Below are 50495 nucleotides of genomic sequence, written 5' to 3' on the forward strand. Positions count from 1 at the left end.
CAATATCGAGGGCGGCGAGGGATATGACTGGTATTACCCCAGTGACGCCGCGCGGGCGGCACAGAGGCGCGCGCCGATCACCGATGGTGCCTATGGCGAGGACTGGGTTTTTCGCTACAAGGACGTGGTGCGCTGGTGGAGCGCGCCGCACCACGACCGGCCCGGTGGTGTGCGTCAGGCGGTGCCGACCGCGTGGGAGCCGCGCTCAAAACCCGTCCGTTTCACGGAAATGGGCTGTGCCGCCATCGACAAGGGGACGAACCAGCCCAACAAGTTCCTCGATCCGAAATCCTCGGAGTCCGGGCTGCCGCATTACTCGACCGGGCGGCGCGATGACCTGATGCAGATGCAATACCTGCGGGCGATGACGAGCTATTGGGCCGACCCCGCGCATAACCCGGTGTCCGAGGTCTATGGCGGGCCGATGCTGGATATGGACCACGCCTATGTCTGGGCGTGGGATGCGCGGCCGTGGCCCGCGTTTCCCAGTGCAAGGGACGTCTGGTCGGACGGTGAAAATCATGCGCGGGGGCATTGGATCACCGGTCGCATGGGGGCAGAGCCGTTGGCCGACGTGGTGGCCGAGATCTGTGAAGAGGCGGGCGTTACGGAATACGACGTGTCGGGCCTTTTCGGTTTCGTGCGCGGGGCGATGTCGGCGGATGTGGAAAGCGCGCGGGCGAGGTTACAGGGGCTGATGCTGGCGCATGGGTTCGAGGCAGTGGAGCGGGAGGGCAGGATCGTCTTTCGGGCGCGTGCCGGGGTGCCGGATGCGCGGGTGCCCGAAGAGGGGATGGCCGTTGATGAAGATGGCGCGTCGGCCCCGGTGTGGACGCGCCTGCCCGAGGCGGACATGGTGGGGCGCGTGCGCCTGTCGCATGTCGAGGCGGCGGGGGCGTTCGAGACCCGCGTGGCCGAGGCGGTCTTTCCCGACGATGGCGACGACACCACGAGCGAGAGCGACCTGCCGCTGTTGCTGACAGCGGGCGAGGGGCGGGCGATTGCCGAACGCTGGCTGGCCGAGGCGCGGGTGGCGCGTGACAGTGTCAGCTTTGCGTTGCCGCCTTCGCGGCGCGATCTGGGTGCTGGGTCGGTCGTCGAGATGGCGGATGGCTCGACCTGGCGGATCGACCGTGTCGAGGATACCGGCGCGCGCAAGGTTGAGGCCGTGCGGTCCGAGGCCGAGGTCTACGAGCCGTCGGACACGGTCGAGGAGGCGGTGACGCTGGAGCCCTTCGTGCCGCCCCTGCCGGTGAGCCCGCTGTTTCTGGACCTGCCGCTCCTGACCGGCGACGAGGTGCCCCATGCGCCGCATCTGGCGGTGGCGGCGGTGCCGTGGCCGGGGGCGGTGGCGTGCTATAGCGCGCCCTCGGACAGCGGCTATGTGCTGAACACCATGGTCGAGGTGGTCTCGGCCGTGGGGGTGCTGGAAACGCCGCTTTTCCGGGCCGAGGCCGGTGTCTGGGACCGGGGGTCGGCGGTGCGCGTGCGGATGAGCACCGGGACGCTGAGGTCCGCCAGTGTCGCGGATGTTCTCAATGGCGCGAACGCGGCGGCGATCGGCGATGGCAGCGGCGCGAATTGGGAGGTGATCCAGTTCGCCGAAGCAATGCTGGTGGGCGAAGACCTGTGGGACATCACGCTGCGCCTGCGGGGGCAGGCGGGATCGGACGGGATCATGCCGGACGCATGGCCGGTGGGATCGCTCTTCGTGCTGCTTGACGGACGCGCCACGCAGATCGACCTGCCGCTGTCGGCGCGCGGGCTGCAACGGCATTACCTGGTGGGGCAGGCGGCGAAACCCTATGATCATCCGGTCTATTCGCACACGGCGCTGGCCTTTGACGGTGCCGGGCTGCGGCCCTATGCGCCCGCCCATCTGCGCGCGCCGAGGGTCGGGGCGGAGCGGCAGGTCAGCTGGGTCAGGCGTACGCGGATCGACGGCGACAGTTGGCAGGGCACCGAGGTGCCGTTGGGCGAGGACCGCGAGAGCTATGTTCTGCGGATCGCCGATACTGGCGGCGTACGACGCGAGGTCGAGCTGTCCGCGCCAACCTATTCCTACACCGATGCCATGCAGGCCACCGACGGGGTGAGCCTGCCCTACAGCATTGAAATCGCGCAGGTGTCTGCGCAATTCGGCCCCGGCCCCTTCACGAGGATCCAGATCAATGAGTGACACGATGAACCTGACGCTTCCGCTGTTGGCCGCAAGCCAGGCGCAGAAACATGTGACCGTAAACGAGGCGCTGGCGCGGCTGGATGGGGTGGTGCAGATGCGGTTGCGGTCGCGCAGCCTGACCACGCCGCCAGACACGGTGATCGAGGGGGAATGCTTCGGCGTGCCCTCGGGGGCGGTGAACGGCTGGGACGGGCACGCGGGCGAGATCGCGCAATATGTGAACGGTGGCTGGGCGTTCTTTGCACCGCAGCGGGGCTGGCGGGCCTTTGTTGCGGATACAGGCACGCAAGACCTGTTCGACGGGGCTGCGTGGCGCACCGGCGGGCTGAGCCTGACACCGGGCGGTGGGGGGCTTCACGCGGTCAGCGCCGAGGCGGATGTGACCCTGACGGCGGGGGCGACTGTGCCCGCGGGGCTGCGCGTTCCGGCGCGCTGCATCGTTTTAGGGGTCACCGGCCGGGTGATCGAGACCATCACCGGCACGCTTGCCGATTGGCGGCTGGGCGACGTGGCGTCGGATGCCCGGTTTGGCGCTGGGCTTGGGCTTGCGCAAAATTCGTGGATCAGCGGGCCGACGACGCCTTTCGTGGTCTGGTCGGATACCGAATTGATGCTGTCGGCAACCGGCGGCGATTTCGCCGGGGGCGCTGTGCGGCTGGTGGTGCATTACCTGCAATTCGCCATTCCCGACGCGGTATAACAAAACGTGAAGCCGTCCATCAGGGGTTTGAACTTGGACGCGGGGGATTATCTGCGGTAGAAAGGGGAACGCGACCGCAGGAGGCCATCATGGCAAAGACCCGCACCCATCTGGCCGAGCTTGACCCGGTCTGGAGCCGTATCACCCGCGAAGCCGAGGAGGCCGTGCAGGACGAACCCCTTTTAGGCGGGCTGGTGCATGGCTGTATCCTGCACCATGCCTCGCTGGAGGCGGCGCTGGCCTATCGCATGGCGCAAAAGCTGGCCTCGGGCGAGATGTCGGAGCAGCTTATCCGTGAAATCGCGGATGATGCCTATCGCGCCGATCCCAGCATCGGAGAGGCGGCGCGCGCCGATATCGTGGCGGTCTACGACCGTGACCCGGCCTGCCATCGCTTCATTCAGCCGTTGTTGTTTTTCAAGGGCTTCCAAGCCGTCCAGGCGTATCGCGTCGGCAACTACCTGTGGCGGCAGGGCCGTCAGGATCTGGCCTATTTCGTGCAGATGCGCGTAAGCGAGATGTTCGGCGTGGATATTCATCCGGCAGCGAATATTGGCAAGGGCATCATGATCGACCACGCCCATTCCATCGTGATCGGCGAAACCGCCGTGGTGGGCGACAACGTGTCGATGTTGCATTCGGTGACCCTTGGCGGCACCGGCAAGGAAGAAGAGGACCGCCACCCCAAGATCGGCGACGGCGTTCTGATCGGGGCCGGGGCCAAGGTGCTGGGCAATATCAAGGTCGGCTGCTGCTCGCGGATCGCGGCGGGCTCGGTCGTGTTGCAGGACGTGCCCCCGGCGACCACGGTGGCCGGGGTGCCGGCCAAGATCGTGGGCGAGGCGGGCTGTGACCAGCCGGCCATGTCGATGAACCAGATCCTGAAATCGGGGGCCTGAGCGCCCCTGCCTACTTGACCGACCTCATGGTCCGCGCCCGCGCGGCACCGGAAAGGACGACATGTCGTTTCTCCAGGCATGGGGCGAGGCCGCCCTGACGACGCTTGGGTTTTTCTGGATGGCGTTCTGGGCCTTCGGGCTGGGATACTGCATCAGCGCGTGCATTCAGATCTTCACCTCTCGCGCGGCGATGAGCCGGACCATGGGCGGAAAAGGCCTGCGCCCGGTGGCGTTGGCGAGCCTATTCGGCTTTGTCTCGTCCTCGTGCAGTTTCGCGGCGCTGGCTGCCACACGCAGCTTTCTGGCCAAGGGGGCGGGGCTGGTGCCTGCGCTGGCCTTCCTGCTGGCCTCGACCAACCTCGTGATCGAGCTCGGTATCGTGATCTCGGTCTTCCTGTCATGGCATTTCGTCGTGGGCGAATATGTCGGCGGGCTGATCCTGATCGCGGTGATGTGGGGGCTGGTGCGGGCGACGCGGCCCGACGGCCTGATCCGCAGTGTGCGCGAGCGGTTGGAAGCGGGCGACGATGACGACCCGTGGCCGCTGCGCGCGTTGCTGCGTGATACCAAGGTCTGGCGGGCCTTGGCCGCGGCTTATCTGGGTGAATGGCAGATGGTCTGGAAGGATGTCACCATCGGCTTCACCATCGCCGGGATCATCGCGGCCTTCGTGCCGGGGGCGTTCTTCGTCTGGCTGTTTCCGGGCACCGGGGCCGAGGTGGCGCCGGGGTTCGGGCACGTCCTGTTGCAAGCGCTGATCGGGCCGCTGGCGGCGCTGTTCACCTTCATCGGCTCCATGGGGAATATCCCGCTTGCCGGGCTGCTATATGCCAACGGGGTCAGCGTGGCGGGCATCATGGCCTTCATCTTCTCGGACCTGATAGTGGTGCCGGTCTTGCGGGTGAACGCACAGTTCTACGGCTGGCGCATGGCGGTCTATATCGCGGGCGTGTTCCTCGTGGCGCTGATCGTGGCGGCGTTGGCGGTGCATTACGGGTTTCTGGCGCTTGGCGTGTCGCCCGAGGTGTCGGGGCATCCGCTGCCCGCGCCCGAAAGCCGGTTTGCCCTTGACTACACCGCCGCGCTGAACCTGGGCTTTGGCGCGCTCAGCCTTGGGGCGCTTTGGCTGGGACGCGGGCAGGGCGGCGGGCATCATCACGACCATGGCCATGGTGGCGGCAGCGAGCGGGCGCTGCGGGGGCTGGCATGGCTCTGCTTTGCATGGCTGGGGGGCGGGACAGCGGTGGCGCTGCTGCTCTGACGCAAGGGGTTTGAGAAATCACCAATACAAGCGTAGGTTGATCCCGGAACATCACCGGGGAGTATCAGCCATGACACGGCACACCGACGGGCGCGGACGGCGCTATGACAGCATTCTGGACACCGTGGGCGACACGCCCGTTATCCGCATCAACCGGCTGGGCCCCGATCACGTTACGCTCTACGTCAAGGCCGAGGCGTTCAATCCGGGCGGGTCCGTCAAGGACCGTCTGGCGCTGAACATCATCGAGGCGGCCGAGGCCTCGGGTGTGCTGAAACCGGGGCAGACTGTGGTCGAGGCCACCAGCGGCAATACCGGCATCGGGCTGGCCATGGTCTGTGCGGCCAAGGGCTATCCGCTGGTGGTGACGATGGCCGAGAGCTTCTCGGTCGAGCGTCGCCGCCTGATGCGGTTTCTGGGCGCCAGGGTCGTGTTGACCCCCAAGGACCAAAAGGGGTTCGGCATGTATCAGAAGGCCAAGGAGTTGGCCGAAGCCAATGGCTGGTTCCTTGCCCGCCAGTTCGAGACAGAGGCCAATGCCGATATACACGAACACACGACGGCACGCGAAATCATCGCCGATTTCGACGGGACCGGCCCGGATTATTTCGTGTCGGGCTATGGCACTGGCGGGACCGTGACCGGCGTGGCCCGTGTGTTGCGCGCCGAAAGCCCAAAGACCCGGATCGTCCTGACCGAACCGGCCAATGCCGCGCTGGTGCAGAGCGGCGAACGGCAAGAGCGGACGCCCGAGGGCGACCCGGCGGTCAGCCATTCGGCCTTTTCTCCGCATCCCATTCAGGGCTGGACGCCCGATTTCATCCCGCTCGTGCTGCAAGAGACGCTCGACAAGGGGTTCTACGATGAGTTGATCCCGGTAACGGGGCCCGATGGCATCGCGGCGTCGCGGGCGTTGGCGCAGAAAGAGGGGATTTTCACCGGCATTTCCGGCGGGGCCAGTTTCGCGGTGGCACTGGAGGTGGCCAAGACCGCGCCGGAGGGGGCGACCATCCTGTGCATGTTGCCCGATACCGGCGAGCGCTATCTTTCGACCCCGCTGTTCGAAGGGGTGGAAAGCGAGATGACCGAGGACGAGATTGCGTTGATGCGGTCGACGCCCGGCTACCAGATGGGGTGATCCAGCCGTTGACCTGGCAAAAATGGGCTCGATGAAAAAGGGCGGCCCCGGTGGCCGCCCTTTCCCGTCGTCTGGTCAAGGTGTCAGGCCAGCATGGTCAGCGGGTTTTCGAGGTTTTCCACGATCGCCTTCAGCAGGTTCGCGCCAAGCGCCCCGTCGATCACGCGGTGATCGACCGACATGGTGACCGACATCACGGTCGCCACGGTCAGCTCGCCATCCTCGCCCACGACCGGCTTTTTCACGCCTGCGCCGACGGCAAGGATGCCCGCGTGGGGCGGGTTCACGATGGCGTCGAAATTGTCGATGCCGAACATGCCGAGGTTCGAGATGGCGAACGTGCCGCCCTGATATTCATGCGGGGCGAGTTTGCGGTCACGGGCGCGTTTGGCGAGGTCTTTCATCTCGCCCGAGAGCGCCGAGAGCGACTTAATGTCGGCGTCTTTCAGCACCGGCGTGAACAGCCCGCCCTCGATGGCGACCGCGACGGCCACGTCCGAGGGTTTCAGTTGCAGAACCCGGTCGCCCGCCCAAACGGCGTTGCATTCCGGCACTTGTTGCAGGGCGTTGGCCACGGCCTTGATGATGAAATCGTTGACCGAGAGCTTTACCCCGCGTGCTTCCAGTTGCTTGTTGAGCTGTGAGCGGAATTTCAACAGCGCATCGAGCTTGATGTCGCGGCGCAGGTAGAAATGCGGGATGGTCTGTTTGGCCTCGGACAGGCGCGCGGCAATCGTCTTGCGCATCCCGTCGAGCTTGACCTCCTGATACTCGCGGCCCTCGTACATCTTGGCGACGGCGTCTGCCGTGGGGCCGGCGGGCGCGGCAGCGGCGGCCGGGGCCGGAGCGGCTGCGGCGGGGGCAGCGGCCTCGGCTTTGGGGGCCGCGGTCGCGCCTTCCACATCGGCCTTGACGATGCGGCCATGGGGACCGGAGCCCTTGATCCGCGTCAGGTCCAGACCCTTCTGCGCCGCGATCCGGCGGGCCAGCGGCGAGGCGAAGATGCGGGTGCCGTCCGACGTGGTCGGGGCCGCCGGGGCGGGCGTGTCCGGGGTGGCGGGGGCTGCGGGCGCGGCCTCTTCGCTTTTTGCCGGGGCAGCATCGGACGAGGACGCGGCGGCCGGCGCGGAGGAAGACGCCCCGATATCGTCGGCGCTTTCCCCTTCGCCGAGCAGGACGGCGATTGGCGTGTTCACTTTCACCCCTTCGCTGCCTTCTGCGACAAGGATCTTGCCGATCACGCCTTCGTCCACGGCTTCGAATTCCATCGTCGCCTTGTCGGTCTCGATCTCGGCCAGAAGGTCGCCGGAGCTGACCTCGTCGCCTTCCTTGACCAGCCATTTGGCCAGCGTGCCTTCCTCCATGGTGGGGGAGAGGGCGGGCATGAGAATTTCGGTGGGCATGATGCGCTCTCCTTACCGGTAGGTGACGTCTTTGACGGCGGCGATGACCTCGTCGGTCGTCACCAGCGCGTGCTTTTCGAGGTTGGCGGCGTAGGGCATCGGCACGTCCTTGCCGGTGCAGTTGATCACCGGCGCGTCAAGGTAGTCGAAGGCGCGCTGCATGATCGTGGCACCCAGGTGGTTGCCGATGGCGCCGACGGGGAAGCCCTCTTCGACGGTGACGCAGCGGTTGGTCTTCTGGACCGACGCGATCACGGTGTCATAGTCGATGGGGCGCAGGGTGCGCAGATCGACGACCTCGGCGGAGATACCCTCTTCCGCCAGCTTGTCGGCGGCTTCCAGCGCGTATTGCATCCCGATCCCGAAAGAGACGATGGTCACGTCGGACCCTTCGCGCCAGATCCGGGCCTTGCCGAAGGGCACGGTGTAGTCGTCCAGCACAGGCACGTCGAAGCTGCGACCGTAGAGGATCTCGTTTTCGAGGAAGATCACCGGGTTCGGATCGCGGATCGCGGTCTTCATCAGGCCTTTGTAGTCCGAGGCCGAATAGGGCATCACCACTTTCAGGCCGGGGATCATCGCGTACCACGCGGCATAATCCTGGCTGTGCTGGGCGCCCACGCGGGCAGCGGCCCCGTTCGGGCCACGGAACACCATCGGCGCGCCCATCTGGCCCCCCGACATATACAGTGTCTTGGCGGCGGAGTTGATGATCTGGTCAATCGCCTGCATGGCGAAGTTGAAGGTCATGAACTCGACAATGGGTTTCAGCCCGCCGAAGGCCGCGCCCACGGCGATACCGGCAAAACCATGCTCGGTGATCGGCGTGTCGATGACGCGCTTGGCGCCGAACTCGTCCAGCAGGCCCTGGCTGATCTTGTAGGCGCCCTGATACTCGGCGACTTCCTCGCCCATCAGGTACACCTCTTCGTCCCGGCGCATTTCCTCGGCCATCGCATCGCGCAGTGCTTCGCGGACGGTCTGCGATTTCATCTCGGTGCCTTCGGGATAGTCGGGGTCGAGATTGGCGCTGACCACGGCGGGGGCGGCGGCCTGCGCGGGGGCAGGGGCCTCTTCAGCCGCCTTGGGCGCTTCCTCGGCGGCGGCGGGCGCGGTCGAAACGTTTTCTGCGGCGCTGGCGTCTTCGCCTTCTTCCAGAAGAACCGCGATGGGGGTGTTGACCTTTACGCCCTCGGTGCCTTCGTCGATCAGGATCTTGCCCATCGTGCCTTCGTCGACCGCTTCGAATTCCATCGTTGCCTTGTCGGTTTCGATCTCGGCAAGGATCATGCCGGATTCAATGGTATCGCCTTCCTTGACCAGCCATTTGGCAAGGGTGCCTTCCTCCATGGTCGGCGACAGCGCGGGCATCAGAATTTCGGTTGCCATATCGTTGTGTCCCCCTCGGATCAGGCGTTTTCTTGCGGAATTTCGGCCGCGTAGATGTCGGTCCAGAGCTCATCGAGATGAGGCTCGGGGCTTTCCTTGGCAAATTCGGCGGCCTCGTTGACGACGGCCTTGATCTCTTTGTCGATGGCCTTGAGGTCTTCCTCGGTCGCGTGGCCACCGTCGAGCAGCATGGTGCGCACGTGTTCGATGGCGTCGCGTTCCTCCCGCATCTTCTGCACTTCCTCTCGGGTCCGGTATTTTGCCGGGTCCGACATGGAGTGGCCGCGATAGCGGTAGGTCTTGATCTCGAGGATGTAGGGCCCCTTGCCCGCGCGACAGTGCGCAACGGCCTTTTCGCCCGCTTCCTTTACCGCCAGCACATCCATGCCATCGACCGCCTCGCCCTCGATGCCGTAGGCGGCACCGCGTTCCCAGTACGAGGGCGACATGGTCGAGCGTTTGGTTGAGGTGCCCATGGCATACTGGTTGTTTTCGATCACGAAGACCACCGGCAGATCCCACAACTCGGCCATGTTGTAGGTCTCGGCGACCTGGCCCTGGTTGGCGGCGCCATCGCCGAAATAGGTAAAGGTGACGTTGTCGTTGCCCCGGTACTTGTCCGAGAAGGCAAGGCCCGCGCCGATCGGCACCTGTGCGCCGACGATACCGTGGCCGCCGTAGAAATGCTTCTCTTTCGAGAACATGTGCATCGAGCCGCCCTTGCCCTTGGAATAGCCGCCTTCGCGGCCCGTCAGCTCGGCCATGACGCCCTTGGGGTCCATGCCGCAGGCAAGCATGTGACCGTGGTCGCGGTAGGAGGTGACGCGCTTGTCGCCCTCTTTCGCGGCGGCCTCCAGTCCGACGACAACGGCCTCCTGACCGATATAGAGGTGGCAGAAGCCGCCAATCAGGCCCATGCCATAGAGCTGGCCCGCCTTTTCTTCGAATCTGCGAATGAGCAGCATGTCGCGATAATAAGCGGTCAGCTCTTCGGCGGAAGTGTTTGGTTTTGCGGCAGTTTTTGTCGCCGTCTTGCGCGTGGCCATCGGCGCGCCTCCTCTCGGTCAACGATATAGTTTAACGTTGAACTATTCTCTATCAGAGATGGCTGGAAAAATCACCCACGAATTTCCCACGGGATGTCCCAAGGGCGACGTCCCCCAACTGGTCTTGGACGGGCGGCGAAAATGCAAGCCCGGATCGGCGGCGTTACACAGGATTGTGAGGGTTTTCGCCCCGGAACCGCTTGTCGCCCCGGTGGCAAGTCCTTATTTGTCCCGCTGTTCCAAATTTTTTTCAGAGGCTGCGCGATGTTGACGAGGCGCCATTTCATTTCCACCACCACCGCCCTTTTTTCGGCGGCACTTGCCCCATCCGCCGTGCGCGCCGCCACGCGGGCGCAATGGGACGAGTGGGATGCACAGGTCACGCCCTTGGGCTACGATCCTTTCACCACGAACCCTTGGGGATTGCACCCCCGCTTTCTGCCGCGGCTGGTCGCGGCCAACGACAGTCTGACACCCGGCGACATCCATGTCGATGCGGTCGCGCGCTACCTCTACCACATTCAAGAGGACGGGACGGCCATGCGCTATGGCGTGGCGATCGGGCGTGGCAACCTTTACGAGGCGGGCACCTATACCATAGCGCGCAAGGCACGCTGGCCCACGTGGACGCCGACCGCCGCGATGGTCGAGCGAGACCCCGGAACCTACGAACAATTTGCCGACGGGGTGCCCGGCGGGCCGGAAAACCCCTTGGGCGCGCGGGCGCTTTATCTTTATGACGGTAACCGCGACACCTACCTCAGGATACATGGCACGCCGCAGCCATGGTCTATCGGGCTACAGGCAAGCTCGGGCTGTGTGCGCATGGTGATGGCACATATCATCGGGCTGTATGAGCGGGTTGATACCGGCGTGACGGCGGTGCTGTATCCGGCCGGAAACATGGTGTCCGCGTCCAGTTGATCGGCTGCCCATGCGATTGAAGAAAGTGCGCCCCGGCCCCGAGCCGGGGTTTTTTGACTCGATCCGTGGTGCTGGCCCCGGACCAGGTCCGGGGCGGGGGCGCCCCGGCGGTTGTGCGAGAGGTTTTACTCGATACGCTCCACGGTGAGGTCGATTTCCGGCTCCGGTTCCGGCGCGCGGGTACAGATCGCGCGGCCTTCGCTGGTGCGCAGCGGCAGGAACGTGGTCTCGACCGGCCCGCTGTATTGATACCAGTAACACCCGTCCACCGGGTCGATGCGCACGACGCTCAGGTTCTGGGCCGGGTCGGCGATGGCGGCCACGGCTTCGGGCACCTCTTCGAGGGGGGCGTCATCCGGTGGCGGCGGCGTCGTCGCGCAAGCGGCGAGCAGCGCAATGGGGGACAGCCAGAACAGGCGCAAAGATTTCATCACGGACTCCCGATTATGCGGTGGGACCATGAAACAGGAGGTTCCGGCCAGCCTCAACCACTCAGTGTTCAAATTTCAGGGATGTTGCGGCCCGGTGCCGGGCCGCCGTGTCAGGGCAGGACGATTTCATCGGGGCGATAAAACCCGAGCCGCTCTCGTGCCTGTTCTTCCAGCAGGTCGAGATCCAGATAGTCATCCGACAGGCGGTGTGTCAGCAGGGCGATGTCCGCGGTTTCCTCGCGCAACGCGTCCAGCTCGGCCTGATACACATCGCGCTCGGCTTCGATCTGGATGCGGCGAAACAGGCCGTAGTCGCCCTGCACGGCGGCAAACGTGAAATAGGCCCCCACGAAGAGCAGCCCCAAGGGCATCACGACCCCCGATATGCTTTTGCGTTGCATGTCTCTGCCTTGCCTCTGCCCGTCTTGATGCGGGTCCGTTGCGTCAGACTCGCATATCGGCGGGGAAAAGGGAATCCCTCGTGTGTGCGGATTCGTGTGCTGCGCGCGGCCCGGTTGCGTTGGGTGCCTGTGCCACCTTAGCATGGCTGTATGATCAGCCCCCGTTCCCATCTGCCCACTCACGAGGTCACGAACCAGCCGCCCCTGCGCGCGGCCCGAAACCTGTGGGCCGAAGACCCGGTGCTGCAAACCCACGCGATGGGGGCCGATGCCGGGGCGCTGGCGGCCCATGGCGCACTGCTTGGCACTGCCGAGGTCGCTGCGGCGGCCCACGAAGCCGAGCATGTGGGGCCGGACCTTTGGCTGTTCGACCGGGGCGGGCGGCGGCTGGACGAGGTCTGGTTTCCGTCCGGCTATCACCAGATGATGCAGGTGGGTCTGGGTGCGGGCTATGCGGCCGGGCCGTGGACGGGCGGCAGCCATGTGACCCATGCCGCGATGGTCTATCTGCACAGCCAGATCGAGCCGGGAACCTGCTGCCCGATGACCATGACCTACGCCGGGGTGCCGGCGCTGATGGGGTCGGATCTGGGCTGGGACTGGCTGCCCAAGCTGACCGCTTGCCAGTATGACCCGTCCATTGCCCCGCTGACCGGGAAACGCGCCGCCACGCTAGGCATGGCGATGACCGAAAAACAGGGCGGCAGCGACGTGCGCGCCAACACCACCGTGGCCACGCGCGACGGCGACGCCTATCGCCTGACCGGGCACAAATGGTTCTGCTCGGCGCCGATGTCGGACGGGTTCCTGACGCTGGCACAGGCGCCCGAGGGACTGACCTGTTTCCTCGTTCCCCGCTGGCTGGAGGGGGCACGCAATGCGATCCACCTGATGCGTCTCAAGGACAAACTGGGGAACAGGGCCAATGCCTCGTCCGAGATCGAGTATCACGGCGCACTGGCCTACCGCGTGGGCGACGAGGGGCGCGGCGTGCGCACGATCATCGAAATGGTGCATCACACCCGTCTGGATACCGCGCTGGCGCCTGCCGGGCTGATGCGGGCGGCGCTGGCCGAGGCGCATCACTGGGTGACGTTTCGCACCGCCTTTCAACGCCGGCTGATCGACCAGCCGCTGATGCGGGCGGTTCTGGCGGATCTGGCGCTGGATTGGGAAGGGACGACGGCGCTTGGCCTGCGGGTGGCACGGGCCTTCGACGGCAGTTCCGAAGAGGATCGCGCCTTTGCCCGGATCGCGGTGGCGCTGGCGAAATTCCTTGGCAACAAGCTCTGCCCCGGTCTGGTCTACGAGGCGATGGAGGTGATGGGCGGCATGGGCTATGTCACCGATACAGCCCTGCCGATGCTCTACCGCGAAGCGCCGCTCAATTCGATCTGGGAAGGGTCCGGCAACGTGATCTGCCTCGACATTCTGCGCACATTGGCGCGAGAGCCAGCGGCGGGCGCGGTGCTGCACGCCGAATTGCAGGCCGCGACCGGCCACTGCGCCGCCTATGACGCGGGCCTGAAGCGCCACACGAGCCGGTGGCCCAAGGAACCGGTCGAAGCCGAAGCGCGGTGGTTTGTCGAAAGCCTCGCCCGGTTGCTGACCGCCGCCGTGTTGATCCGGCAAGCTCCCGAACCTGTCAGCGCCGCCTATGCCGCGACCCGGCTTGGGGGCGAGCGGGGGCAGATCGCGGGCAGCCTGCCGGATGCGGACGTGGCGCCGATATTGGCCCGGCTGGGGCCGCTCTGACGCGGCGGCACAGGTGGCGGGCCTTGAAACGTCGGCAATGGTACTTAGAATCATTCTAAACGGATTGAGCGACGGGTCCGGTCCGTCGCCGCAACGGAAAGGATGAGACACATGCCACATTCCCAAGCCAGCCTCGAGTCGCTTCAGAAAGCCCTGTCGATGGAGCTTTCGGCCTCGCAGCAATACCTGCTTCATGCCCATGTGCTCGATGATTGGGGCCTTGGCAAACTGGCCGGGAAAATGCGCGAGGAAATGCAGGAAGAGCTTGGCCATGCGGGTCAGTTCATCGACCGCATCCTGTTTCTTGGCGGCACGCCCGAGATGGTGCCAGCGAAAAAGCCGGTGAAGGCCGACAGCCTCAAGCAGATGTTCGAGATCGACCGCGCCGACGAGGCCGAGGCGATCGAGGTCTACACCAAGGCCGCGAAAGCCGCCTATGACGCCAGCGACATCGGCTCGCGCGTGCTGTTGGAGACCATCACCATGGACGAAGAGGGGCACTGGGGCTGGCTGGACCAGCAACTCGATCTGCTCGACAGGCTTGGCGAACCGGTCTTCATGCAGACCTATCTGGCCGACAGCGCGGCGCAGGCCTGATCCTGTCCGTATCGCTTGCGTGTTTGACGCCTCGGCCCGATGGCCGGGGCGTTTTCGGGTCTACCAGTTACAGGCCTCTCGCAAGGGGGTGACAGCCTCCTCAACCCCGGAAATATCAAAGGTCATCTCGATGGCATTTTCGCTGAACGGGGTCATTCGGGCGCGCAGGGTATCGTGGCCGAACATGTCCCGGATGAACGGGATCGCCTGACCGCCACGCCACAGGCCAAGGGACCGGTTGTTGGTGCTTTCGGTAAAGCCCCGCTCGCGCGGGTCATTTCTGTCGAGGCGATAGGTCACCTGACCATAACCGCCGAAACCGGACGCCATGTGGCACCCCGTTGAAAAGATCACCGCCGTCGTGTTCTCGCGGCATCTCAAGTAAAGGGTTGGATGGCCGCCAGCCCCCCAGCCGCAATGGACGGGCTCATTCGATTGCACCGTCAGATAGACATTGGTGTCATCGGTCATGTCCGAGCGTTCGATGCGCGTTTCCCATGCTGTTTCAACAGGCGGGGCGGCCGGGGGCGGCGCGCCGAACAGGTCATCGTAACAGGAGAGACGGGCCGCATCGTCGGTGATGGCGATGCAGGCTGTTTCATCTGCAAGAGCCGGGGTGGCGAGAAGGACCAGGCAGGTTGCCAAACGTTTCATGAGGATTCCCTTGCTGCGTTCCAGCAGACAATCCGTTCAATGTTAACAAATGGTAAATGGTCCGGTTGTCATCCCATGGCGTCGGCGGCGCCTCTTGGCGGGGTGGCAGACGGCCCGCGCGCGCCTTGGGCAAGCGCGCGGACCCGGACCGTCCTGTGATCGAAGCGGTGCAGCCTTCCGTGACCGGTTCAGCCGGCGATGGACGCGGCGTAGATCGACTCGATCGCGGCGTCGAGCATCTTGTCGAAGGCCGCGTCGCTTTGATCGGCCGACAGCCCTTGGGTCAGGGCGCGGCTGAAGCTGGCGATCATGCCGGTCTGGCGCGACAGGCGGTCGTTGGCCTCGTCGCGGGAATAGCCGCCCGACAGTGCCACGACCTTGAGAACGCGCGGGTGATCGACGAGCGGTTTGTAGAGGTTGTCGACCTCGGGCAGGGTCAATTTCAGCATGACCTGCTGATCCTCGGGCAGCGCGTCGAGATGGGCGAGGATTTCATCGCGCAGCATCTCTTCCGCCGCGGCCTTGTCGGCAATGGAGATCGTCACCTCGGGTTCGATGATCGGCACAAGGCCATGGCCGAGGATTTGTTGGCCCACCTCGAATTGCTGGTCCACCACGGCCTTGATGCCCGCCGGATTTGCGGCGGAAATGACCGAGCGCATCTTGGTGCCGTAGATGCCCTTGGCGACGCCGCGCTCCAGCAGCGCGTCGAGGTCCGGCATGGGCTTCATCACCTGCACGCCGTTCTCTTCGGCGGCCAGCCCCTTGTCCACTTTCAGGAAGGGCACCACGCCGCATTTGTCCCACAGGTATTGCGCTGTCGGGATGCCATCGACGGCGCGGTCCATGGTCATTTCAAACAGGATCGCGGCAACCACCCGGTCGCCGGTGAAGGCGGGCGATTTGATGATCCGCGCACGCATCTGGTGGATCAGGTCGAACATCTCGTCTTCCGAGCCATAGGCATCCTCGGAAATGCCATAAAGGCGCAGCGCTTTGGGCGTCGAGCCGCCCGACTGATCGAGCGCGGCGATGAAACCGTGGCCGGTGCGAATACGGGCGGTCTGATCCTGATTGGGCATATCTGGTGTCCTCGCTCATGTGTCTTGCGGCCATAGGCGGCCCGAATGGCTTTTTCCCGGTGATAGGGCAGGGGGTTGGAGCCTTCAATTCTGGTTGCGCTAACGGGCGGCGCGGCAAAGACGCCGCGCCGGGTCGCGCTGTGCTCGACCGGCTACTGTTCGGCCAGGGCCGAGGCCCATTGATCCGTGACCTGGTGGCGGATCGAGGCAAGGAAACTGGCCCACTCCTCTGCATCCTCTTCTGACATCCGGTCGGACATCGTTTCGATCTCATCCACGATGACCCCGGCGGCGGTATCGCCCGAGGCCAACGCCAGCAGCGCATAGAAATAGGCCTCGTCATAGCGGCGAGGTGCGCCGAGCCCGGTCAGCGACGCATAGGCGCGCTCGCGCAGGTCACGCGCTGGTTCGTCACCGGAAAAGGCGTAGACCGGAGCGCCATCCGCAGCCTGAATTGCAATGACCTCGTCCACTGCAAGCCGTTCTTCGAGCCTGTCGAGTTGGGCAAAGGCCGCGCGGTTGCCCGCAGCCGCGGCCTGTCGGGCGATCCGATAGGCGAAATCCGGCTGCAAAAAGTCGCTCGCGGCAAGCGCCATGTCTACCGCGCCGGGGATGCCGTCGATAAGGTAAGGCAACAGGATTTCAATCGCCATCTCGGGGTCGCGCGGTGCGCCCCGTCCGGTCAGAAAGGCCCGCGCAAAGAGCAGCGCGTCTTCGATCTCCGGCGGTTCTGTTCCATTGGCCTGCCACGCGGCCACCCACGCGGCCAGCCGCACGCGGTCTTCGGCGGTCATGGGCCCAGAGCCGACGTCATCCAGACGCGTCAGCGCTGGCTGAAGCGCCAGCACAATGGCACCGAACTCTTCGAACATGTCTTCGGTCAGGCGCACGGGGGCCTCGGGGGCAATGTCCAGTCGCAGCGTGCCCGGGGCCGCGGCAAAGCGGGCAAAGGCGCCCACGGCGCTTTCAAGAAAGGCGTGGCCCGCCTCATCCTCGGCGCTGTTGGCGAGCGGCGTCGGCGTGGGCTGTGGCACGGGGGCAGGGGCGGCTTGGTCTTTATCGCCCGAGGGCGCGTTCGGCTCCGGCACCGACTCGACCGTGGGCGGGGCGGACGGATCGCGCCAACGGGGCAGCAAATCGTTCACCAGCGACGGCAGCAGCACCTCGGGCGCCAGCATTTGCGGCGGGATTCCAGCCGACAGCGCGCCCCATCCGCCGCGATCGGTCACCGTCAGGGCGGCATAGGTGAGGTCGGCCACCGGCTCTGCGGTGTCGATATTCACCGCGAAATAGTCGAACTCGGCGACCCCGTGCACCTCGGCAATTCCATCAGACAGGGCCGTCACCTCGACGGTCATGGCGCCGGTGGAGAAGGTGTAATCGAGGTCAAGATGGGCGCGATCCAGGACCAGCCGCTCAAGACCCATGTGCGCCATTTCCTCCAGATCGTTCTCATTGAAACAGCTGCGACCAATCTCTGCCCCCATTACATCCATGCTCACCGCCCCATAGGCGATCTGGTCCAGGGGCGCGGTCTGCACCACCGCCCGGTCGACAGTGATCGCGCATTCCGGTTGCTCGTAGGGCGAAACGTGCAGTCCTGTCAGCACCATCCGCCCATCGAGCGGGCGCAGGTCCATATGGGCATAGGTCACATCGGCGATACCGCGCAGGGCCGTCACCATCCATTGCGCGCCGAGATTGGCGACCCGGTCGATGGTGAACAGCTCCCACAGCGTGGTGGGGGTGGCATGGGCGGGCAGGACCAGCAGCGCGCTCAGCGCGGTGGCACCGAGAAGGGAAGATCTGGACATGGCAATACCTGTTGGCTCGAAATGAAAAGGGCGGACGAGGTCAGCAAACCCCATCCGCCCCGACTCACGCAACACGATAGCGCTTTTAGCCTTCCAATGCGGCGACGCCGGGCAATGTCTTGCCTTCCATCCATTCAAGGAACGCGCCGCCCGCCGTCGAGATGTAGGTAAAGCGATCGGCGGCCCCGGCCTTGTTCAGCGCGGCCACCGTGTCGCCGCCCCCCGCGACGCTGACCAGCTTGCCCTCGGCGGTCAGCCGGGCGGCCGCCTCGGCGGCCGCATTGGTCGCGGCATCGAAGGGCTCGATCTCGAAGGCGCCAAGCGGGCCGTTCCAGATCAGCGTCTTGCACGTGGCAAAGAGGTCGATCAGCGCCGCCACTGTATCCGGCCCTGCATCGAGAATCATGGCATCCGCCGGGCATTGATCGGCGGGCACGGTGTCATGGGCGGCCCCGGCGGCGAACGCCCGCGCCACGACGATATCCTTCGGCAGATGCACGGCGCAGCCCGCCGTCTCGGCCTTGGTCAGGATCTCGCGCGCGGTTGCCGCCATCTCGTGTTCGGCCAGCGATTTGCCCACGTCGATGCCCTGCGCGGCCAGGAACGTGTTGGCCATGCCGCCGCCGATGACAAGGTGATCCACCTTCTCGACGAGGTTGCCCAGCAGGTCGATCTTGGTCGAGACCTTGGCCCCGCCCACGACCGCCGCCACGGGGCGCACCGGATTGCCAAGCGCCTTTTCCAGCGCGGTCAGTTCCGCCTGCATCAGGCGCCCGGCACAAGAGGGCAGCCGCCGCGCCACCCCTTCGGTCGATGCATGCGCCCGGTGCGCCGCCGAAAACGCATCGTTGCAATAGATGTCGCCAAGCGCGGCAAGGAAATCGGCCATCTCCGGCGCGTTCTGCTCTTCGCCCGGCGCGAACCGGGTATTTTCGACCAGCACCACGGTCTCCGGCGGCAGGGCCTCCAGCGCCGCGCGCGAGGGCGTTTCGACGAACGCGACCTTGCGGCCCAGCTTCTCTTCCAGCGTGGGCAGGGTGACGCGCAAACTCATCTCGGGCACAACCCTGCCCTTGGGCCGTCCGAAATGCGCCAGCAGCACGGGTTTGCCGCCCTTGGCGAGGATGTCCCTGATCGTCGGCACGATCCGCTCGATCCGCGTCGCGTCGGTCACGGTGCCGTCCTTCACCGGCACGTTGATATCCACGCGGGTCAGCACGATCTTGCCCGCAAGGTCCATGTCGTCGAGTGTCTTCCAGCCCATGGCGGGTCCTCCTGTCGTCTGTTTCCCCTGCTCATAGCAGGCCCAACAAAAAGGGGCAGTCGCCAAACCGCCGCTGCCCCCTTCTTCTTGGTGAAAATACTCCGGGGTTTGGGGCTGGCCCCAAGCGGCCCGGCGAGGCCCCCTTTGTGGGGGCGAGGCGGACCGCCCCCGGATCGGCGCCGCCAGGCGACGATCCGTTACAGGTATTTTCCCATTTCGACGGCCGTATCCAGCATCCGGTTGGAAAAGCCCCACTCGTTGTCATACCAGCTCAGCACGCGCACCATGCGGCCCTCCAGCACCTTGGTCTGGTCGGTGGCGAAGGTCGAACTGTGCGGGTCGTGGTTGAAATCCATCGACACCAGCGGCTTGTCGGTCACGCCGAGGATTCCCTTGAGCGGGCCATCGGCTGCGGCGTGCATCAGCGCGTTGATTTCCTCGGGCGAGGTGTCGCGGGCGGCTTCGATGGTCAGGTCGACCACCGACACGTTGGGCGTCGGCACCCGGATCGCCACCCCGTCGAGCTTGCCGGCCAGGTCCGGCAGCACCAGACCAACGGCGCGGGCAGCGCCGGTCGAGGTGGGGATCATGCTCATCGCGGCGGCGCGGGCGCGGTAAAGGTCGGAATGCATCGTGTCCAGTGTCGGCTGGTCGCCGGTATAGCTGTGCACCGTGGTCATGAAGCCGCGATTGATGCCGATATTGTCCTGCAACACCTTGGCGACGGGCGCGAGGCAGTTGGTGGTGCACGAGGCGTTCGAGACGTGCACATCGTCGGCGGTCAGGGTGCCGTGGTTCACGCCGTAAACGATGGTCTTGTCCGCGCCCGTGGACGGGGCCGAGACCAGCACGCGGCTGGCGCCGTTTTCGAGATGGACCTTTGCCTTGTCGCCCTTGAAGATGCCGGTGCATTCCAGAACGATATCGACATCGCCCCACGGCAGCTCGGCGGGGTTGCGGATCGCGGTCACCGCGATCCGGCCGCGGCCTGCGTCGATCCAGCCGTCGCCATGGGTCACCTCTTGCGGGAAACGGCCATGGACCGAGTCATATTGCAGCAGGTGGGCGTTGGTTTCGACCGGGCCGAGGTCGTTGATGGCGACCACTTCGATATCGGTGCGTCCGTTCTCGATCAGCGCACGCAGCACGTTGCGCCCGATGCGACCGAACCCGTTGATGGCGACTTTCACGGTCATGGCTTTCCCTCTTCGTCTGAAAATGACCCGGGGCCGCGCCCGCAGGCCATGTTAACGCTAACATTGGCGCTGCATAGACGATCTCTGTGAAAATTGAAAGACAGTTTTGCCGGTCGGGGCGGCAATCAGTGCCAGAAGGAGACCCAATCCACGAGGCGCAACAGTTGCCGCCCCACCAGCACCGGCAAGTCCCATCCGAAATACAGGAAGTCGGCGGCAAAGACGCCGAGGACAAGGACAACGATCCAGATCGCGATGGTGTTGGTCATGGGAAACAGCCCGATTGATGCGGTCTTCGTACTCTGCGCAATTGCGTGCCAGAGGCAAGAGCAAGTGGCGGCGCAGGCCTATTCGGGGCCGGTGGTCATCAGGTCTTCGATCAGCAGGCTCAGGAATTCGCCCCGGCTGCCGACCTCGGCCTTGCGGTAGATCGCGTTGAGCTGGGATTTGACGGTGCCTTCGGCCGACCCGCGCAGCCCGGCGATTTCCGCAATGGCAAGGCCCTTGACCGTGAAATGCGCCACGTCCCGCTCGGCCGGGGTAAATCCCCAGCCGGCGAAGCGTTCCTCGATCACGTCGTGAAAGGCGCGGGCGGCAAGGCTGACCTGCCGTTCGAGATGGGATTTTCGGCGCAGCAAGCTGCGCAGAACCCGCGCTTCGAAAAAGATCGCGGCCAGCAGCGACAGGGCGGCGACGGTTTCGAAGACCAGATAGATCTTCTCGGTCGGTGTATCCGCCAACGTGGCCTGGTCGATGAGAACGTCATACAGGAAGAACCCCGCGCAGACCGTCTGCACAAGGATCAGCGCCGCGATGATCAACGGTTGTTTGGCGACCTCAAGCTTCATCTTTCCGGGTTTACAGCGACCGCAACGCGTTTCACAACAGGAACCATTGCGCGGGGCAAATTGCCGCTGGTGCCGCGATAGGGTGCCGTTGCGTCAAACAGGCCGGAGCGGCCGAAACACCATCCACCAAGTGTGGAAAACGCGCAGCCCAGGCCGGGGGCATGACCCAAAGGTCACGGCGTCCAAAGGCCCCCGCCCGACAGCGAAACGCCCGCTCCGGGCGCGCGCGTTTTTAAGGTTTGAAAATATCTGCGAGGATCAGTGCAGCAGGCGGCCCATATGAGCGGCCACGTCGGCCATGCGCGCCGAGAAGCCCCATTCGTTGTCATACCACGCCAGCACCCGCACCAGTCGCTTGCCCGAGACCTTGGTCTGGTCGGGCGCGAAGATCGACGACTGGGTGGTGTGGTTGAAGTCGATCGAGACCTTGGGCTCGGGGTCATAGGACATGACCATGCCCATGTAACCATTGGCCGCCTCTGCCACGACCTCGTTCACGTCGTTCACCGTCACGTCCTTGCCCGCCACGAAGGTCAGGTCCACGGCCGAGACGTTCGGCGTGGGCACGCGCAGGGCGGTGCCGTCGAGCTTGCCCGCCATTTCCGGCAACACTTCGCTGAGCGCCTTGGCGGCACCTGTCGAGGTCGGGATCATCGCCATCGCGGCGGCGCGGGCGCGGTACAGGTCGCTGTGGCGGCGATCCAGCGTCGGCTGGTCGCCGGTATAGCTGTGAATGGTGGTCATCAGGCCGCTTTCGATGCCGATCGCGTCGTTCAGCACCTTGGCCAGCGGCGCGAGGCAGTTGGTGGTGCACGAGCCGTTCGACACCATGGTCTCGCCCTTGATCAGGTCGCGGTGGTTGACGCCATAGACCACGGTGCGCTGCACGTTCTTGGCGGGGGCCGAGATCAGGACCGACCTGGCGCCCTGGTCCAGGTGCACATTCGCCTTGTCGCCATCGTTGAACTTGCCGGTGCATTCCAGCACCACGTCGCAGCCCGACCAATCCAATTCCTTGGGGTCGTAGGTGGAAAAGACCTGCATCGGCCCGTGGCCCAGATCCATCGTGTCGCCCTCGGTGGTGACGGTGCCGGCGAAACGTCCATGCACGCTGTCATAGCGCAACAGGTGGGCAGAGGTCTCGATCGGGCCAGTGGCGTTGATCTTGACCACGGAAACGTCGTTGCGCGCGCTTTCGGCGATATGGGCCAGCGTGCAGCGGCCAATGCGGCCAAATCCGTTGATGCCAACAGTCACGGTCATGGGCAGGGCTCCTGTTTCTGTCTTGGGCCGTTGTATATGGGCGGCGGCAAGGTCTGAGAACCCAAAAAAGCCCGTTTTGGCAGACTGTTAGCGTTAAACCAAGATGTTAGCGCCTAACATTTCACCTCCGGTTTCTGCATCGCGGCAGGGGCGGCGACCTGTTAGCGCCCATACTGCCGGGATGCAGCCTGGCGGCGAATCCTTTGCCCTCGCGCCGGGGCGGGCGGCCTGCACCAGGGGCCTGGGCCGGGGGCTCCGCCGCATCTGCCCCTTGTAACTGCCTGCAAGCTGGCCGATCTGTTACCTCATGGTCTGGCGTTTAATCACCGCTCTCAACCTCTTGCTGCTTGTCGCCTTTCCGGTGGCATGGGCCGCGCCGCTGATGCGGGCGGGGTTGTTGCCGCTCTTCGGGATGGACGAGATATCGGTGCTGTCGGGCATCCATGCGCTCTGGTCCGAGGATGTTCTGCTGGCCGGGGTGGTGGCCCTGTTTGCCTTGGTCGCGCCGATGGTCAAGACTCTGGGACTGGTGCTGATCCACCTGTCCCGCGCGCCTGCGCGGCTGTTGCCGGGGCTGACGGCATTGGGCAAATTCGCAATGGCCGACATCTTCCTGATCGCCATCTATATCACCCTCGGGCAGAGTGTCGGCGTGGGCCGGGTCGAGACCGCGTGGGGCCTGTGGTTGTTCACTGGCTGCGTGCTGGTCTCTCTTGGTGTTAGCCTTGCCACCTCGGCACTGGTCAAGCGCGGGGCCATCCGCTAAGCCGATGGCATGGCAAAACCCCTGACCCAGTTTGTCTGTTCCGCCTGCGGGGCCACCCACAAGAAATGGGGGGGGCGCTGCGATGCCTGTGGCGAGTGGAACACGATCGTCGAAGAGGCCCCCCTGTCCACCGGCCCCGGCGCCAAGGCGCTAGGTGGCAAGAAGGGCAAGGGCATGGCGCTGACCGATCTGGCGACCGAAGAACGCCCCCCCGAACGCGACGGATCGGGCATTGCGGAATTCGACCGGGTGCTTGGCGGCGGGCTGGTGTCCGCCTCGGCCACGCTGGTCGGCGGCGACCCCGGCATCGGCAAATCCACGCTTTTGTTGCAGGCGGCGGCCAGTTTCGCGCAGGCGGGGCTGAAGGTGATCTATGTCTCGGGTGAGGAAGCCACCGCACAGGTGCGGATGCGGGCGCAGCGGTTGGGGCTGGGTGACAGCCCGGTCAAGCTGGCTGCGGAAACAAACCTGCGCGAGATCCTGACAACGCTGGATGCGGAGCGCCCCGATCTGGTTGTAATCGATTCGATCCAGACCATGTGGCTCGACACGGTGGATTCTGCCCCCGGCTCGGTCAGTCAGGTTCGCGCCGCCGCGCACGAGCTGGTGAGTTTCGCCAAAAGAAAGGGCGTCAGCGTGATGCTGGTGGGCCATGTGACCAAGGAGGGCCAGATCGCTGGCCCCCGCGTGGTCGAGCATATGGTTGACACGGTGCTCTATTTCGAGGGCGAACGCGGCCACCAGTTCCGTATTCTGCGCAGCGTCAAGAACCGCTTTGGTCCGGCGGACGAGATCGGTGTTTTCGAGATGACCGGCGGCGGGCTGGCCGAGGTGCCCAACCCCTCGGCCCTGTTCCTGTCGGACCGCAACGAACGCGCGCCGGGATCGGTGGTGTTCGCCGGGATCGAGGGCACACGGCCCGTGCTGGTCGAGGTGCAGGCGCTTGTCGCGCCCTCGTCCCTGTCCCAACCGCGCCGTGCGGTCGTGGGCTGGGACGGCGGCAGGCTGTCGATGATCCTCGCGGTGCTGGAGGCGCGGGTGGGGATCAGCTTTCAGGGATTGGACGTTTACCTCAACATTGCGGGCGGCATGCGCATCTCGGAACCCGCCGCAGACCTTGCCGTGGCGGCCGCACTATTGTCGGCGCGCGAAGACTCGGCCCTGCCCGCGACCTGCGTCGTGTTCGGCGAACTCAGCCTCTCGGGGGCGCTGCGTCCGGTCGCACAGGCGGAAAACAGGTTGAAAGAAGCACGGAAACTTGGTTTTTCGTCTGCAATCGCGCCTGAGGGATGCAAAATCACCGACGGGGCTGATATGGAATTGAAACTGATGCCGGATCTGGCCCGGTTCACTGGCGACATATTCGGCGCGGGCTGATGCCCCAAGGCCGCGAAAATATCGAGAGGATTCATGGAAGGCTTCACTATTTTCGACGCGGTCGTGGCCGGTGTCATCGTCGTTTCCGCCATTCTGGCCTATTCGCGCGGCTTCGTGCGCGAGGCGCTGTCCATCGCGGGATGGATCGCGGCGGCCATTGTCGCGTTCATCTTCGCGCCGCGCGCCAAGGAACTGATGTTCGAAATCCCCTATCTGGGCGATTTCCTGAACGGATCTTGCGAACTGGCGGTGATCGCGGCGTTTGCGGCGGTCTTTGCCATCGCGCTTGTGGTCATCTCGCTCTTCACCCCGTTCTTTTCCAGCGCGGTGCAGCGCTCGGCCATCGGCGGGCTGGATGCGGGGCTTGGCTTCCTCTTCGGGGTTTTGCGCGGCGTGCTGCTGGTGGTCGTGGCGCTCATTGCCTATGACCGCGTGGTCGGGAACGAGCCGATTGCCGTGATTTCCGACAGCCGCTCGGCCGTGATCTTCCAGAACATGCAAACCCGGATCGAAGAGCAAATCCCCTCGGATGCGCCGGGCTGGATCGTGCAGCGCTATGAACAACTGGTGAATTCCTGCGAGGCGCCCGCCGCGAACTGATCCTCAGGCGTCTTCCGAGAGGAAGGCGTCGATCTCTTCGACCCCCTGCGGTCAGACCGGATCGCTCGGCACAGGCATGCGATTGGCCGCGTGGCGGTTGGTTTGATTATTTTGCACCTGCAGCGATCACAATCGGGATTCACAAAACTGTCACAGGTGACTTTCCCTCGCCGGGGGTCTATACGAACGCGGAATCGATTGGACGCGGAGCCCTCCCCAATATGCGTGACCAAAGCGAACCCTTCCTGAGCCACCCGTTCGATGACGACAAGCTCAAGGAAGAGTGCGGAGTCTTCGGCGTAATCGGCGTTGCCGATGCCGCCAATTTCGTGGCCCTCGGCCTTCATGCCCTGCAACACCGTGGACAAGAGGCAGGCGGTATCGTCAGCCACGACCCCGTGCAGGGCTTCAACTCTGCCCGGCGCTTCGGCTACGTGCGCGACAACTTCACCTCTGAGGATGTGATGAAAACCGTGCCCGGCCCGCTCGCCATCGGCCATGTGCGCTATTCCACTGCCGGGTCTAAGGGCGCGACTGCGATCCGCGACGTGCAGCCCTTCTTTGGCGAGTTCGCCATGGGCGGCGCGGCAATTGCCCATAACGGCAATATCGTCAACGCCAACGAATTGCGGCGCGAGCTGATCGAACGCGGCTCGATCTTTCAAAGCTCCTCTGACAGCGAATGCATCATCCACCTGATGGCGCGCAGCTATCAGAAAAACATCCCCGAGCGGATGAAAGATGCCCTGCGCCGCGTAGAGGGCGCGTTTTCCGTGGTTGCCATGACCCGCACCAAGCTGATCGGCGTGCGCGATCCGCTTGGCGTGCGCCCGCTGGTTCTGGGCAAGGTGGGCGATGGCTGGGCGCTGTCCTCGGAAACCTGTGCGCTGGACATTATCGGCGCAGAATTCGTGCGAGAGATCGAACCCGGCGAAATGGTGGTGATTACCGACGAGGGGGTCGAAAGCTTCCATCCCTTCGAGGCCCGCAAGCCGCGGTTCTGCATTTTCGAGCATGTCTATTTCTCGCGTCCCGACTCGATCCTCGGGGGGCGATCCGTCTATGAAACCCGCGAGGCCATCGGCCGTGAACTGGCCAAGGAAGCGCCGGTTGACGCCGATCTGGTCTGCCCGGTGCCTGACAGCGGCACCCCGGCGGCGATCGGCTATTCGCTGGAGTCGGGCATTCCCTATGCCATGGGGATCATCCGCAACCAGTATATGGGCCGAACCTTCATCGAGCCGACCGAGCAGATCCGCAACATGGGCGTGCGCCTGAAGCTGAACGTCAACCGCGCGCTGATCGAGGGCAAGCGGGTGATCCTGGTCGACGACTCGGTCGTGCGCGGCACCACCAGCCGCAAGATCAAGGAGATGATCCTCGACGCGGGCGCCAGGGAAGTGCACTTCCGCATCGCGTCGCCGCCGACCGCATGGCCCTGCTTTTACGGGGTGGATACGCCGCAGCGCGAAAAGCTGTTGGCCGCGACCATGTCCGAGGATGAAATGCGCGCGCATCTACAGGTGGACAGCCTGCGCTTCATCTCGCTCGACGGGCTTTATCGCGCCGTGGGCGAGGCCGAGGGGCGCAAGGCCGACTGCCCACAATATTGCGATGCCTGTTTCTCGGGCGAGTATCCGGTGCGGCCCACGGACGTCCTGAAGTCGGGGCAACTGCGCCTCAAGGAAGATGCCTGAGACGCCGGTCACTTTCCGCCCGCACCATTTTCTCTGTGCCCTCGGGTTTCAGGGCAAGGGCTATTCCGACGGCTTCACCGCCAACATGGCGGCCATCGTCATGGACCGCCTGCGCGCGCCGGGTGGCGATGACGTGGTGATCGAAACCACTGGCGCGACCGACGACATCTGTGGCCCCTGTCCCAAGCGGCGCGGGCGGCTATGCACCAATCAGCCCGCGATTTCCAAGCTCGACCGCGCCCACGCCGTGGCGTTGAAGCTGAAACCGTTCGATCGGCTGACATGGGGCGAGGCGCAGCGGCGCATTCTGGACAACGTACCGCCCGGCAGCCTGTCAACGCTGTGCGAAGGTTGCCAGTGGCTGGAGCTTGGGCTGTGCGAAGACGCGCTGGCGCGGCTGCACGCCAAGCGGTGAACACTGCAGATCAGGGTGCGCGTCCGCGCTGCGGTTCGCGGTCTGCGCCCAGCCAATGCCGATGGTGCCAAGCGGTGAACGTGGCCCCAACGAAAAACGCCACCCCGAAGGGCGGCGTTTCCGATGATCAGACAGACAAGGCTCAGCCGCGCGACAGGGCCTTCCAGCCACCGGCGACCAGCAGGGCCGCGATCACGGCCTTGACGGCATCGCCCACAAGGAAGGGGGCCACGAAATAGGCCCAGTAGTAGCTGGTGAAGTCTGCGCCGACCCAGCCCGCGTCGAAGCCGAACGCGCCAGCCACGGCCATCGGCCAGGCAAGGCCCGGAATGTAGAGCAGGGCGGAAATCGCGACAGCCGACAGCGCGGTGCCGATCACGCCCTTGGCGATGCCGCGTTCTGCGGCCCACCCGGCGGCCCAGGCCATGGCGACGAAGCCAAGCAGGAAACCCGCGGTCGGCCCGGCAAAGGCCAGCCCGTTCATGCCATTGGCGAACACCGGCAATCCCATCGCGCCTTCCAGCAGGTAGGCGACCAGCGTGGCGGCGCCGAGGCGCGAGCCGAAGGTGAAGCCCACCATCAGGATGGCCAGCGTTTGCAGCGTCATCGGCACCGGCAGCATCGGAACGGAAATCTGGGCGGCCACGGCGATAAAGGCCGACCCTGCCAGCACCAGAAGCGCCTTGCGGGTGGTGCTCTGGGTGCCAAGCACCGCTTGGCTCAGAGTTGTTTCGCGGGTCATGCGCGTCTCCTTTTGCATGCAAATTTCCCCTCAGGGGCCGGTTGTCACCGCCCCCCGACGCAAAGTCAAGCGGCGAAGGGCCGCGCAAGGTGGCTGCCCCCTTGCCAAGGCCTGAAAATCCGGCCATGACCCCGCCCATGACACAGACAAAACCTCTCGACGGTCGTATCGCTCTTGTCACCGGCGCTTCGCGCGGGCTGGGGGCGGCCTCGGCTGAATGGCTAGCCGGGCAGGGCGCCCATGTCGTTGCTGTCGCGCGCACTTCCGGGGCGCTGGAAGAGCTTGACGACCGCATTCAGGCAGCGGGTGGGCATGCCACGCTCGCGCCGATGGATGTGACGGTGGATGACGCCATGGCGCATCTCTGCCGCTCGATCCACGACCGGTGGGGCAAGGCCGATATCTGGGTGCACACGGCGATTCACGCCACTGCCCTGACGCCGGCCAGCCAGATCCGCGACAAGGATCTGGATGCCAACATCCGCACCAATATCCGCGCCACGGCCCGCCTGATCGCGATGGTCGAGCCGCTGATTGCCCCCTCGGACATGGCCACGGCGGTGTTTTTCGATGATGCGGGCGACCCGATGTATAGCGGCGCCTACGAAATGTCGAAGGCCGCACAACGCGGTCTGGTCTCGCGTTGGCAGGCCGAAACGGCCAAGTTCGGCCCACGGGTCGAGCTGTTGCAGCCCAAGCCGATGCCTACGGCGGTCCGCGCCCGCTTTTACCCCGGTGAAGACAAAGAGGCGCTGGCCAGACCCCGAGACGAGGCCGCGCGCCTGTTGGCCCCGCTGTTCGCCGGGTAGAGCAGGGGGCGCGCCGCAGCCTGATGCGCTCAATCGGTGATCTGTCCGTGGCGATGATATGAAAACGCCCCCGCATGTCCTTGCGGGGGCGTTTCTTTTTTGTCGGCGGCCTGACGGGCCGTGATCTCAGGTTTCTGTGGTCGCGCCGCCGTCTTCCACTTCCAAAGCAAGGGCTTCGGCGCGCGCGGCGATCTCGGCCAGCGTGTCGGACACGGCTGCGGGGATCACCGGGACCGAGACCTGCCCGGGGTTGGGCGACGGGGCCTCTTCCATCTCGGCGATGCGGCGAGCGCGGTCGGCAAGGCGCTGTTCTGCGTCCGACAGGGCGCGGTCGCGGGCGCGGACCGTGTCCTCGGCCTTTTGCAAGTCTTCTTCCAGTCCGGCGGTCTTGTCGGCCAGCATCAGCCCCGCCATCAACAGCATCCGCTCGGACGGCATCCGCCCGATCTGGCCAAGCACGACGGACGCCTCGGTATCCAGCATTTGCGCGGCGGCGCGCAGGAATGGTTCTTCCCCCGGCTGACAGGCGACGGTGAATGTGCGACCGCCGATTTCGATTTGGATCTCAGGCATCTGCGGCACCTCCTTCAAGGACGGGGCGGATCTCGGACAGGATGGCACGGGCTTCGGCCGCTTCCGAGGCGCGTTCGGCGCGCAGGCTTTCCAGTTCGGCGGCCAGCGCGGCGGTTACGAGGTCTGAGTCCGGGGCGTCGCCCGCTGCGATCGCCTCGCGCATTTCATCGACGGTGTCGCGCAGCGAGCGGTTGCTTTCGCGCAGACGCGCCAGTTCTCCGGTGGCCTCGGGGCCGCTGGAATCGGCCAGCCCCTGTAGCTGGTCCAGCTTGCCTTGCACCTCTTCGAGCTGTTCGCGGGCCTCGTTATATTCGGCCCGAGCGGCCTTGCGCTCGTCGCGGACGCGGACGATCCGGCGGCGCAAGACCGCTTCGATCTCGCGCTGGCGCTCCAGTTCGGCCTCCAGCTCTGCCTGTGCGGCGGCGTCGGCCTCGGCACTCGCGGATGTCGCGGCTTCCAGTTCGTCGCGCAGGGCGGCGGTGGTGCGGGCGGCATCATCGGCATCGGCCTGCCGCGCGGCTTCCAGCGCGTGCAACCGGTCGGTGAGGTCAGCATTGGCCGCCTGTTCGGCCTGTAGCGCCGACTGGGTTTCCTCAAGCGCGGCCGTCAAAGACGCGACCCGGTCTTCCAAGTCTTCGGTGGGGGGGGCCGATCCGTCTGCCGCCGCAGGATCGGCACGGGATGCTATCCCCTGCGCGATCCGGTCGAGCGCTGTCGTGATCCGGTGTTCCAGCGCCGCGATGCGGTCCAGATCCGTGGTCTCGTTCATGTGCTGCCACGCCTCTTTTGTCGTGCTGGCCTTGGTGGCCATGCCTGTCTGCCATTCTCAGGGGGCCTTGTGCCGGGTGCGGACGCGCCCCTGCGCCCACCGGCCCATGGCCCCATTTGCCTGACCCTAGCGAATCGCATCCCGGCCCATTTTGCAACCGTTTCCGGGCCAATCCGGGTGGTTTTGCGGCATTTGGGGCGGTTTTTCGCAGGGCCGGGGCGCTGCCCGCGCTTGCACTCCGCCCCCCCTCTGCTAAGACCGCGCGCGAGCCCTGCTAACGCAAACATGAAGGACGCGCACCTTGGATCTCTCTGCCCTTGCCGCCCAGAACCCCGATCACTGGCGCAAAGCCACCTGCATCCGCGCCCTTACGCTCGATGCCGTTGCCGCCGCCAATTCCGGCCACTCCGGTATGCCGATGGGCATGGCCGATGTGGCCACGGTTCTGTTCGAAAAGCACCTGAAGTTCGACGCCAGCACCCCCGACTGGCCCGACCGCGACCGGTTTATCCTGTCGGCTGGCCATGGCTCGATGCTGATCTATTCCCTGCTCTACCTCACCGGCTCGGCCGATATGACGCTGGAGCAGGTCAAGAACTTCCGCCAGTTGGGCGCGATCACCGCCGGCCACCCGGAATACGGCCATGTGAAGGGCGTCGAGACCACAACCGGCCCGCTGGGGCAGGGCATTTCCAACGCCGTGGGCTTTGCCATGGCCGAAGAGTCGCTGCGCGCCCGCTGGGGCAGCAAGGTTATCGACCACTACACCTATTGCATCGCGGGCGACGGCTGCTTGATGGAGGGTGTCAGCCAAGAGGCCATCGGCCTTGCCGGGCGTCATGAACTGTCCAAGCTGATCGTGCTGTGGGACAACAACGGCATCACCATCGACGGCAAGGTCAGCCTGTCCGACCGCACCGACCAGATGGCCCGCTTTGCCGCCTCGGGCTGGGACGTGTTCGAGTGCGACGGCCACGACCCCGCCGATATCGACCGCGCGCTGACCGAGGCCAAGGCCAGCCCGCGCCCGGCGATGATCGCCTGCAAGACCCACATTGCCATCGGTTCCTCGGCGCAGGACACGTCCAAGGGGCATGGCGCGCTGACCGACCCCAAGTTGATTGCAGACGCCAAGGCCGCTTATGGCTGGGAATACGGACCCTTCGAGATTCCCGCCGATCTGAAAGCGGCGTGGGAAGGCATCGGATCGCACGGCGCGGCGGCGCGTGTGGAGTGGGAGACCCGCTTTGCCATGCTGTCCGGCGGCAAGCAGGCCGACTTCACCCGCGCCTTTGCGGGCGACATGCCCAAGCGCCTGTCGGCCACCATCAAGGCGCTGAAAAAACAGGTCTCGGAAACCCGGCCCAAGGTTGCCACCCGCAAGGCCAGCGAAATGGCCCTTGAGGTCATCAACCCGATCCTGCCCGAAACCCTCGGCGGCTCGGCTGACCTGACCGGGTCGAACAACACGCTGACCGCCGATCTGGGCATGTTCGACGTGGACAATCGCAAGGGCCGCTACGTCTATTACGGCATCCGCGAACACGGCATGGCCGCCGCGATGAACGGTATGGCGCTGCATGGCGGCGTGCGCCCCTATGGCGGCACGTTCATGTGCTTTACCGACTATGCCCGCCCGTCGATGCGGTTGTCGGCGCTGATGGGCATTTCGGTGCAATACGTGATGACCCATGACTCGATCGGTCTGGGCGAAGATGGCCCGACCCACCAGCCTGTGGAACATCTGGCAATGCTGCGTGCGACGCCGAACATGCTGGTCTTCCGCCCTGCCGACGCGGTGGAAACCGCGGAAGCGTGGGAAGTGGCGCTGAACCAGAAAACGAGCCCGTCGGTTCTGGCCCTCAGCCGACAGGGCCTGCCCACGGTGCGGACCGAGCACAAGAACACCAACCTGACCGAGAAGGGCGCCTATGTGCTGGCAGAGGCGACAGGCAAGCGTCAGGTGATCCTGATGGCCACCGGCTCGGAAGTTGCCATCGCCTTGGCCGCCCGTGACCTGCTGCAAGCCGAGGGGGTCGGCACACGCGTTGTGTCCATGCCTTGCATGGAACTGTTCGCCGCGCAGGACGAGGCCTATCGCAAGCGCGTGCTGCCCGGTGGGGCCGTGCGCGTGGCGGTCGAGGCCGCTATGCGCCAAGGCTGGGACCAGTGGCTGCTCGGTGAGCGTGGCCGCGAGGCGAAAGCGGGTTTTGTCGGGATGGACAGCTTCGGCGCATCGGCCCCGGCCGGCGAGCTTTACGCCCATTTCGGTATCACCCCCGAGGGCGTGGCCGCCAAGGTGCGCGCGCTCTTGGGCTAAGCATGTCGCGCAAAAGTGGGAACCGGTTTTGCGCTCCTCGGACATGCGAAATCAAAAGGTTGGAGCGGGCCGCGTGACTGCGAATGAACGCGATTCCGCCCCAAGCATGGAAGCGGCCCCGTGGCCGGTTTCTGCGTCGACGCCGCCTCGGGAAACCGGGGCGGCGCTTTTATTCAGATCAGGCCGATCTGGTTCAGCAGGAACAGCGAAAAGGCCAGCGTCAGCGCGCCCCGCAGCGCCAGTTCCCGCCAGTTTGGCCGGTTGAGATCGGCCAGCCCGGTGTGAAAGCCAAAACCCAGGCCGCCCGCGATCAAAAACCCCGCCAGGGGCGCGGCATCGGCCAGCCCCCAGACCCGGCCCGCGACCAGAACGATCCCGCCCGCAACCACCGGCGGCACTGCCCGGCGTACAAGGTTCAGCCCCATGCCACCGCGCCGCGCGGGCTTTTCGCCGATGAACCGGCGCAACCAGCTAAGGCCCGTCAGGATGGCGTAGACCGCGCAGAAGATGGCGAGGGGCAGGGCGAGGGCGAGCGGGTCCATGGGGGCCTCCTGATGACATCGGGGGACCATGTGCATTCTTCGTTCCGTCTTGCCATCGGGTATTTTGCCCCATGGCCAAAACAGAAGGCCGCTTGCCTACCTCACCGCTTCGATCGGCCCCTCGGCCGAGCCGGTGATGAACTGGCGCAGATAGGGGTCGTCGGCGCCGTCCATCTGCTCCACTGGGCCTTCCCAGCGGATCACGCCGCCATGCAGCATCGCCACGCGGTCCGCAATCGCCCGCACGCTCGACATGTCATGCGTGATCGTCATCGCCGTCGCGCCCATCTCGGTCACGATTTCGCGGATCAGGTCGTTGATGACGCCGGCCATGATCGGATCGAGCCCCGTGGTCGGTTCATCGAAGAAGATGATCTGCGGATCGGCGGCGATGGCGCGGGCCAACCCGACGCGTTTCTGCATCCCGCCCGACAGTTCGGCGGGAAACTTCTCGGCCACATCGGGCGTCAGCCCCACACGACGCAGTTTTTCAACCGCGATCTCTTTCGCTTCTCCAGCAGGCCGCTTGAGCGAGCCGCGCAGCAGGCGAAAGGCCACGTTCTGCCACACGGTCATCGAGTCAAACAGTGCCGCGCCCTGAAACAGCATCCCGAATTTCGCCAGAAAGGCATCGCGCTCGGCCTTGGCCACGTCCTGCCCGTCGAGCAGGATGGTGCCGCTGTCGGGCGCGACCAGTCCCAGAATGCACTTCAGCAGCACCGATTTGCCGGTGCCCGAGCCGCCGATAATCACCGTCGAGGTGCCGGTTACCACCGTCAGATCGACACCTTGCAACACGCGGTTTAGCCCGAAGGCTTTGTTAAGGGCGGAAATCTCGATCATGCGCTGAAAAAGACCCCCGTCAGGATGTAGTTGGCCGCAAGGATCAGGATCGAGGCCGAGACGACCGCGTTGGTCGTGGCCTTGCCCACGCCTTGTGCGCCGCGGCCGGAATTCATGCCGTGAAAGCAGCCCATGAGGGCCACGATAAAGCCGAACACCGCGCCTTTGACCAAGCCCGAGGCGACATCCCAGAATTCAAGAAAATCGGCGGTGTTCTGCAAGTAATTGGTTCCGTTGAAGCCAAGCCGGGTGGTGCCCACGAGGTAGCCACCGAAAATGCCGATGGAATCGCCCACGGCCACCAGGATCGGCAGGCACAGGGTGGCGGCCAGAACGCGCGGGACGGTCAGGTATTTCATCGGGTTGGTCGACAACGTAACCAGCGCGTCGATCTGCTCGGTCACCTTCATCGTGCCAATTTCCGCCGCGATGGCCGCCGCGACCCGCCCCGCCACCATGAGCCCCCCCAGCACCGGGCCAAGTTCCCGTGCAATGCCGATGGCGACGATCGAGGGCACAACCGTTTCCGCGTTGAAGCGTGAGCCGCCGGAATAGATCTGCAAGGCCAGCGCACCGCCGGTGAAAAGGGCCGTCAGCCCCACAACCGGCAACGATAGCCAGCCGATCTGCAATAGCTGCACCACGAATTCACGCGGATACCAGGGCGGGCGGACGATATGGCTCAGCACGCGCCCGAAATAGAGCGCCACCCTCCCGATTGCGGCCAACAGCGCCAGCGTCGAGCGACCAAGCGCAGACAGGGGTGAGAGCAGGATCATGACGCGTCTCCGCGATACTGGCGCGTGTAGCGCGACCCGAGCGAGGTCAGGATTTCATAGCCGATGGTCTCGGCCGCATCGGCCACATCATCGACGCTCTGGTGGGGTCCGAGAATATCCAGATGCTCCGGCACCTCGTCGAGCTGGCTGACATCGACGGTCAACAGGTCCATCGACACGCGCCCGGCCAGCGGACAGGCAATATTCCCCGCCCACAGATTGGCCCGGTTGCCCATCTTGCGGATCAGGCCATCGGCGTATCCGGCTGCCAGCGTGGCAATCCTTGCGGGCCGTTCGGTGCCCCATGTCGCACCGTAGCCCACGGTTTCTCCCGGTGCCACATCCCGGACCTGGATCACCGGCAGGGACAGGCGCAGCACGGGCCGCGCATCCACGAAGGGCGCGCCGCCATACAGGCCGATACCGGGGCGGCAGAGCTCGAAATGAAATTCCGGCCCCAGCAGGATACCCCCCGTCGCCGACAGGCTGCGCGGCACCGACACGCCGTCGGTCATCGCTGAAAAACTGGCCAGTTGCGCCGCGTTCTGCGGGTGGCCCGGCGCGTCCGAGCAGGCAAGGTGACTCATGATCAGGGCAAGCGGCCCCGCCTCCAGGTCATCGCGCAGCGCGGCCCAGTCCGCAGGTTCCATCCCCAGCCGGTTCATGCCGGAATCAAGCTGCACCCCGTAGGCTGCATCGGGCAAGGCTTGACGATGGCGCCGCGCCTGCTCGGCGCTGTTCAGCATCGGGATCAAGCCAGCATCGCGGATCATATCGCAATCGCCCGCCATATGCCCGGAAAAGACGTTGATCTCGGGCCCGGCGCCAAGGGCCGCTCGCAGGGTCACACCTTCCTCGGCCGTGGCGACGAAGTAGCGGCGCACACCCGCGCGCGCCAGACGCCGCGCCACCTTGGCGATATCCAACCCATAGCCGTCCGCCTTGACGACAGCGGCCGTTTCCACGGCGGTTTTCGCGTCCAGCGCGGCCCAGTTGGCGGCGACGGCGTCAAGGTCGATATCAAGCAATCCGGTTCCCATGGCGCCCTGAGTGGCGGCAAGCGGGGGCCGGGTCAAGAGGGCAGCTCGTTGATGCCCCGCGCTGCACCGGGAGGAGATGTCGCATCATGAGTATTTTTTCCAAGAAGAAGCACAATTTGACTTAAATTTTCGGCTTCTTCTTGGTCCAAATACTCAAAATCCCCCGGCAATCGCGGGGGCTGGTTCCGGGGGTCAGAACCCGTTGCCGCCGTCAGTCTGCCACGGCTTCACGAGGTTGCCAAACCGGGTGAAGCGCCCGTCAAAGCTGAGATCGACCGAGCCTACCGGGCCGTGACGCTGTTTGCCGATGATGACCTCGGCCTTGCCGTGCAACTGCTCCATGTCCTGCTGCCATTGGGCCATGGCTTCCAGGTTCTCTTCGCCCGGCTTTTCGCGTTCCTTGTAGTATTCGCCCCGGTAGACGAACATCACCACGTCCGCGTCCTGTTCGATCGAGCCCGATTCCCGCAGGTCCGAGAGTTGCGGGCGTTTGTCTTCGCGGCTTTCCACCTGGCGCGAGAGCTGTGACAGCGCGATCACTGGAATGTTCAGCTCTTTCGCGATGGCCTTGAGGCCTTGGGTGATTTCCGAGATTTCGTTGACCCGGTTCTCGTTCTTGCCCGATCCGCGCAGAAGCTGAAGGTAGTCGACGATGATCAGGTCCAGCCCGAGGCGCGAGCGTTTCAGGCGGCGCGAGCGGGCGGCCACTTGGCTGATTGGCAGGGCGGGCGTGTCGTCGATATAGAGCGGGCAGCTTTCCAGTTCCTGCGCCGCGCGCAGGTAACGCTGAAATTCCTGTTCGTTGAGGTCGCCCTTGCGGATCAGTTCCGAGGGCACCTCGGCGGCTTCCGACAAGATCCGTTGCGCCAGCTGTGCCGCCGACATCTCCAGGCTGAAGAAGCCGACCACACCGCCAGACAGCGTGCCTTCGGTTCCGTCTGGTTTGGGGCCGCGCTTAAAGGCCTTGGCGACATTGAAGGCGATGTTTGTGGCAAGCGAGGTCTTCCCCATCGACGGGCGCCCGGCGAGGATCAGCAGGTCCGAGTGGTGCAAACCGCCCAGCATCTTGTCCATGTCGGCCAGCCCGGTGGACAGGCCCGCCAGACCGCCGCCCCGGTTATAGGCGGCATTGGCGATTTCCACGGCGTCGGTGAGGGCGCGCAGGAAGCTTTGAAACCCCTTGGAGGCAGAGCCGGTGGAGGCGAGTTGGAAGAGATGCGCCTCGGCCTCGACGATCTGGTCATCGGGCGAGCTGTCGTCGCGCACGGCGGTGGCCTTGTCGGCGATGTCCTTGCCCAGATTGATCAGCGAGCGGCGCAGGGCGAGGTCATGGATCAATTGCGCATAATCGCGGGCGGCGGTGGTGGCGATGGCCGAGAGTTGCAGCCGCAGCAGGTATTCCGCGCCGCCAAGTGCCTTGAGCCCCGCGTGATCGGCCATGAAGTTCTTGAGCGTGGTGGCGTCGGTCTGCATGCCCGCCGCGATGCGCTTGGCCGCGAGCGCGAAGATATCGGCGTGGACCGGGTCATAGAAGTGATCGGGCTTCACCAGATCGTCGACCCGGTCGAGCACGTCGTTGGAAGACAGAATCGCCCCCAGAAGCTGCTGTTCGGCCTCGACGTTCTGGGGAAGCTCTGCCGAGTCAGCGGTTTGCGGTGCGTTGCCCGGAATGGTGCTGATCTCGTTCATGCCTGTGCTGGTCCCTGTGGCCTGTGAAACTGCAGTCTGAGACCTGCGGTCATAGCATGACGCGGCCTCGGGTTGTGCCCACAGCAGCAGATTTTCTTGGGGGCGGTTTTGTGGATAACCGCTTGGGCCGCTGTGGATAGGCTGTCGGGGCTCTATAGCACATGGTGGCCCGGCCTGTCGCCCTTGGGCCAAATCTTGTGCGGCTTTCTGCCGTCAGCCCGCGTTGCGCGCCGCGCGCCATGCCTCGGGATCCTTGAGGAAGGATTCGACCGAGGCAAGGGTGTCCTCGTCGAAATCTTCGCCTCGGCGCGCCTCGGCCAGAACGTCCCACCAGGTACACAGGTGATGCAGCTCGACCCCATGGGCGCGCAAACGCGGGATCGTCTCGTCGAAGATACCGTAGTAGAAGATGACAGCCGTGTGGCCGCAGGTGGCGCCGGTGTTGCGGATGGCATCGACGAATTTCAGTTTCGAACCGCCATCGGTGGTGAGATCCTCGATCAGCAGAACCCGGTCGCCCTCGTTCATCTGGCCTTCGATCTGCGCGTCGCGGCCATAGCCCTTGGGCTTTTTGCGGACATAGGTCATCGGCAGGGCCATGCGCTCGGCCACGAAGGCGGCAAAGGGGATGCCCGCCGTTTCGCCCCCGGCCACGTTGTCAAAGGCTTCAAGGCCCGCGTTGCGGAATACCGTGCAGGTCAGGAAATCCATCAGGGTCGAGCGGATGCGCGGATAGCTGATCAGCTTGCGGCAGTCCACGTAGGTGGGCGCTTCCTTGCCGTTGGAATGGACGAAGGGCGTTTCGGCGTTGAAATGCACCGCCTTGATATCCAGCAGCATACGGGCGGTCAGTTCGGAAATGGTGGCCTGATCGGGGTAGGTGGCTGGGATCATCTGTCGTCTCTCGTGGTTTGCCGGGGAAACCTCTGGCGGTGGTATTGGGCCCGGGAAGAAGGGGTTATGTCACGCGCCAAAAAAGCGGATGGCCCGGATCGAACACGGTCACCGGGCCGTCGCCGGTGACGATCTTGGCGGGGTAGGCGACCGGCTGGGCGTCTTTCACCAGCGTGATGGTGTCGTCATTCGGGGCCAGACCATAGCGCGCGGGGCCATGCAGCGAGGTGAAGCCTTCCAGCTTGTCGAGCGCGCCCTGTTCCTCGAAGACATGGGCAAGGCACGCCATGGTGTTCGTCGCGGTAAAACAGCCAGCACAGCCGCAGGCGGTTTCCTTGTTCTCGTCATTATGCGGTGCCGAGTCGGTGCCGAGGAAAAAGCGCGGGTTGCCCGAGGTCGCGGCGCGGCGCAGGGCCTGCATATGCTCGCGCCGCTTGGCCACGGGCAGGCAGTAGTAATGCGGTTTGATCCCGCCCACGAGGATGTGGTTGCGGTTGATCATCAGGTGATGCGTGGTGATGGTGCCCGCGATGTCGCCGGACGCCTCTGCCACATAGTCGATGCCATGCGAGGTGGTGACATGTTCCAGCGTCACCTTGAGGCCCGGAATACGGTCGCGCAGCGGGTGCAAAACGGTGTCAAGGAACACCTGCTCGCGGTCGAAGATATCGACGTCGTGGGTCGTCACCTCGCCATGGATGCAGAGCGGCAGGCCGATTTCGGCCATCTTTTCCAGAACGCCCCGCACCTTGTCGAAATCGGTGACGCCCGAGGCGGAATTGGTGGTGGCGCCCGCGGGGTAGAGCTTGACGGCATTCACCAGCCCGCTGGCATGGGCGGCGGCAACGTCGGCGGGGTCTGTCTCTTCCGTCAGGTAGAGCGTCATCAGCGGCTGGAAGGTCATCCCCTCGGGCAGCCCGGCCATGATCCGCGCGCGGTAGGCGGCGGCATCGGCACCGGTCACCACGGGCGGCACGAGGTTGGGCATGACGATCGCGCGGGCGAAATGGCGCGCGGTTTCGGGCAGAACGCCGGCCAGCATCGCGCCATCGCGCAGGTGCAGGTGCCAGTCATCGGGGCGGCGGATCGTAAGGCTCTGGGTCATGGCGCTTGCGCTACACCGGTTTTGGGGGCCATGCAAAGGGGAAACCCGCCTGCGGCGGTGCATTTCGCGGCGGTCGTGGTTGCGGATTGCCACATCGGCCCCCATCTGCGGCCTTGGCGATGCCGCCGTTGCAAAATCAATTTCCAAGATGGGTATGCGATGTTTCTGAGTTTCATTCTGGGCCTGCTGGCCGGGGCCCTGGAAAGCGCGGCCGAGCCGCATGTGAAGAAGGCAGTCGAGGACGTGTTCGATCTGCGCCTGCCGGTGGAGCGGTCGGAATACGACATGCTGACCCTGATTGTCCTGCTGCTGGCGGCGGCGATGCTGGCGGCGCTGCTGTCACAGGCGTTGGCGCTGCCCTTGCTGATCGGCGCGTTTCTTGGGCTGTTTGGCAAGCGGCTTTACCGTTTGGCGACCGAAAAGACGATTCATCCCGCGCGCCGCGACGACCGCTGAGCGGGCGATTTTGAACCGGGCGGCGCCCTGTCGCGTCCCATGATCGGGCGGGCGCGGCCCGTGGTCGATTTAGATTGTTTCCCATCAGGGGCTGGAAAAGAAACGCTGCCCGGTCAAGACTGCTGTTCGGGTGGCGGGGATTTCTGCTGCCTGAACGGACATATCCGCCCCGGCGAGCGGGGCAGCGGGGGGCATGCGCGCCCCCCGCGTCGCCACATTTCGGAGGTCCATATCATGACGATTATGCCATTCACCAAGACCGCGCCTGCGTTTGCAGTGCTGATCCTGTCGGCGGGGGCCGTGCTGGCCGACTGCCCCAGCAACATGAGCGATACGGCCGATTCCATCTTTGTCAGCTTTGATGGGTTTTACACCCGCTTTGACCGGCAGACCGACGGCAGCGTGATCGAGGAAGAGATCAACCTGGAAACCGGCGAAGGGTTCCGCGTGCACAGTATCGCGGGGGCGTTCGTCACCCACACATGGCAGACGCAATATGGCGCGCTGGTGCAGGGGCAGATGGAGGTCACGGAATACGCCGTGGGGGTCGAGAACCTGCCGACACTCTATCCCGGCCAGACCTGGAGCGGCAGCACGGTGCGCCGCCACGACGACGGCACCACAAACGTGGAAACCGTCGATGTGCGGATGGACCCGGAAACGTCGATCAATATCGGGGCGTGCAGCTATCGGTCCTGGCCGATCCTTGTGACCACCACCGACGATGACGGGGGAGACTTCCTCGACCGGCTGACCTACCTGCCGACACTTGGGTTTGCGATCTACCACGGCGGGGCCTATTCCGACGAGGCGTTCACACCCGACACGCCGCGCGACATCTCGACCGAACCGCCGAGCTATATCGCGGGGGCGGAGGACGCGGCCTTGCCGCCGATTCCCGGAAATCCGACCCCGGCACAGCCCCCCGCAGCCCCGCCGAGCCAGCCGGACCCGAACAAGTAACGGTTTGGCGGAAACGCAGATGCGCGCGGCCCGTCATTGGGCGGCGCGCCGTGTTTCATGGCGGTGGCGTTGGATCAGGCGGGTTCGGTTGCCGTTGCCTGCAAGGTCATCATCCGTCGCGCATAATGGGCGTCGCCGGTGACGGCCAGGGCATGATCCGCGACAATCCTTGTGAACCGGTCGCCGCCGCGTTCCTCGACCCGCGCCATCAGGCGGCGCAGATAGTCGGGGTTCTCGCGGCGCAGCCTGCGCACGATCTGCGCGAAGCGCCCCGCCGACATGCGCCCGTTTCCGGTGGCTTTCAGGATGCGGTCGAGGTTCGACTGAGGGTCCAACAGCCGCAACAGGTCTGGACCGGCCCCGCGAAACCGCAGGCGGTTGACCTTGCGGCCACGGAATTGCGCGGCATGGGCGGCGTCCAGCAGGTCCAGCGGATCATAGGCGATCCAGGCCTCGGACGCGGCGTCGAGCATGTCCGGCGCAAAACCGAACCGGTCGGTGAACGTCTTGCGCCAAGCCCGGCGAAAGCGCAGCTCATAGGGCGCGGCCGAGCGGTCGAGGGTTGCAGCGGGCGACAAGGCGATGACCTTGGCCCCCGGTGCTGCAACCGAAAAGGCCGCCGCCGCGTAGCCGCACATCGGCCCGGCGCCAAGGAAGATCACCTGATCGAAGCTGTCGAAGAAATCCTCGTCGATGAGCCGGTCGAAGAAGGTATAGAGCGCCGGGTCGCGGAACCATGTCGGCCCCTTGGCAATCAGGCTCAGCATCGACCATTCGCGTTTTTGAACCGCGTCGAAGCCGACCGGCAGCGCCTCGCGCCCGCGTTTTAGGATGCGAGTCATCTCGTCGAAACAGACCAGCAGCGTGTCGCCCTCTTGCACGTAAAGCGCATAGTGATCGGCCCCGAGGGGGTCGAAAAAACCATGCATGTCGCCGATTTGCCCCATGCGGTCCAACCAGTCGGATTTGGAGGGGCGGCCATCGGCCTCTGGCGTCTGCATCTGATTCATCGGGTCTCTCTTGAAGGGGTCGGCATCAATCTAGGCGAACTCTGCCATCAGAGTAAGGCATTCCAATGAGGTGGTTGCGGCTTTCGGGGGCGATTTTGGGCTCATTTTCGACGCGGAGGCTTGGGCCGCGCAACAATTTCGCGGCCAACCCCGGTATTGATGCCCCGTCATGCAAGGTTAGCTGTTTGATAACCTGTGTGGCGGCGCCATGGCCGCGACGCCGTGGGCGGATTCGCCGATGTCTCGGGGGTTGACCCGGACGGGCGGGACGGCCTTGATACACCCAACGAGGGAGGGATCATGCAATCCATCGACGAGGTGCAACAGACGCTGGCCGCGCAGGACTATGTCTGCGGGCGGGCGCTTGCCACGGTACTGTTCCTGTCGCTCCGACTGGGGCGGCCCCTGTTTCTGGAAGGCGAGGCCGGCACCGGCAAGACCGAGATCGCCAAGGCCATCGCCGCGGCCTTGGGGCGGCGGTTGATCCGGCTGCAATGCTACGAGGGGCTGGATGCATCAAGCGCGGTCTATGAATGGAATTTCGCCGAGCAGATGATTGCCATCCGCGCCGCCGAGGCCGCCGGTGGCGCCGACCGCGACATGCTGAAGGACGAGCTTTTCACCGAGGATTTCCTGATCGAACGCCCGCTGCTGCAGGCCATGCGCCCGCAATCTGGTGGCGCTCCGGTTCTGCTGATCGACGAGATCGACCGCACCGACGAACCGTTCGAAGCCTTTTTGCTGGAGGCGCTCAGCGACTATCAGGTCACCATCCCCGAGCTTGGCACGATCAAGGCCGCCGAACCGCCGATCGTGATCCTGACCTCGAACCGCACCCGAGAGGTGCACGACGCGCTCAAGCGGCGGTGCCTGTATCACTGGGTGGATTACCCGACCTTCGACCGCGAAATGGAGATCCTGCACGCCCGCGCCCCCGAAGCCGCCGAAGCGCTGAGCCGGGAGGTGGTGGGGTTCGTGCAAAAACTCAGGACCGAAGACCTGTTCAAGCGCCCGGGTGTGGCCGAGACCATCGACTGGGCAAAATGCCTGCTGGCGCTCGACGTGCTGGAACTGTCGCCCGAGGTCATCGCCGACACCATCGGCGCGATCCTGAAATATCAGGACGACATCCAGAAACTGCAAGGCTCCGAGGCCAAGCGCATCCTCGACGAGGTGCGGACCGACGCGGTGGCCTGATCGCGGGGCCATAGTGGTGGGCGGATTGACTTTCCGCAACGGGACTGCCGGGTTTTCTGTTAATCTTGGCAATTGGGGGCATGGGGCCTGATTGGGTCATGCGGCCCCCTTGAAGCTGGGAATTGCAAGGAGACCCGTCATGAGACGCCTATTGACCCTTTTTGTCCTTTTGATCGGCCTTGTCGGCGCGGGGCAGTCGATGGCCTGTCCGAACTGGAACAATCCGACTGTCTTTGGCCAGACCTACCTGAACGCGGGCTTTCTGCCCGATCCCTATGTGCGCAACCTGACAGCGGGCGGGCGGATCAACCTTGCCGGGTGCCGCCCCTATCTGGGGCCGGGCTGGGTGGTGTCGCGGCCTGATTTCCGCCTGCAATATCAAGGCGTTTCCCCCACAGGCCGCCTGACCATCGCGCTGGAGGCGCGGTCGAATGTCGACACGATCCTGGTGGTGAACACGCCCGATGGCGCCTGGCACTACAATGACGACTATCGCGGGCTGAACTCTGCCATCGTGTTTTTCAACCCTATGTCGGGGCAGTATGACATCTGGGCGGGCAGCTATTACCGCAGCTCCAACAACCCGGCGCGGCTGATCATCACCGAATACAATTACTGAGACCTTGCCTCGGGGTGGCGCCCGGCCGGTTCATCCGGCCGGGCGCCGTTGTTGCAAGGTGTCAGTTGCCGCAATAACTCATCGGCCAGCCCGTGGGCAGCACGCAGATCGCGCGCCAATTGCGCGAGTCATCGTTGCGGGCATAGATCATCGCCCGGCTCGGTCCGGGCTCTGAATAGGTGATCAGCCGCCCGTCGGTGTTGAACGCGACCGTGCCCGCACCTGTCGCACTGGCGAGGTAGCGTTGGTCGGAACCGAGCGTGACGCTGTAGCTGCGAATATCGCGGATCGGGGCATAGGGGCCAGAGCCGTCGGTCACCCCGTAGTAGATGACATAAGACCCGGCCTCGAAATTCCGGCCATTGTTGACCACCAAGGGCATGGCGCCGCCCGGTTGGGCTGCGAATTGCCGCTGGTCGTTGGTGATCCGCATCCACGGGGCATAGGTGCTGGGCGATCCCTCGGTCGTCGTTGAGCCGCCTGTGGTGGCGCCGCTGTTGCTGGAATAGCCGCTGCCAGTGCCGTAGTTGGAATTGGGGTTCGAACAATCGTTGGTATCGGTGCCCCAGTCGCAATAACCCAAGCCGTTGGGCTCGTCGCAATCGCCGTCATTGGTGTAGGGGCAAGGGTTATAGAGTCCGCCGCCCGAGCTGTAGCCGCCGCTATTGCCCCCGGAGGCACCCGCCCCGAAATTGGAATTGGGGTTCGAGCAATCGGCGGTGTCGGTGCCCCAGTCGCAATAGCCCAGGCCGTTGGGCTCATCGCAATCGCCGTCATTCGTGTAGGGGCACGGATTGTAAAGCTGGGCCATGGCAGACGTGCCCGACAGGGACAGGCCAGCCATAGCGGCAAACATCACAAGGTATAGGCTTTTTGCAAGTCGCATCGGTGGTCCTTCCTTCCTCGACTCATCCGGCGCTCAGCGGCGCCGCGAGGGCAGTCTTCGACATGTCGGCAAGGGCCTTCATGATGCGGGTCAATTATCGGACAAGATACCTATGAACATCGCCCCTTTGTGCGAAAACCCGCCTTGACCGCATCGGCGGCCTCCTGTTCCCTTGCTGCATGACCGAACAGATGCCCCTGGACTTGCCGGACGATCCGCAACTGGTGACCAACATCACCCATTTTGCCCGTGCGTTGCGCGCGGCGGGGCTGCGCGCCGGGCCGGGCCGCGTGCTGGATGCGGTGCGCGCGGTCGAGGCGGCGGGGTTTACCGAACGGGCCGATTTCTACCACACGCTTCAGGCGTGTTTCGTCTCGAAGCCCGAGGAACGCGCGACGTTCAACCAGATCTTCCGGCTCTACTGGCGCGACCCGCGATATATCGAGCACATGATGGCCATGATGTTGCCGGCCATCAACGGCGTGGCCGAAGACCGGCAGGTCAAACCCGCCGAGAAACGCGCCGCCGAAGCCTTGCTGGACGGGGTCGAGCGTGACCTGCCAGAGCGCGGCGAGCAAGAGGATCAAGGCACCGAGATCGAGGTCGATGCCTCGCTGACCATGTCCGCCGAAGAACGGCTGCGGACCCTCGATTTCGAACAGATGAGCAATGCCGAGATGGCCGAGGCCAAACGCCTGATCGCGCGGCTGTCGTTGCCGGTGAAGCCGCTGATGAGCCGCCGCACCATGGCCGCCAGCCGCGGGCGTCTGCCCGACTGGCGGCGCACCATGCGCAGCGCGATGCGGCAGGGGGGCGAGATCACAAGCTTTGACATGAAGCGCCGCCGCATCCGGTGGCCCAACCTCGTGGTGCTGTGCGATATTTCGGGGTCCATGTCGTCCTACAGCCGCGCGGTGCTGCACTTCCTGCACGCGGTTGCGAATGAAAACGGGGCCGGGTGGGCCAAGGTTCACGCCTTCACCTTCGGCACGCAGTTAACCAACATTACCCGACATCTCGCGCAGCGCGATGTCGACGCCGCGCTGGCCGCTGCCGGGGCCGAGGCGCAGGATTGGGAAGGTGGCACCCGGATCGGCCATTGCCTGAGAGAGTTCAACCGCGACTGGTCGCGGCGGGTGCTGGGGCAGGGGGCAGTGGTGCTGCTGATCACCGATGGGCTGGATCGTGACGACCCGCAGGCCCTCGCGGCGCAGGTAGAGCGGTTGCACCTGTCCGCGCGCAGGCTGATCTGGCTCAACCCGCTGCTGCGATGGGATGGCTTCGCGCCGAAGGCCGCCGGGATCAAGGCGATGCTGCCCCATGTCGACAGTTTTCGCGCCGGCCACAACATCGCGGCCTTGCAAGGTCTGGCCGAGGCCCTGTCCCGGCCTGACGACAGGGGCGAGAAAGCGCGGCTGATGGCCTTGCTCTGAGCGTTTCGCCGTTGACGCCGGTTTCCGGCACGGCTAGACCCCGTTCTGCGTTGCCCGTGTGGCGGAATTGGTAGACGCAGGGGATTCAAAATCCCCCGCCGCAAGGCTTGCCGGTTCGAGTCCGGCCACGGGTACCATATTCCAGGAAAATTTCTCGATTACAGACGCTTGGTTGCTGTGGTCGTCAGGCAGGGCCGCGCGGCCAGACCTGCCGGGCGCAGCCTGCGATTGTGGTCGCGGATGGACAGGGCCCCGTCATCGGACAAGGCCCCGCCGAAGATGTCGCTCTGCTCAGAACGGATAGTGCTGGTGCGGGTCTTCGATCGTCACCCACCGGGTGGTGGTAAAGGCGTCGATGGCCGCTTTGCCGCCAAAGCGGCCATAGCCGGAGTCCTTGACGCCGCCGAAGGGCATTTGCGCCTCGTCCGCGACGGTGGGGCCGTTGATGTGGCAGATGCCGCTCTCGATCCGGTCGGCAACCGCCATGGCCCGCTGTATGTCGGCGCTGAAGACGGCTGCCGACAGGCCATAGGCTGTGTCGTTGGCCACCCGGATGGCCTCGTCGTCGCTGGCAACGCGGATGATCGGTTTGACGGGGCCAAAGCTCTCGTCACGATAGACGGTCATCTCGGGGGTGACGTTGTCGATCAGCGTCGCCTCGACGACCGAGCCATCGCGGTGGCCACCGGCAATCACCACGCCGCCCTTGCTGGTGGCGTCGGCAATGATCGCGTCCATTTTCTGCGCCGCCTCGGGCGTGACGAGCGCCCCAAGAACCACCTGCTCGCGCGGGTTGCCGGCGGGCAGGGCCTTGGCCTTGGCGGCCAGTGCTGCGGTGAAAGCGTCGGCGATGCGGTCATGCACGATGATGCGCTCGGTCGACATGCAGATCTGGCCCTGGTTCATGAAGGCCCCGAAGGCCGCCGCGTTCACCGCGGCGTCGATATCGGCATCGTCCAAAACGATCAGCGGGGCCTTGCCGCCAAGTTCCAGCAAGACGGGTTTGAGATGTTCGGCAGCCTTGACCGCGATGATCCGGCCCACCTTGGTCGAGCCGGTGAAGTTCACATGCCGCACCTCGGGTGCAGCGATCAGGGCCGACACGATTTCGGCCGCGTCCTTGGGCGCGTTGGTGATGACGTTGACCACCCCTTCGGGCAGCCCGGCCTTGGCGAAGGCCTCGCCAATGGCGAGATGGGTGGCCGGAGACAGTTCCGAGGCCTTGAGCACAACGGTGTTGCCGCAGGCCAGCGCCATCGCCACCGCGCGCGTGCCCAGGATGACCGGCGCGTTCCATGGCGCGATACCGAGGCAGACGCCAAGCGGCTTGCGCTGCGCCATCGACAGGGTGCCGGGTTTGTTGGCCGGGATGATCTCGCCCGAGATCTGGGTGGTCATCGCTGCCGCTTCGCGCAGCATACCGGCGGCCAGCATACAGTTGAACCCGATCCACGGGCCAGTGGCGCCGATTTCGGGGATTGCGGTTTCGATGATCTCGCCGGTCATGCCTTCCAGCGCGTCGGCGGCCTTCATCAGCAGCGCGCGCCGCTCGGCCGGGCCGGTGCTGGCCCATGTGGGAAACGCCGCGTGGGCTGCCTCCACGGCCTTCAGCGCGTCCTGCACCGATGCGGCAGGGGCGATGGTGGCGACCGCGCCGGTCACAGGGTCACGGCGTTCGAACGTGCGTCCGCCTTCGGCCTCGACCTTCTCGCCTCCGATCAACATGGAAACCTTCATTTTGTCCTCCGGGTCTGGGGTAATGCCGTGCAGGGCATCGGCTGTGGCCGCCTGCGTCTGGTTTGTGGGGGCGGGGGAAACCGGCGGCAGCGCGTCGCGCGCGATGGCGATGTTCAGCAGAACCTGCCGCCGCTCTTGCGTTGCAACGCGAATGGCGCGGTCGAGCGCGGCGGGTAGGTCGGCGCCTTTGGTGACGGTTTCGGTATAGGCGCGGCTGGCCTCGGCGGTCCGGGTGAAATCGGGGCTGGGGCGCAGGCTGGTCAGGGGCACCTCGTTGCTGCGGGTCGCCTTGCCGCCCGCGTAAAGCCCTTCGACCGAGTGGCGCACCGCGCCCCATTCCTCGTTATTGAGCACCAGAACCACGACCGGCAGGTCATTGGCCTCGGCAACCTGATGGCAGGCCGTGGGATTGGCGAACATGTAGCTGCCATCGCCCATCGTCGCGATCACCAGCCGGTCGGGATCGGCCAGTTTCGCGCCGAGCGCGGCGGGAAGGGCCCAGCCAAGACCGCCGGAATGCGGTTCCTGAAAATAGCTGAGATGGTCGTCGAGATCGAGCTGGGGCAGGGGGCAGCCCAATTCGTGATAGACAGTCGCTTTGCGGCCCTTGATCGCGCGGCCCAGGCAATGGCTGACCCACTCCTTGCTCATCGGGGCGGCATTGCCGCGCAGGGCGCTCTGAACCACGGCGTCGCGGTTGGCGACAGCGGCGGTGCTGATGCGGGCCCGCCTTGTGGACAGGGCCGCGTCGTCGCGCGCATGGGCGTTCACCGCGTCGATCAGCGCCAGCACCGACGCGCCCGTGTCCCCGGCCAGCGTCACATGGGCGGGGAAGTTGCGCACCGGCGTGCGGCTGAACAGAGGGTCGGGGCCAAGCTGGATCACCTTGGCATCGGGCCGCAGTGTCACCTTGTCCGGCCACCACGGTGCCAGCGAGTCCAGCACGAGGATGACATCGGCCTCTGCCAGGAACGCTTCGGGGTGCCAGCCGATATGCATGGGATGCGAAAGCGGCAGGGCCAGTTGGTTGGCCCAGTAATGCGACAGGGGCAGGGCCCAATCGTCGACGAAGTGCGACAGCGCCGCAAAGGCCTGCGCGCTGCCCGCGCCGCGTTGCGCGATGATCAGCGGCGATTTGGCCTTGGCCAAAAGCGCCGCCGCCGCCTGCAATGAGGCCGGATCGGGTGCGGCGATGACCGGCTGCATCGTCGAGGCGGCGTCCAGCCCTTCGGTCGGGGTCTGTTCGCACAGCACCTCTCGCGGCAAGCTCAGGTAAACCGGGCCTTTTGGGGTCGACCCTGCAATCGCCCAAGCCCGGTCGAACAGGCCGGACACCTGCTCGGGGAAGCGCAGTTCGTAGTCCCATTTCGTGCATTCGCGGATCAGCGCGGTCTGATCGAACATCTCTTGTCCCCAGCCGATGGGCACGGTTCGCGCGCCAAAGCGTCCCTCTTCGGTCACCGGGGTGCGGCCCGACATCAGGATCATCGGGATCTGGTCGCACCACGCGTTGATCGCCCCTGTGGTGGCGTTTGCCAGCCCGACATTGGTGTGCAGCATCACAGCCTGCGGCTGGCCCGAGATCTGGTAGGCCCCATGCGCCATGCCCATGGCCACGCTTTCATGCGGGCAGGTGATCGGGGTGGGCAGGTCGACCCCCTTTTGCCGCGCTTCGATCAGCCCTTCGATGATCGGCGGGAAATCGGTGCCCGAATTGGCGAAGACATACTCGACGCCAAGCGCCTTGAGCTTGCCGAAAAAGGCCCCGCCCGCGGTGATGGTTTCGCCCGTGTCCGGTCTGTCCGTCATGGGAATGCCTCCTGTCATCGTCGGGCCGCCTGCGGCCTGTTGTCGGGCGCCGGAGCGCCACGGCGCGGCAAAGGTTGCCGCGGATCGACGGAAAGGATGGCGTTTGCAAGAAATAAAGTCCAAATTATTTTATGGATGGAGACTATTCATGAAACCAATAAATTTTGATCTCCTCGACCTGAACCTGCTGCGGCTTTTGGTGGCCGTGGCCGAGACCCGGTCGGTCTCGAAGGCGGCGGCGCGGCTCGGTCTCAGTCAGCCCGCCGCCAGCAACGCGCTGTCGCGTCTGCGGGTGGCGCTGGACGATCCGCTGTTTCATCGCGGGCGCGGCGGCATGGCGCCGACCCGGTTCGTGACCACGGTGTTGCCGACCATTCGCCAGAACCTTGCCGGCATCCACGCCTGTCTGGGCGACGCCGCCGGGTTCGTTCCCGCCGAAAGCCGCCGCTGTTTTCGCCTGTCCCTGTCGGGGCTGGGCGAGGCCGCTTTCCTGCCGCGCCTTGTGGACACCCTGTTCGACGAAGCCCCGCATATCAGCCTGCAAAACCTGTCGGTGCCGGTGCCCGATCTGGCCGAGGCTCTGTCGCAGGGGGCGGTCGATCTGGCCATCGGGCTGATCCAGCTGGATCAGCCGGGTATCCGCGCGCGGCGATTGTTCGAAGACACCTACGTCGCGGTCGCGGGCACGGGGCGCGCATCCTATCCCCAAAGGCTGGAAGAACTGCAGCGCGAACGCATCGCCATCGCCGCGCCTGCCGCGACCTATGACAAGGAAATCAACGATGTGCTGGCCAAATCGGGCCTCAGCCAACGCGTCGCCCTGCAATTGCGTGAATTCGGCGCCCTGCCGCCCTTGTTGAGCAGTGGCCGTGTCATCGCCGTGGTGCCGAAACAATACGCCGAACAGCTTGTCGCCGCCGATCAGGCGGTGCTGCTGCCCATTGCCCTCTCGACCACCCAATCCCGCGTCAACATGGTCTGGTGCACCACCGCAGAAGGCGACCCGGGCCTGCGCTGGCTGATGCACGCGGTCGTGCGCCTGTTGCAGAGCCCAAGGTAATCGGCAGCGGTGGAGGCGCGGGGGGGGAGTTACTGGGGATGGTGGCGGAGAGACAGGGCAAATTCGCAAATCGCTCACTGCTAACTATCTGGTTTCATTATTACATTACTTCAACCTT

General features: G+C 65.0%; 47 protein-coding genes and 1 tRNA gene (1 of these 48 running past the window's edge). 22 read left to right on the plus strand and 26 right to left on the minus strand.

Translation table 11 applies throughout. The features are described 5' to 3' along the window. From BKY27_RS12765 to BKY27_RS12785, 5 genes are all read left to right on the plus strand, one after another. Positions 1-2179, plus strand: partial view of a baseplate multidomain protein megatron gene (locus BKY27_RS12765; RefSeq protein ID WP_071674875.1) — the 3' portion only. 1724 nt of this gene lie to the left of the window's left edge; 2179 of the gene's 3903 nt are visible here — the last part of the coding sequence; its start codon lies beyond the left edge, outside the window; the stop codon is at positions 2177-2179. After that, the gene (locus tag BKY27_RS12770) at positions 2172-2882 is read left to right on the plus strand and encodes a DUF2793 domain-containing protein (RefSeq protein ID WP_071674876.1); all 711 of its coding nucleotides are present in this window, start codon (positions 2172-2174) and stop codon (positions 2880-2882) included. Before BKY27_RS12765 ends, BKY27_RS12770 begins: the two co-directional genes overlap by 8 nt. Positions 2883-2971: 89 nt before the next feature. After that, a complete protein-coding gene (gene cysE, locus BKY27_RS12775) occupies positions 2972-3781 on the plus strand; it encodes a serine O-acetyltransferase (RefSeq protein ID WP_071674877.1) in 810 nt (269 codons plus the stop codon). Positions 3782-3842: 61 nt separating this feature from the next. Further along, positions 3843-5042: a permease gene (locus BKY27_RS12780; RefSeq protein WP_071674878.1), complete on the plus strand. Its 1200-nt coding sequence runs from the start codon at positions 3843-3845 to the stop codon at positions 5040-5042. A 70-nt stretch (positions 5043-5112) separates the two neighbouring features. Then, complete coding sequence (locus tag BKY27_RS12785) at positions 5113-6180, plus strand: PLP-dependent cysteine synthase family protein (protein ID WP_071674879.1); 1068 nt, start codon at positions 5113-5115, stop codon at positions 6178-6180. 83 nt (positions 6181-6263) lie between these two features. Here BKY27_RS12785 and BKY27_RS12790 read toward each other — a convergent pair whose 3' ends face one another. From BKY27_RS12790 to pdhA, 3 genes are read right to left on the minus strand one after another with little or no spacing between them, the layout of a single operon-like run. Then, positions 6264-7583, minus strand: coding sequence for a pyruvate dehydrogenase complex dihydrolipoamide acetyltransferase (locus BKY27_RS12790; RefSeq protein ID WP_071674880.1), 1320 nt, complete (start codon positions 7581-7583; stop codon positions 6264-6266). Positions 7584-7595: 12 nt separating this feature from the next. Next, positions 7596-8972 (minus strand): pyruvate dehydrogenase complex E1 component subunit beta, encoded by a 1377-nt coding sequence (locus tag BKY27_RS12795; protein ID WP_071674881.1) that lies wholly within the window; start codon positions 8970-8972, stop codon positions 7596-7598. 20 nt (positions 8973-8992) lie between these two features. Then, positions 8993-10018 (minus strand): pyruvate dehydrogenase (acetyl-transferring) E1 component subunit alpha, encoded by a 1026-nt coding sequence (pdhA, locus tag BKY27_RS12800; protein ID WP_071674882.1) that lies wholly within the window; start codon positions 10016-10018, stop codon positions 8993-8995. Positions 10019-10282: 264 nt separating this feature from the next. Here pdhA and BKY27_RS12805 point away from each other — a divergent pair, with 264 nt between their 5' ends. After that, a complete protein-coding gene (locus tag BKY27_RS12805; RefSeq protein WP_071674883.1) occupies positions 10283-10942 on the plus strand; it encodes a L,D-transpeptidase in 660 nt (219 codons plus the stop codon). A 125-nt stretch (positions 10943-11067) separates the two neighbouring features. Here the strand turns inward: BKY27_RS12805 and BKY27_RS12810 are convergent, their stop codons facing one another. Together BKY27_RS12810 and BKY27_RS12815 are read right to left on the minus strand one after the other, a co-directional pair. Further along, entirely contained in the window at positions 11068-11373 is a 306-nt protein-coding gene (locus BKY27_RS12810; RefSeq protein ID WP_071674884.1) for a hypothetical protein, read from the minus strand. A gap of 110 nt (positions 11374-11483) precedes the next feature. After that, on the minus strand, positions 11484-11774 hold the full coding sequence (locus BKY27_RS12815) for an FtsB family cell division protein (protein WP_071674885.1): 291 nt from the start codon (positions 11772-11774) through the stop codon (positions 11484-11486). A 150-nt stretch (positions 11775-11924) separates the two neighbouring features. On the opposite strand from BKY27_RS12815, the gene BKY27_RS12820 reads away from it, so the two are divergent. Continuing rightward, a complete protein-coding gene (locus BKY27_RS12820) occupies positions 11925-13529 on the plus strand; it encodes an acyl-CoA dehydrogenase family protein (protein ID WP_071674886.1) in 1605 nt (534 codons plus the stop codon). A 111-nt stretch (positions 13530-13640) separates the two neighbouring features. Next, a complete protein-coding gene (locus tag BKY27_RS12825; RefSeq protein ID WP_071674887.1) occupies positions 13641-14126 on the plus strand; it encodes a bacterioferritin in 486 nt (161 codons plus the stop codon). 60 nt (positions 14127-14186) lie between these two features. Here BKY27_RS12825 and BKY27_RS12830 read toward each other — a convergent pair whose 3' ends face one another. The 8 genes from BKY27_RS12830 to gap (BKY27_RS12860) form a co-directional block, all read right to left on the minus strand. Next, positions 14187-14780: a type VI secretion system-associated protein TagO gene (locus tag BKY27_RS12830; protein WP_071674888.1), complete on the minus strand. Its 594-nt coding sequence runs from the start codon at positions 14778-14780 to the stop codon at positions 14187-14189. Positions 14781-14968: 188 nt separating this feature from the next. Continuing rightward, on the minus strand, positions 14969-15862 hold the full coding sequence (locus BKY27_RS12835) for a fructose bisphosphate aldolase (protein WP_071674889.1): 894 nt from the start codon (positions 15860-15862) through the stop codon (positions 14969-14971). A 152-nt stretch (positions 15863-16014) separates the two neighbouring features. Then, a complete protein-coding gene (locus BKY27_RS12840; RefSeq protein ID WP_146636237.1) occupies positions 16015-17676 on the minus strand; it encodes a hypothetical protein in 1662 nt (553 codons plus the stop codon). Positions 17677-17761: 85 nt separating this feature from the next. After that, positions 17762-18940, minus strand: coding sequence for a phosphoglycerate kinase (locus BKY27_RS12845; protein WP_071674891.1), 1179 nt, complete (start codon positions 18938-18940; stop codon positions 17762-17764). Between the two features lie 197 nt (positions 18941-19137). Next, a complete protein-coding gene (gap, locus tag BKY27_RS12850; RefSeq protein WP_071674892.1) occupies positions 19138-20136 on the minus strand; it encodes a type I glyceraldehyde-3-phosphate dehydrogenase in 999 nt (332 codons plus the stop codon). A 125-nt stretch (positions 20137-20261) separates the two neighbouring features. Then, the gene (locus tag BKY27_RS20260) at positions 20262-20405 is read right to left on the minus strand and encodes a hypothetical protein (RefSeq protein ID WP_199559107.1); all 144 of its coding nucleotides are present in this window, start codon (positions 20403-20405) and stop codon (positions 20262-20264) included. A gap of 78 nt (positions 20406-20483) precedes the next feature. Beyond that, a complete protein-coding gene (locus BKY27_RS12855; RefSeq protein ID WP_071674893.1) occupies positions 20484-20984 on the minus strand; it encodes a helix-turn-helix transcriptional regulator in 501 nt (166 codons plus the stop codon). 258 nt (positions 20985-21242) lie between these two features. Further along, positions 21243-22247 (minus strand): type I glyceraldehyde-3-phosphate dehydrogenase, encoded by a 1005-nt coding sequence (gap, locus tag BKY27_RS12860; RefSeq protein WP_071674894.1) that lies wholly within the window; start codon positions 22245-22247, stop codon positions 21243-21245. A gap of 307 nt (positions 22248-22554) precedes the next feature. Here gap (BKY27_RS12860) and BKY27_RS12865 point away from each other — a divergent pair, with 307 nt between their 5' ends. The 5 genes from BKY27_RS12865 to BKY27_RS12885 all read left to right on the plus strand — a co-directional run bounded on the left by BKY27_RS12865 (position 22555) and on the right by BKY27_RS12885 (position 27102). Further along, on the plus strand, positions 22555-23013 hold the full coding sequence (locus tag BKY27_RS12865) for a paraquat-inducible protein A (RefSeq protein WP_071674895.1): 459 nt from the start codon (positions 22555-22557) through the stop codon (positions 23011-23013). A 9-nt stretch (positions 23014-23022) separates the two neighbouring features. Continuing rightward, entirely contained in the window at positions 23023-24390 is a 1368-nt protein-coding gene (gene radA / locus BKY27_RS12870; protein ID WP_071674896.1) for a DNA repair protein RadA, read from the plus strand. Positions 24391-24423: 33 nt separating this feature from the next. Next, positions 24424-24990 carry a CvpA family protein gene (locus BKY27_RS12875; protein WP_071674897.1) on the plus strand — a complete coding sequence of 189 codons (567 nt, stop codon included), beginning with the start codon at positions 24424-24426 and terminating at the stop codon, positions 24988-24990. Positions 24991-25211: 221 nt separating this feature from the next. Next, the gene (gene purF / locus BKY27_RS12880; protein WP_071674898.1) at positions 25212-26687 is read left to right on the plus strand and encodes an amidophosphoribosyltransferase; all 1476 of its coding nucleotides are present in this window, start codon (positions 25212-25214) and stop codon (positions 26685-26687) included. Next, complete coding sequence (locus tag BKY27_RS12885) at positions 26680-27102, plus strand: DUF1284 domain-containing protein (RefSeq protein WP_071674899.1); 423 nt, start codon at positions 26680-26682, stop codon at positions 27100-27102. The genes purF and BKY27_RS12885 overlap by 8 nt, the downstream gene beginning before the upstream one ends. Positions 27103-27244: 142 nt before the next feature. Here BKY27_RS12885 and BKY27_RS12890 read toward each other — a convergent pair whose 3' ends face one another. After that, positions 27245-27844, minus strand: coding sequence for a biotin transporter BioY (locus tag BKY27_RS12890; protein ID WP_084667965.1), 600 nt, complete (start codon positions 27842-27844; stop codon positions 27245-27247). A gap of 137 nt (positions 27845-27981) precedes the next feature. On the opposite strand from BKY27_RS12890, the gene BKY27_RS12895 reads away from it, so the two are divergent. Next, positions 27982-28653, plus strand: a complete 672-nt coding sequence (locus BKY27_RS12895; RefSeq protein WP_071674901.1) for an SDR family NAD(P)-dependent oxidoreductase — start codon at positions 27982-27984, stop codon at positions 28651-28653. 126 nt (positions 28654-28779) lie between these two features. Here BKY27_RS12895 and BKY27_RS12900 read toward each other — a convergent pair whose 3' ends face one another. Further along, complete coding sequence (locus tag BKY27_RS12900) at positions 28780-29226, minus strand: cell division protein ZapA (RefSeq protein ID WP_071674902.1); 447 nt, start codon at positions 29224-29226, stop codon at positions 28780-28782. Next, positions 29219-30037 carry a hypothetical protein gene (locus tag BKY27_RS12905; RefSeq protein WP_071674903.1) on the minus strand — a complete coding sequence of 273 codons (819 nt, stop codon included), beginning with the start codon at positions 30035-30037 and terminating at the stop codon, positions 29219-29221. Before BKY27_RS12905 ends, BKY27_RS12900 begins: the two co-directional genes overlap by 8 nt. A gap of 259 nt (positions 30038-30296) precedes the next feature. Here BKY27_RS12905 and tkt point away from each other — a divergent pair, with 259 nt between their 5' ends. Next, positions 30297-32315: a transketolase gene (gene tkt, locus BKY27_RS12910; RefSeq protein ID WP_071674904.1), complete on the plus strand. Its 2019-nt coding sequence runs from the start codon at positions 30297-30299 to the stop codon at positions 32313-32315. A gap of 173 nt (positions 32316-32488) precedes the next feature. Here the strand turns inward: tkt and BKY27_RS12915 are convergent, their stop codons facing one another. The 7 genes from BKY27_RS12915 to pyrC all read right to left on the minus strand — a co-directional run bounded on the left by BKY27_RS12915 (position 32489) and on the right by pyrC (position 39207). Further along, entirely contained in the window at positions 32489-32857 is a 369-nt protein-coding gene (locus BKY27_RS12915) for a hypothetical protein (protein WP_071674905.1), read from the minus strand. A gap of 96 nt (positions 32858-32953) precedes the next feature. Beyond that, positions 32954-33700, minus strand: a complete 747-nt coding sequence (locus tag BKY27_RS12920; protein ID WP_071674906.1) for an ABC transporter ATP-binding protein — start codon at positions 33698-33700, stop codon at positions 32954-32956. Next, positions 33697-34479 carry an MlaE family ABC transporter permease gene (locus BKY27_RS12925; protein WP_071674907.1) on the minus strand — a complete coding sequence of 261 codons (783 nt, stop codon included), beginning with the start codon at positions 34477-34479 and terminating at the stop codon, positions 33697-33699. Before BKY27_RS12925 ends, BKY27_RS12920 begins: the two co-directional genes overlap by 4 nt. Next, positions 34476-35519, minus strand: coding sequence for an alanine racemase (gene alr, locus BKY27_RS12930; RefSeq protein WP_071674908.1), 1044 nt, complete (start codon positions 35517-35519; stop codon positions 34476-34478). The genes BKY27_RS12925 and alr overlap by 4 nt, the downstream gene beginning before the upstream one ends. A 192-nt stretch (positions 35520-35711) precedes the next feature. Then, positions 35712-37208: a replicative DNA helicase gene (locus BKY27_RS12935; RefSeq protein WP_071674909.1), complete on the minus strand. Its 1497-nt coding sequence runs from the start codon at positions 37206-37208 to the stop codon at positions 35712-35714. A 213-nt stretch (positions 37209-37421) separates the two neighbouring features. Then, on the minus strand, positions 37422-38102 hold the full coding sequence (locus tag BKY27_RS12940; protein ID WP_071674910.1) for an orotate phosphoribosyltransferase: 681 nt from the start codon (positions 38100-38102) through the stop codon (positions 37422-37424). Between the two features lie 64 nt (positions 38103-38166). Then, complete coding sequence (gene pyrC, locus BKY27_RS12945) at positions 38167-39207, minus strand: dihydroorotase (RefSeq protein ID WP_071674911.1); 1041 nt, start codon at positions 39205-39207, stop codon at positions 38167-38169. Positions 39208-39366: 159 nt separating this feature from the next. Between pyrC and BKY27_RS12950 the strand changes: the two genes are divergently transcribed. Beyond that, positions 39367-39663: a hypothetical protein gene (locus tag BKY27_RS12950; RefSeq protein ID WP_146636238.1), complete on the plus strand. Its 297-nt coding sequence runs from the start codon at positions 39367-39369 to the stop codon at positions 39661-39663. Positions 39664-39897: 234 nt separating this feature from the next. Continuing rightward, positions 39898-40626: a hypothetical protein gene (locus BKY27_RS12955; protein WP_146636239.1), complete on the plus strand. Its 729-nt coding sequence runs from the start codon at positions 39898-39900 to the stop codon at positions 40624-40626. 74 nt (positions 40627-40700) lie between these two features. On the opposite strand, the gene BKY27_RS12960 is transcribed toward BKY27_RS12955, so the two are convergent. After that, positions 40701-41636: a hypothetical protein gene (locus tag BKY27_RS12960; RefSeq protein WP_071674914.1), complete on the minus strand. Its 936-nt coding sequence runs from the start codon at positions 41634-41636 to the stop codon at positions 40701-40703. A gap of 300 nt (positions 41637-41936) precedes the next feature. Between BKY27_RS12960 and BKY27_RS12965 the strand changes: the two genes are divergently transcribed. Beyond that, the gene (locus BKY27_RS12965) at positions 41937-42833 is read left to right on the plus strand and encodes an AAA family ATPase (protein ID WP_071674931.1); all 897 of its coding nucleotides are present in this window, start codon (positions 41937-41939) and stop codon (positions 42831-42833) included. A 139-nt stretch (positions 42834-42972) separates the two neighbouring features. After that, entirely contained in the window at positions 42973-43452 is a 480-nt protein-coding gene (locus BKY27_RS12970) for a hypothetical protein (RefSeq protein ID WP_071674915.1), read from the plus strand. Between the two features lie 61 nt (positions 43453-43513). On the opposite strand, the gene BKY27_RS12975 is transcribed toward BKY27_RS12970, so the two are convergent. Beyond that, entirely contained in the window at positions 43514-44296 is a 783-nt protein-coding gene (locus tag BKY27_RS12975; protein WP_146636240.1) for a hypothetical protein, read from the minus strand. Positions 44297-44517: 221 nt separating this feature from the next. Here BKY27_RS12975 and BKY27_RS12980 point away from each other — a divergent pair, with 221 nt between their 5' ends. Next, positions 44518-45771, plus strand: coding sequence for a vWA domain-containing protein (locus BKY27_RS12980; protein WP_071674917.1), 1254 nt, complete (start codon positions 44518-44520; stop codon positions 45769-45771). 52 nt (positions 45772-45823) lie between these two features. Next, a tRNA-Leu gene (locus tag BKY27_RS12985) sits at positions 45824-45908 on the plus strand. A gap of 154 nt (positions 45909-46062) precedes the next feature. Here the strand turns inward: BKY27_RS12985 and BKY27_RS20715 are convergent. Then, positions 46063-49317 (minus strand): thiamine pyrophosphate-requiring protein, encoded by a 3255-nt coding sequence (locus BKY27_RS20715; RefSeq protein WP_324610006.1) that lies wholly within the window; start codon positions 49315-49317, stop codon positions 46063-46065. A 148-nt stretch (positions 49318-49465) separates the two neighbouring features. Here BKY27_RS20715 and BKY27_RS13000 point away from each other — a divergent pair, with 148 nt between their 5' ends. Further along, on the plus strand, positions 49466-50377 hold the full coding sequence (locus BKY27_RS13000; protein ID WP_071674918.1) for a LysR family transcriptional regulator: 912 nt from the start codon (positions 49466-49468) through the stop codon (positions 50375-50377). Positions 50378-50495 lie beyond the last annotated feature (118 nt).

This window comes from Nioella nitratireducens (assembly GCF_001879715.1).
In the GTDB taxonomy this organism is placed as follows: domain Bacteria; phylum Pseudomonadota; class Alphaproteobacteria; order Rhodobacterales; family Rhodobacteraceae; genus Nioella; species Nioella nitratireducens.

What these genes read in the sequence shown, in the direction of transcription:
- BKY27_RS12915 (WP_071674905.1), bottom strand. Translation starts at nt 32,857, where the DNA reads ATGGACCCGCTCGCCCTCGCCCTGCCCCTCGCCATCTTCTGCGCGGTC.
- BKY27_RS12865 (WP_071674895.1), top strand. Translation starts at nt 22,555, where the DNA reads ATGGTCTGGCGTTTAATCACCGCTCTCAACCTCTTGCTGCTTGTCGCC.
- BKY27_RS12905 (WP_071674903.1), bottom strand. Translation starts at nt 30,037, where the DNA reads ATGGCCACCAAGGCCAGCACGACAAAAGAGGCGTGGCAGCACATGAAC.
- BKY27_RS12980 (WP_071674917.1), top strand. Translation starts at nt 44,518, where the DNA reads ATGACCGAACAGATGCCCCTGGACTTGCCGGACGATCCGCAACTGGTG.
- BKY27_RS12780 (WP_071674878.1), top strand. Translation starts at nt 3,843, where the DNA reads ATGTCGTTTCTCCAGGCATGGGGCGAGGCCGCCCTGACGACGCTTGGG.
- BKY27_RS12890 (WP_084667965.1), bottom strand. Translation starts at nt 27,844, where the DNA reads ATGACCCGCGAAACAACTCTGAGCCAAGCGGTGCTTGGCACCCAGAGC.
- radA (WP_071674896.1), top strand. Translation starts at nt 23,023, where the DNA reads ATGGCAAAACCCCTGACCCAGTTTGTCTGTTCCGCCTGCGGGGCCACC.
- BKY27_RS12875 (WP_071674897.1), top strand. Translation starts at nt 24,424, where the DNA reads ATGGAAGGCTTCACTATTTTCGACGCGGTCGTGGCCGGTGTCATCGTC.
- BKY27_RS12965 (WP_071674931.1), top strand. Translation starts at nt 41,937, where the DNA reads ATGCAATCCATCGACGAGGTGCAACAGACGCTGGCCGCGCAGGACTAT.
- cysE (WP_071674877.1), top strand. Translation starts at nt 2,972, where the DNA reads ATGGCAAAGACCCGCACCCATCTGGCCGAGCTTGACCCGGTCTGGAGC.
- BKY27_RS12785 (WP_071674879.1), top strand. Translation starts at nt 5,113, where the DNA reads ATGACACGGCACACCGACGGGCGCGGACGGCGCTATGACAGCATTCTG.
- BKY27_RS20715 (WP_324610006.1), bottom strand. Translation starts at nt 49,317, where the DNA reads ATGACGGACAGACCGGACACGGGCGAAACCATCACCGCGGGCGGGGCC.
- pyrC (WP_071674911.1), bottom strand. Translation starts at nt 39,207, where the DNA reads ATGACCCAGAGCCTTACGATCCGCCGCCCCGATGACTGGCACCTGCAC.
- BKY27_RS12925 (WP_071674907.1), bottom strand. Translation starts at nt 34,479, where the DNA reads ATGATCCTGCTCTCACCCCTGTCTGCGCTTGGTCGCTCGACGCTGGCG.
- BKY27_RS12805 (WP_071674883.1), top strand. Translation starts at nt 10,283, where the DNA reads ATGTTGACGAGGCGCCATTTCATTTCCACCACCACCGCCCTTTTTTCG.
- BKY27_RS12790 (WP_071674880.1), bottom strand. Translation starts at nt 7,583, where the DNA reads ATGCCCACCGAAATTCTCATGCCCGCCCTCTCCCCCACCATGGAGGAA.
- purF (WP_071674898.1), top strand. Translation starts at nt 25,212, where the DNA reads ATGCGTGACCAAAGCGAACCCTTCCTGAGCCACCCGTTCGATGACGAC.
- pdhA (WP_071674882.1), bottom strand. Translation starts at nt 10,018, where the DNA reads ATGGCCACGCGCAAGACGGCGACAAAAACTGCCGCAAAACCAAACACT.
- BKY27_RS12830 (WP_071674888.1), bottom strand. Translation starts at nt 14,780, where the DNA reads ATGAAACGTTTGGCAACCTGCCTGGTCCTTCTCGCCACCCCGGCTCTT.
- BKY27_RS12920 (WP_071674906.1), bottom strand. Translation starts at nt 33,700, where the DNA reads ATGATCGAGATTTCCGCCCTTAACAAAGCCTTCGGGCTAAACCGCGTG.
- BKY27_RS13000 (WP_071674918.1), top strand. Translation starts at nt 49,466, where the DNA reads ATGAAACCAATAAATTTTGATCTCCTCGACCTGAACCTGCTGCGGCTT.
- gap (WP_071674894.1), bottom strand. Translation starts at nt 22,247, where the DNA reads ATGACCGTGACTGTTGGCATCAACGGATTTGGCCGCATTGGCCGCTGC.
- BKY27_RS12970 (WP_071674915.1), top strand. Translation starts at nt 42,973, where the DNA reads ATGAGACGCCTATTGACCCTTTTTGTCCTTTTGATCGGCCTTGTCGGC.
- BKY27_RS12955 (WP_146636239.1), top strand. Translation starts at nt 39,898, where the DNA reads ATGACGATTATGCCATTCACCAAGACCGCGCCTGCGTTTGCAGTGCTG.
- BKY27_RS12935 (WP_071674909.1), bottom strand. Translation starts at nt 37,208, where the DNA reads ATGAACGAGATCAGCACCATTCCGGGCAACGCACCGCAAACCGCTGAC.
- BKY27_RS12840 (WP_146636237.1), bottom strand. Translation starts at nt 17,676, where the DNA reads ATGTCCAGATCTTCCCTTCTCGGTGCCACCGCGCTGAGCGCGCTGCTG.
- BKY27_RS12855 (WP_071674893.1), bottom strand. Translation starts at nt 20,984, where the DNA reads ATGAAGCTTGAGGTCGCCAAACAACCGTTGATCATCGCGGCGCTGATC.
- BKY27_RS12940 (WP_071674910.1), bottom strand. Translation starts at nt 38,102, where the DNA reads ATGATCCCAGCCACCTACCCCGATCAGGCCACCATTTCCGAACTGACC.
- gap (WP_071674892.1), bottom strand. Translation starts at nt 20,136, where the DNA reads ATGACCGTGAAAGTCGCCATCAACGGGTTCGGTCGCATCGGGCGCAAC.
- BKY27_RS12810 (WP_071674884.1), bottom strand. Translation starts at nt 11,373, where the DNA reads ATGAAATCTTTGCGCCTGTTCTGGCTGTCCCCCATTGCGCTGCTCGCC.
- BKY27_RS12815 (WP_071674885.1), bottom strand. Translation starts at nt 11,774, where the DNA reads ATGCAACGCAAAAGCATATCGGGGGTCGTGATGCCCTTGGGGCTGCTC.
- BKY27_RS12960 (WP_071674914.1), bottom strand. Translation starts at nt 41,636, where the DNA reads ATGAATCAGATGCAGACGCCAGAGGCCGATGGCCGCCCCTCCAAATCC.
- alr (WP_071674908.1), bottom strand. Translation starts at nt 35,519, where the DNA reads ATGGGAACCGGATTGCTTGATATCGACCTTGACGCCGTCGCCGCCAAC.
- BKY27_RS12975 (WP_146636240.1), bottom strand. Translation starts at nt 44,296, where the DNA reads ATGGCTGGCCTGTCCCTGTCGGGCACGTCTGCCATGGCCCAGCTTTAC.
- BKY27_RS20260 (WP_199559107.1), bottom strand. Translation starts at nt 20,405, where the DNA reads ATGACCAACACCATCGCGATCTGGATCGTTGTCCTTGTCCTCGGCGTC.
- BKY27_RS12820 (WP_071674886.1), top strand. Translation starts at nt 11,925, where the DNA reads ATGATCAGCCCCCGTTCCCATCTGCCCACTCACGAGGTCACGAACCAG.
- BKY27_RS12770 (WP_071674876.1), top strand. Translation starts at nt 2,172, where the DNA reads ATGAGTGACACGATGAACCTGACGCTTCCGCTGTTGGCCGCAAGCCAG.
- BKY27_RS12900 (WP_071674902.1), bottom strand. Translation starts at nt 29,226, where the DNA reads ATGCCTGAGATCCAAATCGAAATCGGCGGTCGCACATTCACCGTCGCC.
- BKY27_RS12795 (WP_071674881.1), bottom strand. Translation starts at nt 8,972, where the DNA reads ATGGCAACCGAAATTCTGATGCCCGCGCTGTCGCCGACCATGGAGGAA.
- BKY27_RS12835 (WP_071674889.1), bottom strand. Translation starts at nt 15,862, where the DNA reads ATGCCCAATCAGGATCAGACCGCCCGTATTCGCACCGGCCACGGTTTC.
- BKY27_RS12825 (WP_071674887.1), top strand. Translation starts at nt 13,641, where the DNA reads ATGCCACATTCCCAAGCCAGCCTCGAGTCGCTTCAGAAAGCCCTGTCG.
- BKY27_RS12885 (WP_071674899.1), top strand. Translation starts at nt 26,680, where the DNA reads ATGCCTGAGACGCCGGTCACTTTCCGCCCGCACCATTTTCTCTGTGCC.
- BKY27_RS12950 (WP_146636238.1), top strand. Translation starts at nt 39,367, where the DNA reads ATGTTTCTGAGTTTCATTCTGGGCCTGCTGGCCGGGGCCCTGGAAAGC.
- BKY27_RS12895 (WP_071674901.1), top strand. Translation starts at nt 27,982, where the DNA reads ATGACACAGACAAAACCTCTCGACGGTCGTATCGCTCTTGTCACCGGC.
- BKY27_RS12845 (WP_071674891.1), bottom strand. Translation starts at nt 18,940, where the DNA reads ATGGGCTGGAAGACACTCGACGACATGGACCTTGCGGGCAAGATCGTG.